This window comes from Streptosporangium vulgare, assembly GCF_042428775.1.
In the GTDB taxonomy this organism is placed as follows: Bacteria; Actinomycetota; Actinomycetes; order Streptosporangiales; family Streptosporangiaceae; genus Streptosporangium; species Streptosporangium vulgare.
The window spans coordinates 1-52,697 of sequence record NZ_JBHMBS010000041.1; the positions used below are offsets into that span (position 1 = coordinate 1).

Annotated in this window: 45 protein-coding genes and 2 pseudogenes; 23 read left to right on the forward strand and 24 right to left on the reverse strand. The window is 71.1% G+C overall.

The window, feature by feature from the left end:
• Positions 1 to 92: 92 nt before the first annotated feature.
• Complete coding sequence (locus ACFFRH_RS41015; RefSeq protein WP_386163284.1) at positions 93 to 3,542, reverse strand: ATP-binding protein; 3,450 nt, start codon at positions 3,540 to 3,542, stop codon at positions 93 to 95.
• Positions 3,543 to 3,661: 119 nt separating this feature from the next.
• On the opposite strand from ACFFRH_RS41015, the gene ACFFRH_RS41020 reads away from it, so the two are divergent.
• Both ACFFRH_RS41020 and ACFFRH_RS41025 read left to right on the forward strand, forming a co-directional pair.
• Complete coding sequence (locus ACFFRH_RS41020) at positions 3,662 to 4,318, forward strand: hemerythrin domain-containing protein (RefSeq protein ID WP_386163287.1); 657 nt, start codon at positions 3,662 to 3,664, stop codon at positions 4,316 to 4,318.
• Positions 4,319 to 4,423: 105 nt separating this feature from the next.
• Complete coding sequence (locus tag ACFFRH_RS41025; RefSeq protein WP_386163290.1) at positions 4,424 to 4,795, forward strand: DUF4267 domain-containing protein; 372 nt, start codon at positions 4,424 to 4,426, stop codon at positions 4,793 to 4,795.
• 206 nt (positions 4,796 to 5,001) lie between these two features.
• On the opposite strand, the gene ACFFRH_RS41030 is transcribed toward ACFFRH_RS41025, so the two are convergent.
• Both ACFFRH_RS41030 and ACFFRH_RS41035 read right to left on the reverse strand, forming a co-directional pair.
• Positions 5,002 to 5,763, reverse strand: coding sequence for an alpha/beta fold hydrolase (locus ACFFRH_RS41030; protein WP_386163293.1), 762 nt, complete (start codon positions 5,761 to 5,763; stop codon positions 5,002 to 5,004).
• A gap of 109 nt (positions 5,764 to 5,872) precedes the next feature.
• On the reverse strand, positions 5,873 to 7,057 hold the full coding sequence (locus ACFFRH_RS41035; protein WP_386163296.1) for a YbfB/YjiJ family MFS transporter: 1,185 nt from the start codon (positions 7,055 to 7,057) through the stop codon (positions 5,873 to 5,875).
• A gap of 172 nt (positions 7,058 to 7,229) precedes the next feature.
• Between ACFFRH_RS41035 and ACFFRH_RS41040 the strand changes: the two genes are divergently transcribed.
• Positions 7,230 to 7,838: a TetR/AcrR family transcriptional regulator gene (locus ACFFRH_RS41040; RefSeq protein ID WP_386163299.1), complete on the forward strand. Its 609-nt coding sequence runs from the start codon at positions 7,230 to 7,232 to the stop codon at positions 7,836 to 7,838.
• A 9-nt stretch (positions 7,839 to 7,847) separates the two neighbouring features.
• On the opposite strand, the gene ACFFRH_RS41045 is transcribed toward ACFFRH_RS41040, so the two are convergent.
• From ACFFRH_RS41045 to ACFFRH_RS41055, 3 genes are all read right to left on the reverse strand, one after another.
• Positions 7,848 to 8,162: a Tn3 family transposase gene (locus tag ACFFRH_RS41045; RefSeq protein ID WP_386163303.1), complete on the reverse strand. Its 315-nt coding sequence runs from the start codon at positions 8,160 to 8,162 to the stop codon at positions 7,848 to 7,850.
• Positions 8,163 to 8,186: 24 nt separating this feature from the next.
• The gene (locus ACFFRH_RS41050) at positions 8,187 to 9,479 is read right to left on the reverse strand and encodes a GAF domain-containing protein (protein ID WP_386163306.1); all 1,293 of its coding nucleotides are present in this window, start codon (positions 9,477 to 9,479) and stop codon (positions 8,187 to 8,189) included.
• 648 nt (positions 9,480 to 10,127) lie between these two features.
• Positions 10,128 to 11,096, reverse strand: coding sequence for an NmrA/HSCARG family protein (locus ACFFRH_RS41055; RefSeq protein ID WP_386163309.1), 969 nt, complete (start codon positions 11,094 to 11,096; stop codon positions 10,128 to 10,130).
• Positions 11,097 to 11,187: 91 nt separating this feature from the next.
• Between ACFFRH_RS41055 and ACFFRH_RS41060 the strand changes: the two genes are divergently transcribed.
• Positions 11,188 to 11,658, forward strand: coding sequence for a MarR family winged helix-turn-helix transcriptional regulator (locus tag ACFFRH_RS41060; protein WP_386163312.1), 471 nt, complete (start codon positions 11,188 to 11,190; stop codon positions 11,656 to 11,658).
• Between the two features lie 73 nt (positions 11,659 to 11,731).
• Here the strand turns inward: ACFFRH_RS41060 and ACFFRH_RS41065 are convergent, their stop codons facing one another.
• From ACFFRH_RS41065 to ACFFRH_RS41075, 3 genes are all read right to left on the reverse strand, one after another.
• On the reverse strand, positions 11,732 to 12,313 hold the full coding sequence (locus ACFFRH_RS41065) for a LysE family translocator (protein ID WP_386163315.1): 582 nt from the start codon (positions 12,311 to 12,313) through the stop codon (positions 11,732 to 11,734).
• A 118-nt stretch (positions 12,314 to 12,431) separates the two neighbouring features.
• Positions 12,432 to 12,749 (reverse strand): hypothetical protein, encoded by a 318-nt coding sequence (locus ACFFRH_RS41070; RefSeq protein WP_386163318.1) that lies wholly within the window; start codon positions 12,747 to 12,749, stop codon positions 12,432 to 12,434.
• Positions 12,750 to 12,793: 44 nt separating this feature from the next.
• Positions 12,794 to 13,021 (reverse strand): hypothetical protein, encoded by a 228-nt coding sequence (locus tag ACFFRH_RS41075; protein WP_386163321.1) that lies wholly within the window; start codon positions 13,019 to 13,021, stop codon positions 12,794 to 12,796.
• Positions 13,022 to 13,321: 300 nt separating this feature from the next.
• Here ACFFRH_RS41075 and ACFFRH_RS41080 point away from each other — a divergent pair, with 300 nt between their 5' ends.
• From ACFFRH_RS41080 to ACFFRH_RS41095, 4 genes are all read left to right on the forward strand, one after another.
• Positions 13,322 to 13,951, forward strand: a complete 630-nt coding sequence (locus ACFFRH_RS41080; protein ID WP_386163324.1) for a TetR/AcrR family transcriptional regulator — start codon at positions 13,322 to 13,324, stop codon at positions 13,949 to 13,951.
• 185 nt (positions 13,952 to 14,136) lie between these two features.
• A complete protein-coding gene (locus tag ACFFRH_RS41085; RefSeq protein WP_386163327.1) occupies positions 14,137 to 15,717 on the forward strand; it encodes an FAD-dependent monooxygenase in 1,581 nt (526 codons plus the stop codon).
• 282 nt (positions 15,718 to 15,999) lie between these two features.
• Positions 16,000 to 16,386: a YciI family protein gene (locus ACFFRH_RS41090; protein ID WP_386163330.1), complete on the forward strand. Its 387-nt coding sequence runs from the start codon at positions 16,000 to 16,002 to the stop codon at positions 16,384 to 16,386.
• Positions 16,386 to 17,612 (forward strand): RNA polymerase sigma factor, encoded by a 1,227-nt coding sequence (locus ACFFRH_RS41095; protein WP_386163333.1) that lies wholly within the window; start codon positions 16,386 to 16,388, stop codon positions 17,610 to 17,612. Before ACFFRH_RS41090 ends, ACFFRH_RS41095 begins: the two co-directional genes overlap by 1 nt.
• 256 nt (positions 17,613 to 17,868) lie before the next feature.
• Here ACFFRH_RS41095 and ACFFRH_RS41100 read toward each other — a convergent pair whose 3' ends face one another.
• A complete protein-coding gene (locus ACFFRH_RS41100; RefSeq protein WP_386163336.1) occupies positions 17,869 to 18,327 on the reverse strand; it encodes a MarR family winged helix-turn-helix transcriptional regulator in 459 nt (152 codons plus the stop codon).
• Between the two features lie 141 nt (positions 18,328 to 18,468).
• On the opposite strand from ACFFRH_RS41100, the gene gap reads away from it, so the two are divergent.
• The 4 genes from gap (at position 18,469) to ACFFRH_RS41120 (ending at position 23,044) form a co-directional block, all read left to right on the forward strand.
• The gene (gene gap, locus ACFFRH_RS41105) at positions 18,469 to 19,473 is read left to right on the forward strand and encodes a type I glyceraldehyde-3-phosphate dehydrogenase (protein ID WP_386163339.1); all 1,005 of its coding nucleotides are present in this window, start codon (positions 18,469 to 18,471) and stop codon (positions 19,471 to 19,473) included.
• A 475-nt stretch (positions 19,474 to 19,948) separates the two neighbouring features.
• Positions 19,949 to 20,599, forward strand: a complete 651-nt coding sequence (locus tag ACFFRH_RS41110) for an RNA polymerase sigma factor (protein ID WP_386163342.1) — start codon at positions 19,949 to 19,951, stop codon at positions 20,597 to 20,599.
• A complete protein-coding gene (locus ACFFRH_RS41115) occupies positions 20,596 to 22,065 on the forward strand; it encodes a tetratricopeptide repeat-containing protein (protein WP_386163345.1) in 1,470 nt (489 codons plus the stop codon). The genes ACFFRH_RS41110 and ACFFRH_RS41115 overlap by 4 nt, the downstream gene beginning before the upstream one ends.
• A 28-nt stretch (positions 22,066 to 22,093) precedes the next feature.
• A complete protein-coding gene (locus tag ACFFRH_RS41120; RefSeq protein WP_386163348.1) occupies positions 22,094 to 23,044 on the forward strand; it encodes a sugar phosphate isomerase/epimerase family protein in 951 nt (316 codons plus the stop codon).
• 336 nt (positions 23,045 to 23,380) lie between these two features.
• Here the strand turns inward: ACFFRH_RS41120 and ACFFRH_RS41125 are convergent, their stop codons facing one another.
• Positions 23,381 to 24,319 (reverse strand): GlxA family transcriptional regulator, encoded by a 939-nt coding sequence (locus tag ACFFRH_RS41125; RefSeq protein ID WP_386163351.1) that lies wholly within the window; start codon positions 24,317 to 24,319, stop codon positions 23,381 to 23,383.
• Between the two features lie 208 nt (positions 24,320 to 24,527).
• Between ACFFRH_RS41125 and ACFFRH_RS41130 the strand changes: the two genes are divergently transcribed.
• Both ACFFRH_RS41130 and ACFFRH_RS41135 read left to right on the forward strand, forming a co-directional pair.
• Positions 24,528 to 25,217 (forward strand): DJ-1/PfpI family protein, encoded by a 690-nt coding sequence (locus ACFFRH_RS41130; protein WP_386163354.1) that lies wholly within the window; start codon positions 24,528 to 24,530, stop codon positions 25,215 to 25,217.
• Positions 25,218 to 25,272: 55 nt separating this feature from the next.
• Positions 25,273 to 25,593, forward strand: a complete 321-nt coding sequence (locus ACFFRH_RS41135; protein WP_386163357.1) for a hypothetical protein — start codon at positions 25,273 to 25,275, stop codon at positions 25,591 to 25,593.
• A gap of 122 nt (positions 25,594 to 25,715) precedes the next feature.
• Here the strand turns inward: ACFFRH_RS41135 and ACFFRH_RS41140 are convergent.
• A pseudogene (locus ACFFRH_RS41140) lies at positions 25,716 to 26,111 on the reverse strand (NUDIX hydrolase); the annotation flags it as partial.
• 154 nt (positions 26,112 to 26,265) lie between these two features.
• On the opposite strand from ACFFRH_RS41140, the pseudogene tnpA reads away from it, so the two are divergent.
• The 3 genes and pseudogenes from tnpA to ACFFRH_RS41155 all read left to right on the forward strand — a co-directional run.
• A pseudogene (gene tnpA, locus ACFFRH_RS41145) lies at positions 26,266 to 26,652 on the forward strand (IS200/IS605 family transposase); the annotation flags it as partial.
• 31 nt (positions 26,653 to 26,683) lie between these two features.
• Positions 26,684 to 27,868: an RNA-guided endonuclease InsQ/TnpB family protein gene (locus ACFFRH_RS41150; protein ID WP_386163360.1), complete on the forward strand. Its 1,185-nt coding sequence runs from the start codon at positions 26,684 to 26,686 to the stop codon at positions 27,866 to 27,868.
• An 813-nt stretch (positions 27,869 to 28,681) separates the two neighbouring features.
• Positions 28,682 to 29,800: a right-handed parallel beta-helix repeat-containing protein gene (locus tag ACFFRH_RS41155; RefSeq protein WP_386163363.1), complete on the forward strand. Its 1,119-nt coding sequence runs from the start codon at positions 28,682 to 28,684 to the stop codon at positions 29,798 to 29,800.
• 185 nt (positions 29,801 to 29,985) lie between these two features.
• Here the strand turns inward: ACFFRH_RS41155 and ACFFRH_RS41160 are convergent, their stop codons facing one another.
• Positions 29,986 to 32,898, reverse strand: coding sequence for a DUF7824 domain-containing protein (locus ACFFRH_RS41160; protein ID WP_386163366.1), 2,913 nt, complete (start codon positions 32,896 to 32,898; stop codon positions 29,986 to 29,988).
• Positions 32,899 to 33,020: 122 nt separating this feature from the next.
• On the reverse strand, positions 33,021 to 34,094 hold the full coding sequence (locus tag ACFFRH_RS41165; RefSeq protein WP_386163369.1) for an alkene reductase: 1,074 nt from the start codon (positions 34,092 to 34,094) through the stop codon (positions 33,021 to 33,023).
• 110 nt (positions 34,095 to 34,204) lie between these two features.
• Here ACFFRH_RS41165 and ACFFRH_RS41170 point away from each other — a divergent pair, with 110 nt between their 5' ends.
• Entirely contained in the window at positions 34,205 to 34,582 is a 378-nt protein-coding gene (locus tag ACFFRH_RS41170; RefSeq protein ID WP_386163372.1) for a MerR family transcriptional regulator, read from the forward strand.
• Between the two features lie 385 nt (positions 34,583 to 34,967).
• Positions 34,968 to 35,585, forward strand: a complete 618-nt coding sequence (locus tag ACFFRH_RS41175; protein ID WP_386163375.1) for a hypothetical protein — start codon at positions 34,968 to 34,970, stop codon at positions 35,583 to 35,585.
• Positions 35,586 to 35,747: 162 nt separating this feature from the next.
• Here ACFFRH_RS41175 and ACFFRH_RS41180 read toward each other — a convergent pair whose 3' ends face one another.
• From ACFFRH_RS41180 to ACFFRH_RS41195, 4 genes are all read right to left on the reverse strand, one after another.
• Positions 35,748 to 36,608, reverse strand: a complete 861-nt coding sequence (locus ACFFRH_RS41180) for an alpha/beta fold hydrolase (protein ID WP_386163378.1) — start codon at positions 36,606 to 36,608, stop codon at positions 35,748 to 35,750.
• Positions 36,609 to 36,955: 347 nt separating this feature from the next.
• Positions 36,956 to 39,277, reverse strand: a complete 2,322-nt coding sequence (locus ACFFRH_RS41185) for a beta-L-arabinofuranosidase domain-containing protein (protein WP_386163381.1) — start codon at positions 39,275 to 39,277, stop codon at positions 36,956 to 36,958.
• Between the two features lie 415 nt (positions 39,278 to 39,692).
• Positions 39,693 to 41,159, reverse strand: a complete 1,467-nt coding sequence (locus tag ACFFRH_RS41190; protein WP_386163383.1) for an arabinofuranosidase catalytic domain-containing protein — start codon at positions 41,157 to 41,159, stop codon at positions 39,693 to 39,695.
• Positions 41,160 to 41,359: 200 nt separating this feature from the next.
• Positions 41,360 to 42,811, reverse strand: a complete 1,452-nt coding sequence (locus ACFFRH_RS41195) for an arabinofuranosidase catalytic domain-containing protein (protein WP_386163386.1) — start codon at positions 42,809 to 42,811, stop codon at positions 41,360 to 41,362.
• Positions 42,812 to 43,259: 448 nt separating this feature from the next.
• Here ACFFRH_RS41195 and ACFFRH_RS41200 point away from each other — a divergent pair, with 448 nt between their 5' ends.
• Positions 43,260 to 43,658 (forward strand): saccharopine dehydrogenase family protein, encoded by a 399-nt coding sequence (locus ACFFRH_RS41200; RefSeq protein WP_386163389.1) that lies wholly within the window; start codon positions 43,260 to 43,262, stop codon positions 43,656 to 43,658.
• 194 nt (positions 43,659 to 43,852) lie between these two features.
• On the opposite strand, the gene ACFFRH_RS41205 is transcribed toward ACFFRH_RS41200, so the two are convergent.
• Both ACFFRH_RS41205 and ACFFRH_RS41210 read right to left on the reverse strand, forming a co-directional pair.
• On the reverse strand, positions 43,853 to 44,890 hold the full coding sequence (locus ACFFRH_RS41205) for an aldo/keto reductase (RefSeq protein WP_386163391.1): 1,038 nt from the start codon (positions 44,888 to 44,890) through the stop codon (positions 43,853 to 43,855).
• Between the two features lie 91 nt (positions 44,891 to 44,981).
• A complete protein-coding gene (locus tag ACFFRH_RS41210) occupies positions 44,982 to 45,443 on the reverse strand; it encodes a VOC family protein (protein ID WP_386163393.1) in 462 nt (153 codons plus the stop codon).
• Positions 45,444 to 45,560: 117 nt separating this feature from the next.
• On the opposite strand from ACFFRH_RS41210, the gene ACFFRH_RS41215 reads away from it, so the two are divergent.
• Positions 45,561 to 46,553, forward strand: coding sequence for a helix-turn-helix transcriptional regulator (locus tag ACFFRH_RS41215; RefSeq protein ID WP_386163395.1), 993 nt, complete (start codon positions 45,561 to 45,563; stop codon positions 46,551 to 46,553).
• Positions 46,554 to 46,764: 211 nt separating this feature from the next.
• On the opposite strand, the gene ACFFRH_RS41220 is transcribed toward ACFFRH_RS41215, so the two are convergent.
• A complete protein-coding gene (locus ACFFRH_RS41220) occupies positions 46,765 to 47,739 on the reverse strand; it encodes a helix-turn-helix transcriptional regulator (RefSeq protein WP_386163397.1) in 975 nt (324 codons plus the stop codon).
• A gap of 136 nt (positions 47,740 to 47,875) precedes the next feature.
• Between ACFFRH_RS41220 and ACFFRH_RS41225 the strand changes: the two genes are divergently transcribed.
• Positions 47,876 to 48,271: a RidA family protein gene (locus tag ACFFRH_RS41225; RefSeq protein WP_386163407.1), complete on the forward strand. Its 396-nt coding sequence runs from the start codon at positions 47,876 to 47,878 to the stop codon at positions 48,269 to 48,271.
• Positions 48,272 to 48,482: 211 nt separating this feature from the next.
• On the opposite strand, the gene ACFFRH_RS41230 is transcribed toward ACFFRH_RS41225, so the two are convergent.
• The gene (locus tag ACFFRH_RS41230) at positions 48,483 to 49,523 is read right to left on the reverse strand and encodes an NAD(P)-dependent alcohol dehydrogenase (RefSeq protein ID WP_386163399.1); all 1,041 of its coding nucleotides are present in this window, start codon (positions 49,521 to 49,523) and stop codon (positions 48,483 to 48,485) included.
• A gap of 95 nt (positions 49,524 to 49,618) precedes the next feature.
• Here ACFFRH_RS41230 and ACFFRH_RS41235 point away from each other — a divergent pair, with 95 nt between their 5' ends.
• On the forward strand, positions 49,619 to 50,224 hold the full coding sequence (locus ACFFRH_RS41235; protein WP_386163401.1) for a TetR/AcrR family transcriptional regulator: 606 nt from the start codon (positions 49,619 to 49,621) through the stop codon (positions 50,222 to 50,224).
• A gap of 294 nt (positions 50,225 to 50,518) precedes the next feature.
• Here ACFFRH_RS41235 and ACFFRH_RS41240 read toward each other — a convergent pair whose 3' ends face one another.
• Both ACFFRH_RS41240 and ACFFRH_RS41245 read right to left on the reverse strand, forming a co-directional pair.
• Positions 50,519 to 51,385: a universal stress protein gene (locus tag ACFFRH_RS41240; protein WP_386163403.1), complete on the reverse strand. Its 867-nt coding sequence runs from the start codon at positions 51,383 to 51,385 to the stop codon at positions 50,519 to 50,521.
• Between the two features lie 204 nt (positions 51,386 to 51,589).
• Positions 51,590 to 52,126: a flavodoxin family protein gene (locus tag ACFFRH_RS41245; protein WP_386163405.1), complete on the reverse strand. Its 537-nt coding sequence runs from the start codon at positions 52,124 to 52,126 to the stop codon at positions 51,590 to 51,592.
• Positions 52,127 to 52,697: the final 571 nt, after the last annotated feature.

Here is a 52,697-nt window from a genome sequence, read left to right on the forward strand (position 1 = left end):
CCCGCTACGACAAACGCGCCTACATCTACCTCGGGACCATCACGGTCGCCACCCAGACGATCTGGCTCCGAACCTGATCCAAGAAACAGGACCTAGCGGCGAGACGGTCGCGCGGAGCGGCTCTCGATCGCCGCCAGGGCCTCGCGCGCCTCGGTGACCCAGTGCGCCGCCCCCCACAGCTCGGCGACGGCGACCGACCGGGTGAAGTGTCCGGCCGCCTCGTCGTCGCGGCCCAGCAGCAGGGCGAGCTCGCCGAGTGTGTGCGCGACCGGGCGCAGGGCCAGCGACAGGCTCGTGGCTCCGGCGGGCGGGTCATCTCGGTGGGGCAGCAGGGTCGCGTACAGCTCCGCCGCGGCGTCCCGTTCGCCGAGCGCCACCACGGCCATCGCCCGGAACGTCGCGAAGAGCGCGAAGAAGAAGTCGGGGCGGATCGCCACGGCCCGCCCGCGGACCCGCCGGGCCTCCTCGGTCCGGCCCGCGGCGGCCAGCGCCACGGCGAGCAGGTCGGCGGCGAACGGGCCGTACTCGTCGAGCAGCGCCCGGGCGGCGGGGGCGGACTCGGCGACACGTCCGCGCGACACCTGAACGGCGGCCAGCGCGAGCTGGAGATAGCCGGCGGCGTGCAGTGAGCCGTGCCGGGCCATCCGCTCGGCCGTCTCGGTGTAGAGCCGCTCCGCTTCGTCGAACCTGCCCTCGACGTGCGCGAACATCGCCAGCGCGCATTCGCAGACCCCGACCGCCTCGGCCATCCGGTAGGCGCGGGCCAGCTCCAGCGTCTCACCGACCAGCCGGCGCAGCTCCGGCACGTCGTTCGTCGCGGCCGCCGCGTTGGCCTGTACCAGGAGCCCGGCCACGCGGTACGCGGGCAGGTCGTGCTCGATGCCGATCTCGGTGAGCTCCCGGCACAGCTCGGCCCGCCCGGGCAGTTCGAGGCCGTTCTGGTCGCGGGCCAGGACCGCGATCGCGGACGCCCTCAGCCGGGGGTCGCCGAGGGTGGCGGAGAGGGCGAGGGCCTCCTCGGCGGCGGCCCGCGCCGTCGGATCGGCCTCGCCGATCAGCTCGTGGGCGTAGGCCTCCAGCAACCGGCACCGATCCACCGGATCGAGATCGGGCCGCGCGAGCAGGCGGCTCAACCTCGTCACGACGGGCCGGTCCACGACACCGTACGGGCGGGTCTGCCAGGGGGTCGGCTCGGTCCACGTCGTGAACGCGGCGATCATCAGGTCATCGCGGTGGACCGACTCGGCGAACTCCACGGCTCGCTGCCGGGTCTCCCGGGCCGCCGCGACCGCGCCGGCGCGCACCTGGGCCCGCAGCAGCCTGCCGAGCAGGCCGACGCGCTCGCCCGGATCCCGGTCCTCGCGCGGGATCCGGTCGAAGCTCGTCACCGCGTCGGTGAGCAGGGCGACGGCCACGTCGTGGGCGTACCGGGCCTCGGCCAGCTCGGCGGCCCGCACGCCGTACTCCACGGCCTTCGCCGCGGTCGCCGCCGACGCCGCCCGGCTGTAGTGGTGAGCCAGCGCCGCGAGCCCGGCCGGATCGTCGCCGAGGCCGGCGCGGTCCAGGGCGGCGGCGATCCGGCCGTGCATCCGGGTGGCCCGCAGCCGGCTCACATCGGCGACGAGCGTGTCCCGGACGAGCGCGTGAACGAACCGGACCCGGCCCGGACCGGGTTCGATCAGCAGCCCGGCGATGAGACCGGCTTCGAGCGCGTCCAGCACCCCGTCCTCGTCGGTGTCGGCGGCGCCCACGAGCACGTCCACCTCCGCCTCCCGCCCGGCGACCGCCGCCAGCCGCAGCACGGCGACCACCGGCTCGGGAAGCCGGGCGAGCCGGCGCCGCAGCACGTCCCGTACCCCCTCCGGCACGTCGGACAGCGCCACCAGGGCGCCCTCGCTGCTCAGCAGCCGGGCGCTCTCGCGCACGTAGAAGGGATTGCCGCCGGTCCGCTCGGCCAGCGCGGCCACGGTCGCGTCGTCGGTGGCGCACACCCCGCGGACGAGCTCCGCCACGGCCTGCCCGGACAACCCCGCCAGGGGAAGCCGCAGCGGCGCGGATCCGGCGAGGACGGCGAGGGCCTCGGTGAGCCGCCCGCCGGCCTCGTCGGGGCGGTAGGCGGCCACGAGGAGGATCGGAGCGCGTACCCCGGCGACACCGCTCAGCATCGCGAGGGTCTGGGCGTCGGCCCAGTGGAGGTCGTCGAGGACGACGGCCAGCGGACGCTCCCGGGCCACCGCCGCGAGCCAGGACCACACCGCCCGGTGGAGCCGGAACCGTCCTTCGGTGGCGTCGGCACCGCCTGGATTCACCGCATCGGTCAGCAGCGGCGCGAGGTCGGCGGCGAACTCCCCGGACGGGGGCACGCTTCGGGCCACCCCGCGCGACACCTCCGCCCAGGCCCACGCCGGTGGAGCGCTCTCGGCGTCGGGGCAGCGACCGGTGGCGACGAGCCAGCCGTCCCGCTCCAGGTGCTCGGCCAGCCGCCCGAGCAGTGCGGACTTCCCCAGCCCCGCCTCTCCCGTCACCAGCGCGACCCGAGGCCCCGCGGTGGTGGCCGCCGCGGTCGCGACCAACGCCGACAGCTCGGCGTCACGCCCGACGAACGGCTCCGCCGCGGGCGTGACCACGCCTGAGACCGCTGATGAGACCGCGCGCTCGGCGACCGCGCTCTCGGCCCTGTCGCGCGGCGGCACCGGAATCGCGGCCGGCGACGGCCGAACGGGCGCGGTCTCAGGCGGGAGAACCGATACCCGCTCCCCCGGGCCCGGCACCGAAGCGCGCAGCACCTCCACGCGCCGGGTGAGGATCGCCTCTTCGAGCGCGGCCAGCTCAGGGCCGGGGTCGAGGCCGAGGTCCGTCGCGAAGATCTCCCGCGCCCGGCGCAGCGCCGCCAGCGCGTCGGCCTGCCGTCCGCTGCCCCACAGGGCCAGGGCGTGCAGCCGCCAGCCCTCCTCCCGCAACGGCTCGTCACGGGTGAGCCGCCCTGCCTCGGGCACCACCGTGGCGACGTCTCCCGCGTACAGGCCGGCCGCCACGTGAAGTTCCCGTGCGGCCAGCCGCAGCTCGCCGAGGCGAGCCGTCTCGCCGGCGGCCCACGGCTCGTCGGCCACCTCGGCGAACGCCGGCCCCCGCCACAGCCCCAGCGCCTCGGCGAGCAGGGCCCTGGCAGCCACCGGGTCGTCGGCCGTGACCGCGCGGGCCTCGCCCAGCAGATCCTCGAAGCGCCAGGCGTCCACCGCTTCCGGCGGCAGGCGCAGCGCGTAACCGGGAGGCGCGCTGACCAGGAGCCGGGCGGGAGCGCGCGGCGGCCGTCCGGGCTCCAGCAGCCGCCGCAGGTTGGACACGTACGCCTGCAGGGAGGTCACGGCCCTGGCGGGCGGTTCGCCGCGCCACAGATCGTCGACCAGCCGGTCGATCGACACGACCTGCCCGCGCGCGGCCACCAGCAGGGCGAGGACCCCGCGCTGCCGAGGCCCTCCGAGGGGGACCGCGACGCCGTCGGCCTCCGCCGCGAAGGAGCCGAGCACTCTGATCAAGACCATGACGCCGCACATCGTAGCCGCCCGCCCGGGACGGCCCGGTTCCATGACGACTCCAAACGACCTCCAAGACCCCCGGCGGAGTCTGTTCACAGCGCCAGGAACCGACGAAAGGCAGACCCATGACCGCCAGCGCCCACGAGACCGTCAACACACACGAGATGGTGGTCGTCCACCGCGCCCTCCGCCGCGAGGCGCGGCTGCTCGCCGACCTCGTCGCGGCGGTCGCCCCGGGCGACACCACCCGCGCCCGGGTGCTCGCCGGCCATTTCCGCGACTACCGGCTCGGACTGCACAACCACCACAGCGGCGAGGACGAGCTTCTCTGGCCGCTCCTGCTCGCCCGGGTCGATCTGGACGCCGAGATCGTGCTCCGCATGGAGGCCCAGCACGAGCGGATCGCCGCCACCCTCGGCCGGCTCGACGCCGCCATGGCCGCCTGGGAGGAGAGCGCCGGAGCCGACGAACGCGACGTCCTCGTGGCCGCGCTCGTCGAGCACCGGACGGTGCTCGACGAGCACCTCGACGACGAGGAGGACAACCTCCTCCCGCTCGCGGCGCGGCACCTGTCGGCCCAGGAGTGGAAGGCCCTGGGCGAGCACCTGGTGGCCAACACCCCCAAGCTCACGCTGTTCACGCTCTTCGGCCTCGTGCTCGAGGACGCCGACGCCGGCGAACGGGCCATGATTCTCGCCGGTCTCCCCCGGCCGGTCCGGATGATCTGGCACGCCCTCGGCCGGCCCCGCCACGCCCGCCACATGCGGCGCGTCCGCGGCTGAACCGCCCCCCGGCGTCGCCCCCCTTCCCCTCAAGTCGCCCCCTTCCCCCCCGCGTCGCCCCCCTTTCCCCCGCCTCGAACCCACCTTTCACCCAGGGAGAAGACAATGCTCACCCCCATCGCGTACGGCCTGGCCGTCCTGCTCGACCTCCTCGTCGCCTTCGTCGGCGCGCGGTTCCTGCTGGTGCCGCGCGCCGCGGCCGCCGGTTACGGCGTTCCGGCCAAGCCGGACGGGGACGCCGCGTACCTGACCGTCAAGGGCCTGCGCGACCTCAGCTACGGCATCCTCGGCCTCGCGCTGCTCGCCTTCGCGGGCGCCCACGCCGCCGGATGGTTCATGCTGGTCGTCGCCCTCAACCCCCTCGGCGACACCTTCGTCGTCCTGCGTCACGGCGGCACCAGGGCGACGGCCTTCGGCGTCCACTTCGCCACCGCCGTGACCGTGCTCATCAGCGCCGCCCTGCTCTTCGCCATCTGAACCGGGGTCCCGGCGACCCTCCCCTGGTCCGGCCGCGGGCTACCGGCGGCTGGACACCGCACCAACTCCGGCACTCGGCGCTGACTCACGCGGCCGAGGACGGCGCGAACACCTCCACCCCGCCGGCCTACTCCGGGCATACCTCAGTCGTCTCACTGGCCCGGCTATGCCCAGGTCTCCGGCGAAGCACTCGCGCGCTGGCGGCGCTACGCCTGGCTGGCCCGGAGCGAAGATCTTGTGGTGGTGACTGCTCTGGTGGCAGCCCGCGCGGTGGAGCTGTCCCGATCCTCGCCATCAGCGGGGTCCACGACCTGGAACAGGATCTTCAACAGGTCCTGCGGCGCGTCCCGCATGAGGTTGTGCCCGCTGTCCAGCGCGTACGTCCGCCACGAGGGGTCTTCACGCAACCGCTGGTAGACGGGGGTGAATGGGGATTGGCCGTCCCAGCCCGCGGCGTACACGTAGTCCCTGCGGCGGATGTGCGCGAGGTCGCCGGTGAGCTGGAGTGGCTGGAGCAGCGAGGCCAATGGGTGGGGCGTGGCCCGTGGGTCGAAGAAGGGCAGCGGCCGTACCGCGTAGCCGGTCTCCACCACGTCCATGTACCATCGGCGCTCCTGGTCGGAGACGAGGGTCCAGGTGGAGTCGCCGGACTCCGGCACCATGGCGTCCAGGTACACCAGGGCATTCACCCGTTCGGGTGCGCGGTCGGCGGCACCGGTGATTACCATCCCCCCGTAGCTGTGGCCGACCAGCACCGCATCCTGAATGTTTTCAGCGGCTAGCACACTGGTCACGTCCTGGATGTGCGTGTCGAGGTTCACTCCGCCGTGCAGCAGATGGCTGCGCTCGCTGAGCCCGGTCAGCGTCAGCGGGTAGACGGCATGCCCCTGCGCGCGAAGCTCGCCGGTGAGCTCCTCGAAGCACCAGCCGCCGTGGCACATCCCTGGGATGAGCACGAATTTGCCCATGATCTTTCTCGCTTTCTCTTGTCGGATTTGGTGGCTCATGAGGCGCTGCCCGGGAGAACATCGACCGCATGCGCGGTGTGTGTCGGGTCGCCGGTGTCAGACGCACGTCTCAGTTGTGTGCCGCACCGGGCCGGGGTGCGCCGGGGCGTGTGCGGCCTCCGGCGATGGCGATCGCGGAGGCCGCGGCGCACAGGATCGCGGTCCACGCCAGGGTGGCCTCGGTCGAGGTGTGATCGGCGACCATGCCGGCGATCCACGGCCCGGCGGTCTGCCCGGCCGCGAACACCGTGGTGAAGGCCGCCAGCGTGGCGGTCCAGTCGGTGGGCGGGACGTTGCCCTTGATGAGGGCGGTGATGGCGGCGGGAACGCCCATGAATGTCGCCCCGTAGATGATTGCGGAGGCGAGGATGACCGGTGGCGTGGGTGCTGCCAGCGCCAGCGCCGCTCCGCCGGCCAGGATCGCGAGCAGGGTGGCCAATGCCCGGGTGGCGGCCCACTCGGCGGTGAGGCGGCTCCACAGCACGGGCGCCGCAACGACGGCCAGGCCCAGCGCCGTCCAGGTGAGCACCACCTGCCTGAGCGAGGCGTGTTGGTCGGCGAGGTAGGCGGACAGGAAAGTGATGTAGGTGATGTACCCGGCGGCGAACAGCAGGTAGGCCAGGGCGGCCCCCCACAGCGGACGCACGCGGACCCGGCCGGCCGCGGCGGCATGCGCGTCCTCGTCCGTGCTCGCCGCGCTCCAGCTCGCCACTGTCGCCAGTGCGGCAGCGACGGCCAGGCCGACCCAGGCGAGGCGCCAGTGCTCCCCCAACGCGGGAATGCTCACACCGCTGACAACGATGCCCAGCCCCGTGCCGGCGAAGTACACGGTGATGGGCGAGCTGGAGGCCGCGCGGGCGGCGACGCGCGAGGCGATCACGCCGCCGGCGACGAACACCACCGCCCCCGCCGCTCCGGCTGCGGTCCGCGCGGCCAGCAGCGCCGAGTAGGCGTCGCTCGCCGCGGTGGCAGCCAGCGACACGGCCGTGAGTGCCATCCCGATGCGGAAGGCGGCGGCGGTGCCCCAGCGGCGCACGACCGCGGCGGTCAGCAGCGCGCCGAGGAGGTAGCCGAGCCCGTTGGCGGTGCTCATCGCCCCCGCCTCAGCCAAGGTCCAGCGCAGGTCCTCGCGCATGGCCGGCAGGAGCAGGCCGTAGGCGAAGCGCGCGAGCCCGAGCGCTGAGGCGGTGCCGAGCGCCAGCCGGCCCGCCTGCCACACCGCCCAGGGCTCCGCCTTCAGCGCCGTCTGCGTCATCGGTCCCATCTCTCGGCGGCGCCATCGCCGCGAGGGGTCGCGTCCCGCACGTCCGAGACGTTCCGGATTCGCGGTGAGGCGAAAAGGTCTGGCATGACACTCCATAGATCGAACCGATCGGTACGAACCCGGATGCTAGCAGTAGAACGAACCGACCGGTACGATCTATGGCATGCCAGTTCCCAAAGGCTCGACGATCGACCCGGAGCGCACCCGAGCGGCCATCCTCGAGACGGCCACCCGAGAGCTGTACCAGCGCGGCCTCGACGGCATCGGCGTTGCCGAGCTGTGCACCCGCATCGGAGTGTCCAAGGAGACGCTCTACCGGTACTTCGGCACCAAGGACGGCCTCGTGGAGGCCATGCTGCAAGCGCGCAGCGAGCGGGTCACGAGCTGGCTGACCGAAGCCGCCACAGCCGCCGGGGACGCCCCCGGCGACCAACTCGCCGCAGTGTTCGACGCCCTCCAGCAGTGGTACGACGATCCGGTCTTCCGTGGCTGCGCGATACTGAACGCGGCCGCCCAGCACCACGTCGACGCCGTTCGCACTATCACCGCGCGCCACTTGGACCACTACCTCGAACTCCTGACCGGCATCGCCAGCCGTGCCGGAGCCGTCGATCCGCCCGTCCTGGGACGACAACTGCTCATGCTGGTCGAGGGGGCGACCGTCGTTGCCGCGCATCACGACGCAGCCGGCGCCGGCGAGGCCGCCCGCAAGGCCGCGCTCACCCTGCTGTCCGCCGCCGCTCGCCCCAGCCTCCAAGACCGGCCTTCCTAGCTTCCTGTCTCAGCCGCCGATGCCCCGGTCAGGGTGAATGTCCACGGACTCGCCCAAGGTTCGCAGACCTCCGGGTGGTTCGGGCAGGGCGAAGGAGTAGCGGCCCAGCATGTTCACGTGGGCGTGGATGAAGGGCGAAAGGCGGACGACGTCCTCATCGCGCACCACGAATCCCTGCGGGCGCAGCTTGGCCAGGGCGGCGTCCAGGTAGCGGGTATCGAACAGCACCACGGCGTTGAGGACCGGGCCCAGCGCGCCGAGCCTGCTCTGACCTGGGACGTCAGTGGCCCATCTTGAGCTCTGCCAGTACCTCGCCTCGATCAAAGCGCCGCTCTCCTCCGCCCCAGGTCAGCGGTTGAGGTAGGCGGCCAGTCCGCCGGACTCCTCGTTGGCGATGAACACATGCTTCACGTTGAAGAGGGCTTCATCGGCGTGGGCGACGCAGCCCCACGCCGAGTCGCCCCATGAGTCGGCGACCTTGATCTCAGCCGGTGCGGTGCATCCGGCGGCGCCGCCGAGCTGGCACTTCTCAGGGTGGGGGGCGGCGGCCTGGACAGCCGCGGCGGCACGGATGCGAGCGGCGAGTTCGGCGGCGGTGGTGGCGCGTTGTTCGGCTTCAGCGCGCAACCGCTGCTCGGCGCGGACCGCTTTGGCCAGTTCCTCCAGGGCTGAGCGGGCGCTCGCCTCGGCGGCGAGTTTGGCCTGTTCGATGTGGTGGCGCTCAATCGCCAGAGCGGCGGTGTCGGTGAACAGGCGGGCCAGGGCGAGGTCGGCGTCCTGGGGTGCGCGGGGGACGGGGTGGTACATGGCGAAGGTGCCCAGCAGGCTGCCGTCGCGGGCCAGGATCGGCGTGGACCAGCAGGCGGCCAGGCCCGCGGGCTCGGCCAGGTGACGGAAGTCGGCCCAGAAAGGGTCGGTGGCGATATCGGGGACGATGACCTGTTCGCGCCGGTAGGCGGCGGTGCCGCACGAGCCGACGCCCTCGCCGGTGGCGATGCCGTCGATAGCCTGGTTGTAGAAGTCGGGCAGGCTGGGGGCGGCGCCGTGGCGCAGGTGCCGGCCATCGGGATCGGCCAGCAGCACTGAGACCAGCACCCGGTGCGGCGCCAGGTCCTCGATGCAGCGGGCCATTCCCTCCAGGACCTCGGCCAAGGGCACCTGGCGGGCGATCTGTTCCACCAGGGCCCGATGTTCGGCCATCAGCCGCTGGGCGTGTTTCACCTGAGTGGTCTCCACACCGATCACCCGGACCCCGGTCACGGTCCCCTCGGCGTCGCGTCGCGGCTCGTACGTGAAGTCGAAGAACACCTCCCGCGCCTCCGGGCCGACGCCCAGCACGATCCTGACGTCCCGGCCGGTGCGCGACTCACCAGTGCGGTAGACCCGGTTCAGTGCCTCAAGGAAGCCCTGACCGGCAAGCTCGGGCACCACGTCGACCACCGAGACCCCGGTGCGCGCCCGTTCCTGACCAAAGGCGGCAAAGAACGCCGGGCTCGCCATCTCCACCACATGCGCCGGTCCCGCCAGCAAGGCGAACACCGCGATGGACTGCCCGAACAACGCCCGCAGATCCTCCTCGCCAACCTGACCGGTACCTGCCGGCCCCGCCGCATCCGGTCCCTGGTCCGATACCGACGTCATAATCTGGTTGGCCTTTCACGTTGGACAAAACCGGAAAACGACAGCACCGGCCAGTGCAGGCTACCGCCCTAACCCCGAGACATCCCCTCGAACGCGGCTCAGCGGCTCAGAGCTCGGCAAATATGAAGGAACACTTCCCTGAGCCGCAGAAACGTTGCGGTTGGCGGTTGGTAACACGTTCGTTAGTGCGCCCCCTGGCTGGCCGAGGAGGAATGGACGCGCACCCCCGGCAAGCACCGTCGCAACGTCGCGATCGTCGGCCAGGGCCGCCTCATCCTGGCCGGGGCACCCTCGCACGCGAATCGAGCCCGCTATCGGCGCGATCACCGCGGCCGCGCCGACCACCAGGCCGCCCGAGCTCACCTGCGGATGCAGCGCGACGCGGCCGCCACCCGAGCTGTGTCCCGTCCGGCGGCCGCTGCATGAGCGTGCGCGCCGACCGCGCCCTCGACTACTGCCAACCCAACAGTCAGCAGAGGCAGAGACCCCGGCGGCTGCGGGGAACACAAGGACTGGCAGCTCGACGTCAACACCGGGACGGGACCATCCCCGCGCGGGGATGCTCTCTGGGTGGTGCCGACGGCCGGGGGCACCTGAGCGTCGGCCCCGCGCTCGTGCGGCTCACACCCCCGTCCTGGCTGGAGGTGGTCAGTGCGGGATGGTGTTCCGGTGGGTGGCCAGCCACGTGTCGAAGGACTGCAACCGCGGGTTGAGCTCGCGCAGCAGCTCGCCGTCGATGAGGTCGACGATGTCCTGCTCGGCCGTGATCAGGTACTGGAGCATGTTGCCGACCTCCCCTGCGCCCGGGAAGCCCGCAGCCCGGATCTGGTCGGGACCGACCGGCTGATAAGTCACCGCCTCACCGAGCGCCTGGCCCAGCGCGGCGGCGTACTGGTCCCCGGTGAGCACGGAGCCGGCGACGCTCACCCTCCTGCCGGCCAGCACCTCACCGCGGCGGAAAACGCCGAACGCGGTCCTGCCGATGTCCTCCGCGGCCTGCGCGGGCACCCGCGCGTCGCCGAATCCGAGGTGCAGCACCAGCGCGCCCCGCTCGTCACGCTGGGGCGCGAACATGTCCTGGAACGCCTCGTAGTACACGTTCGCCTGCAGGAACGTGGTGGGCACCCCCGATTCCAGGAAGAGCCGGTCAGCCTCGGCCTTGCCGTCGGCATGCGGCACTTTGTACGTGCCGCCGAAGGTCGGCGTGCCGTCGCCCGGCCGGAAGTAGCCCCGGGTGTCGGGCAGCGTGGACCAGATGAAATGACGCACGCCGGCGTCCCGGCCGGCCCGCGCCGCATTACCGGCCTGCTCCAGCTCCCTGGTGGTCGCGGGACGCGCCTGCTCCTCCTCGTGCGTGCGCGGCTCCCAGAAGTTGGTCACCACGAACACGCCGTGCGCGCCCTTGAACGCCTCGCGCAGGCCGGCCGCGTCGTCGAGGTCGGCCTCGACGACCTCGGCCCCGAGCGCGGCCAGTTCCTCGGCCCGCGCCGAACCCGGGTCCCGGGTAAGGGCCCGCGCGGCAAACCGCCCGCTCTGATCGGCCAGGATCGCGCGGACCAGGCCTCCCCCCTGAGCGCCCGTCGCGCCTACCACCGCGATGATCTGCTGTTCGCTCACCGGAACAACCCCCTCGAATTAGGTTGATGCATCAACCTGTTCACCGTACCGCGTCAGGTTGATACGTCAACCAGCGGGTACCATGGCCGTCATGGGATGGGAGCAGGAACTCGGCCAGGCCGACCGGATGTGGCGCACCTACATCGAGATGTCCAAGCACCTCAGCTCACACCTGCAACAGCACGTGCAGCGCGACCACGAGCTGTCCGCGGCCGATTTCGAGGTCCTGGTCAGGCTCGCGGAATCGGCGGACCGGCGGATGCCCATCGCGCAACTGGCCGCCGCCACCCAGTGGGAGAAGAGCCGCCTGTCCCACCAGCTCACCCGAATGACGCAACGCGGACTGGTCGAGCGAGTCGATTCCGACCGCCGCTACCCCGATGTCCTGCTGACCGACAAGGGACACGCGGCCATCAACTCGGCCGTTCCCGCGCACACCGAAATGGTCCACGCCCTGTTCATCGACGTGCTCGGCCCCGAGCGGCTGGCCAGCTTCGCCGAAGCCTGCGCCGATGTGCTCCGCGCACTCGACGCCCACCGGGAGCAGGACTGCTCGTTGTGACGAGCGACCGGCCGAAGGGGCGGCACGGTACGGCTTCGTAGCCGAGGGCGCGGTTATCTGGTCTGCGCCCCTTCTACGAGCGACCGGCGACGGCCAGCTTGACGCCGAGGGCGATCAACGCCGTTCCGGTGAGCCCGTCCACGGTCTTGCGTACGGCCGGCTTGGCGAACAGTCGGCGCAGTGCCCCCACGATGTTGGCCACCAGGAGGAACCACAGTACGGTCCCCGCCACCGCGATCAGCGACAGCACCAGCGCGTCGCCCAGTCCGGCGTCGCCGGAGACGAACTGGGGCACCAGCGCGATGAGGAACAGCGCCACCTTGGGATTGAGCATGTTCGTCAGCAGCCCCTCGGTGAACGCCGCCAGCGGGCCGCGCCTTCCCGGGTCGGGTAGATCCAGCCGCAGGTCACCGCCCTTACGCAAAGCCGCACGCCAGGCCTTGACCCCGAGATACAGCAGGTAGCCGGCCCCGACGACCTTGACCACGGTGAACGCCACGGCTGAGGTCGCCAGCAGAGCCGCGATGCCGCTCGCCGTGGCCAGCACCCAGACGAATACGCCGACCGAGACCCCGGCCGCAGCGGCCATGCCGTACGCGCGGCCGGACACGGCGGAACGCCGGACGACCACAGCGAAGTCAGGCCCGGGAGACATCGCCCCGAGTGTCATCACACCAGCGAAAGCCACCATCTGCGCCAAATTCGTCACGGCGGCCACGGTATAACCTCGCAGAGCCCGCCCCACAGAAGTCCAGCTCACCGACCACCAACCCTTACCGAGTATCGAGGCGGGCCAGCAGCGCGGCCGTTTTACTGGCCCCACTCCCCTCACCACGCACCAGTGTGTTCGTGGCGAGCAGGCGGGTGGCGGCGGCCGCGGTGAAGGCCGGCGCATGCGAGGGGCCGGTCGATTCCACCGTCCAAGCGACCGCTTCGATGCGGCCCTGCCGGGTCAGCTCGTTCAACACGCCCACCGGATGACGCTCCCCCGCCCCCACCCCGGCCGACAACCCCGACGACCCTGACGAGCCCGCCGCCACCGGCACGGCCGGGCTGATCTGGATGCCCGCTTCCTCCAGCCACGCCTTCAAGGTGAAAGTCTCCACCTTCAAGCTCTCGGCGGCCTGGCGGATCGTCAGCCCGCCAGCAAGGTCTGGGCGACCTCGACGACGCGGGCGCGTTCGCGGCGCCGGTCTTCTTCGGTGGGCAGGTCCATCCGGGCGGCGTGCTCGGCCGCGCCGGCCTCCAGCATCTCCCCCGCGCGCACCAGACAGGCGACGCTGCAGTACAAGCCGAGGCGGATGTGGCGGCCCTTGCCGCCCGGCGCGCACTCCAGGAGATACCAGCCCGCCGGCCCCCACACCCCGCGCTCGGCGCGCTGGCAGATCCGGCAGAAGAACGACCGTTTCTGCGAAGCCCTGGACTCCGACTGATCCCCAACATCCGCTCCGGTGCCCCTCGCAGGTTCCGCTGGGGCCTACCGCTAATTTCTGCGCTCCTCCTCCCCAAAGGCCCGTCGTCCTGCTCACGGCGACCAAGGCCGCCCAGCGGCTCGGATCGGCCTTCGGGGAGAACGCGGGCGGCGTACCCCGCGACACCGCCCGGCCAAATTTTGCGGGATCGGAATTATTGCGTAACGCGCAAAACGCTGTAGTGTGGTGGCATGGACACCGACGACGGCGAGCGCATGGGACTGCGCGAGCGCAAGAAGCAGGAGACCCGCATCGCGCTGAGCTGGGCCGCCATCCGTCTCACCGTCGAGCGCGGGCTGGAGAACGTCCGCGTGGAGGACATCGCCGCCGAAGTCGGCGTCTCCCCCCGCACCTTCAACAACTACTTCTCCAGCAAAGGCGAGGCGATCGCCGTCCGGCACCTTGAGCGCACCCGGTCGATCGCAGCCGAGCTGCGCGCCCAGCCGGTGTCCAAACCCCTGTGGGAGGCCATCAACGACGCGGCGCTGGCCCGGTTCGCGCTCGGCCAGGAAGGCGACGCCCGGCACACGCGCGACCAGCAGTGGATCGCCGGCCTTCGCCTGATGATCGCCGAACCGGCGCTGCAGGGCGAGATGATCAAGGCCGGTGCGATCGCCGAAGCCGAGCTCGCCGCGGCGGTCGCCGAACGCACCGGCACCGACGTGACCCGCGACATGTATCCCAGGCTGGTGGCGGGCGCGGTGGGAGCGGCCTTCGCCGTGGTCGCGGAGCACTGGCTGCGCGCCGACCCTCCCGTCTCGATCATGACGCTCCTGGACGACGCCCTGCGCCGGCTCGCCGCCGGACTGCCCGCCCCCTGACCCCACCTCGTCACCGAAAATCCGGCACCGCCGGATCCTTCCGCGTCCCTCCACATCTCTGCACATCCCGAGTTCCGGCGCGCCCGGACCCATGTGCCATGCCCTTTCCGCGCCCTTTTCCGCGCCCTTTTCCGCGCCGGATCGATGCGCCATGCCGTAAAACCCCCGCCACAAGGAGGACCACCATGCCCGCCACCGCCCCCGAAGACGTCGTCATCGAAGACGTCGTCATCGCCGGAGCAGGCCCCAACGGTCTCATGCTCGCCTGCGAGCTCAGCCTGGCCGGAGTGCGGCCGCTGGTACTCGACCGCCTGCCCGGACGCACCGAAGAGAACCGGGCCAACGGCCTCGTCGGCCAGGTGGTACGCATGCTCGACCGCCGGGGCCTGTACCAACGCCTCAGCGGCAGCACCGAACCACCCCGTCCCGGGCCCTCGTTCGTGTTCGGCGCGATGTCCCTGGATCTCCGCACCCTGGACGACAACCCCCTGTACGGGCTGCCGGTGCCGCAGCGCCGCGTCGAGCAGGTCCTGGAGGAACGCGCCACCGAACTCGGCGTCCAGATCCGCCGAGGACACGAACTCACCGGGCTGTCACAGGACGACCAGGGGGTCACCGCCGAGGTCACCGGCCCCGACGGCCCCTACCGGCTGCGCACCCGCTACCTGGTCGGAGCCGACGGCGGGCGCAGCCTCACACGCAAGCTGTCGGGCATCGACTTCCCCGGCGTCACCACAGACGACACCATCTCCCGCACCGCGCACGTCACACTCCCGCCCGCGATGATCGACCCGGCCACCGGCGGCCTCGACGTACCCGGCTACGGGATCATCCCGCCGTTCATGCACCACCGCACCGAACGCGGGATGTTCGTGTTCGCCCCCTTCCCCTCCGGCCCGCCCCTGCTCAGCACCACCGAGTGGGACCCCGCCCACGACGGCGACCGGCCGCTGACCGTGGAGGAACTACGGGAAAGCGCCCGGCGCGTGCTCGGAGCCGACCTGCCGCTCAGCCCGCCCCAAGGCCAGGGCCCCCACCTGCTACGCCGGCTGACCGGCGGCAACACCCGGCTGGCCGACCGGTTCCGCGACCGCCGGGTACTGCTGGTCGGCGACGCCGCCCACGTCCACTTCGCGATCGGCGGTCCCGGCCTCAACCTCGGCCTGCAGGACACGGTCAACCTCGGCTGGAAGCTCGCCGCCGAGATCCACGGCTGGGCCCCGCCCGGCCTGCTGGACAGCTACGAGACCGAACGGCGCCCCGCCGCCCAGCGCGTGGTCATGCACACCCAGGCACAGGCCGCGCTCATCAAGCCCGGCGGCGAGATCACCGCGCTACGCGAACTGTTCACAGAGCTGCTCGCCGACCGGCACAACGTCCAGCGCATCGCCGACATGATGGCCGGCGCCGACATCCGCTACGACATGGGAACCGACGACCCGCACCCGCTGGTCGGCCGATGGGCCCCCGACCTGCTGCTGGACACCCCGACCGGCCCCGTCCGGCTCGCCCGCCTCACCGCGGCCGCCCGGCCGCTGCTGCTGGACCTGACCGAAGACGCCTCACCGGCCAAGGAAGCGGCACCCTGGCACGACCGCGTCGACACCCTCACCACGCACTGCCCGGACCCCAACCCCCCGGCCACCGCCCTGCTGCTCCGCCCGGACGGCTACATCGCCTGGGCGTCGGCCGCCCCGCGCCCCACCTCCCACGAGCGCGACACCCTCCGCGCGGCCCTGACCCGATGGTTCGGCACGACCGGCTGACAAAGACGCCACGTCCAGCGGCGGCGACACCGTTGCGCGAGCACGACGACCGCCCGCGATTCCTCGCGAGGACGTCCTGGTCAACGGCGCACTAGGCTGATCAGCGTCATCATCGGCAGGGCGTCCGCGTCAGCCGTCGCTCAGGGGCCGGTCTGACGGGATCGGCCGCGTCGCGGCGAGGTCGCGGCGAGATTTCTCCGGGACCGTGTCGATCGGCGGGCCGCTCGTTCGACGTGTGGGAGCGAGGGCCGAGAGGCGGCCCCGCGGGACGAGGAGAACGCGATGCCGAAATACCTGCTGATCATGCGGGGCACCGACGAGACGAACGCGGCCATGATGGCCGACCTCGACGAGATGATGGCCTCGACCCGCCTGTTCATCGAGGACATGATGAAGGCCGAGGTCCTCGTCGCGGCCGAAGGGCTCGACGATCCGCGCCAGGGCGTCGTGGTCGACTTCGGCGGCGAGGCGCCGGTGGTCACGGACGGGCCGTACGGCGAGACCAGGGAACTGTTCGGCGGCTACTTCATGCTCGACGTCACCACGAAACAGGAGGCGGTCGAGTGGGCCAAGCGGGTCCCGGCGGTCCGCGGGTCCAAGATCGAGGTCCGGCGGGTGGCCGAGGCCGACGAGGTCCCGCAGGGCAGCGAGAGCAACGGCCGGATCTGATGGGTACGGCCGACGTCGAGGCCGTCTGGCGGATCGAGTCGGCCCGGATCGTCGCCGCGCTGACCCGGTTCACCGGCGATTTCGGGCTGGCCGAGGACGCGGCCCAGGAGGCGGTGGCCGAGGCGCTGGTGTCGTGGCCGCGCGCCTGTCCGGCCAATCCGGCCGGCTGGCTGATGGCCACGGCCCGGCGGCGGGCGATCGACGCGATCCCCCGCCGGGCCGCCCTCCAGGACCGATACGCCCTGCTGGCGGCCGACCACGCGGCCGACCCGGCGGCCGGCCCCGACATCGACCCCGACAGGATCGACGACGACGTCCTGGCGCTGATGTTCGTCAGCTGCCACCCGGTGCTCTCCCGCGAGGCCCGGGTGGCACTGACCCTGCGCGTGGTCGGCGGCCTGTCCAGCGAGGAGATCGCCCGCGCGTTCCTGGTACCCGTACCGACCGTGCAGGCCCGCATCACCCGGGGCAAGAAGACGATCGCGGCGGCCGGGGTGCCGTTCGAGCTGCCACCGGCCGGTGAGCGCCGGGAACGGCTGGGCGGCGTGCTCAGCGTCCTCTACGTGATCTTCACCGAGGGGTCGACGGCCACGTCGGGCGACCGGCTGCTGCGCCCCGACGTCGCCCACGAGGCGATCCGGCTGGTCCGCACGCTGGCCGCGCTGCAGCCCGGCGAGCCGGAGGTGCACGGCCTGCTCGCGTTGTGCGAGCTGACGGCCGCGCGCTTCCCGGCCCGGACCGGCCCGGACGGCACGCCGGTCCTGCTCGGGGACCAGGACCGGCGGCTGTGGGACTTCCCGGCGATCCGCCGGGGGCTGGCCGCGCTGGCCAGGGCGTCGGCCCGCGGCCTCGGCCCCTACGGCCTGCAGGCCGCGATCGCCGCCGTCCACGCGTCGGCGCCCTCGGCCGAGGCGACCGACTGGGACCGGATCGTGCTGCTCTACGAGGCGCTCGGCCGGGTCGCGCCCTCGCCGGTGGTCGAGCTCAACCGGGCCGTCGCCGTGGCCATGGCCTCGGGTCCGGAGCGGGCCCTGGCCATCGTGGACGCGCTGATCGCCTCGGACCGGCTCTCCGGCTCGCACCTGGTCCCGACCGTACGCGGGGAGCTGCTGGCCCGCCTCGGCCGGCGACCGGAGGCGCGCGCCGAGCTGGAGCTGGCCGCCCGGCTGTGCGCCAACCAGCGCGAACGCTCGGTGCTGCTGCGCAAGGCGGCCGCTCTGGACTGACTTCCCCGGCGCGACCGGCCCGGATTCGAACGCGGCCCGGATACGAGCATGCCTGACAACCCCGGATGCCTTGCCGGGCATGCTCGTCGGGACCGCGCCCGGCCTCTTCCCCGCACCCCGGACGAACAGCTCGGAAGGCGTTGGCGGACGGCACCGCGGGCGGGCGCGCCGACGCGTCCGGGCCGCCGCGTCCGGGCCGGTGGCGACGAACGCCGAAGTAGGGATGCGATCCGGAGCGACGGCCGGCCCGCGAGTCCTACGGCAGGCCCCGCCCGAGTTCCGCGAGCCGGGTCAGCGCGGGCAGCGCGTCCGCGATCGCCCGCCGCTGTTCGGCGGTGAGCCGGGCGATGAGCGGCACCAGGTGGCGGGTGCGGTCGTCGTGCCGGGACCGGCCGATCCGCCGGCCGGCCTCGGTGATGTGGACGAGCACGGCGCGCCCGTCGCTCGGGTCGGGCCGGCGCTCCACCAGGCCGTCACGCTCCAGGCGGGTGACCAGCTGGGTGATGCCGGGCTGGCTGAGCTGCTCGGTCCTGGCCAGCTCGGTCAGCCGCACCGGCCCGCCGCCGGACGCGAGGGTGTCCAGCACCGACAGCGTCGTGAACGGCAGCTTCTCCAGCACCGGGAGCCGGATGTAGAAGCGGTTGAAGTTCTCGACCGCGGCGGTGAAGGCGTCCGCGTCCAGCTCGGCGGGGCGGTCGTTCGGGGTGTGGTCCACGGCGAAAAATATATCGCACACTTATTTAATTTGCTTATGCTGTTGGCGTGGGCGCACCGCGAACCAGAGACCTCGCGGTTCGCGCGCCGCGGCGTGCGCTCACGCGCCCACACCCCATCGGCGCAAGGAGAGGAACCACCCATGACTGTTCGTGTCGGTATCAACGGATTCGGCCGGATCGGCCGCAACGTCTTCCGCGCGGCAGCCACCCGGGACGCCGACCTGGAGATCGTCGCCGTCAACGACCTCGGCGACGTGCCGACGATGGCCCACCTGCTGGCGTACGACTCGATCCTCGGCCGCTTCCCCGGCGAGGTCACCGCGGAGCCCGGCGCGATCCGCGCCGGCGACACCACCGTCACCGTCCTGGCCGAACGCGACCCCGCCGACCTGCCCTGGGGCGACCTGGGCGTGGACGTCGTCATCGAGTCCACCGGCATCTTCACCCAGGCCGCCAAGGCCCGCGCGCACGTCGACGGCGGCGCCAAGAAGGTCATCATCGCCGCCCCCGCGAGCGGCGAGGACGTCACCATCGTGCTCGGCGTCAACCAGGACGCCTACGACCCCGACCTGCACACGATCATCTCCAACGCCTCGTGCACCACCAACTGCCTCGGCGTACTCGCCAAGGTCCTGCACGACGCCGTCGGCATCGACTCCGGCATGATGACCACCGTCCACGCCTACACCCAGGACCAGAACCTCCAGGACTCCCCGCACCCGGACCTGCGCCGAGCCCGCGCCGCGGCCCTCAACATCGCGCCCACCTCCAGCGGAGCGGCCAAGGCCATCGGCCTGGTCCTGCCCGAGCTGCGGGGCCGCCTCGACGCGTTCGCCCTGCGCGTGCCCGTCCCCACCGGCTCGGTCACCGACCTGACCGTCACCACCAGCCGCCGCACCACCGTGGAGGAGGTCAAGGAGGCGTACGCGCAAGCCGCCGCCGGCGCGTACCGGGGCCTGCTGTCCTACACCGAGGCGCCGATCGTCAGCACCGACATCGTCAACGACCCGGCCTCCTGCGTCTTCGACGCCGAACTCACCCGCGTGCTCGGCCCCCAGGTCAAAGTAGTCGGCTGGTACGACAACGAGTGGGGCTACTCCAACCGCCTCATCGACCTGGCCCTCCTCGTCGGCGGCCCCCTCTAGGACGGCCACCCAGCCCCGCGGCCGCCCCCGCCGGCCGAGCCGCGCCGCGCGGTGACGGATGTCCGCGCCCTGCCGGCTGGTGCCGAGGCGGTACCGCCGCCGGACACGTCCGTCGATGACGCGGGTTCCGGCCCGGCGAGCATCACCCGCGTTGACCTGGAAGATGTCACATTCACGGGGAGCGGCCGCACTCCCTGACAACGGCACAGGGCCGACGACTCCAGGAGACGCGATCAGGGAGGTGGAGCCGTGGAGGTGGGTCTCGGGAGCGTGGTCGTGCTCGGGCTCTTGTACGCCAGCCACTGCCTCAGGGTATGGCTACGCGGGCGAGCCACGCCGAGCACGGCCGGCGCGCGGGGCGCGAGTACGACCCCGGCCATGATCAGGATGCTGCCCCCGGGCAGCCGGCTGACGGTCCGGGCGGCGGACGGGTCGATGGTCAAGGTCGACCTGGCCCGGGCAGCGGAGCCGCCCCATGGCCTATGACGACGCGGCCGTCGAGCCGCTCTTCCTGACGGGATGCCACGAGGGCTGGCCAGGACCGGCCGGGACCACCGGGCCGGTCGAGGTGAAGGCCCTGCCGGACGGTGGCGAGGTCTCCGTCGTGTCGCCGAGGCAAGCGGCGGTCGCCGACTTCTACGCGCGGGAGGCCAAGAAGCTGCTCGGGTTCGTGATGCGGCTCGGCACCGGCGACCCGGACCTCGCCGCCGACATCGCGCAGGCCACCTTCCTGGAAGCGTGGAAGAACTGGGACACGATTCGCGAGCACCGCGCCTGGATACGGCGCGTCGCCGAGCGCAAGCTGCTGCAGGCCAAGGACTTCGCACGGCTGAGAGAGACCCCGGTCGCCGAACTGCCCGACGTCGAACGGACGATGGCTCCCGGCCACCGCTCCGAGCTGCTGCGTCCCGACGCCGCGCTCGAACTGAGCGAGCAGACGCGGCAAGTGATCCGCATGATCGCCGAGCTGCCCAACCTGCAGCGCACGGTACTGGCCTGGCACCTGGACCACTACAGCAACCAGGAGATCGCCAGGCACCTGCGAATGACACCGGCCGCTGTCCGGCAGAACCTCAAACGCGCCAAATCCACCCTGAAGATCGCATATTACGGAGGTGAAGCATGACGCCGCGCGAGCAGTCCGATACCGAGCTCGACGCGATTCTCGCAGCATTCAACCAGGCGGTGGACGACCTGGTGGATGAGGCGGTCGACATCGGCTCCGGCTGGGAGGCGATCGTGAACGCAAGCCCGGCTTCCGGTGACACCGCCGCCCTGCGGGCGATGCGCGACCGGACGCACCCCGCCCCCGCCCTCACACCCAAGGCACTCCCCGTGGGAGACGGCCGACCCCGGCTGCTCCGGTGCGACGACATCCCGGTCCTCGCCGAGCCCAACGCCGGCGAGGTGGCACACCACATCGGCGACGCTGGCATCGGCGGCAGGACCAGCCACGCGACCCGCCTCACCCGGTGCCGTAAGGCCGCTCGTGCCGCGGACGACGTCGTGGAGGGTCCGGGATCACCGGTGATTCCCGGCGGCGATCCGCGGACGATGTCCAATGCCGACCGCGAGGAGACCCGGGCCGCGATCGCGCACTGGCGGGAGCTGTTGAGCAGGTGCCCGGCAGGGGCTCTCGGGATGGAGGGCTCGGTGAGGGTCGCGGAAAGGGTGGCCGCACTGGCGGAGAACTCGATCACGGACCGGGACGAGCGCACCGCCTTCAACCTGATCCAGGCCGCTCTCCCCCATCTGGCGTCTCTGGACCGCTGCCATCCGGCCGTGCTGGAGGTGCGGCGCGTCTGGGCAGAGTCCCTGTCCGGGCTCGGCGAGCACCGGCGGGCCGAGTCGGGGCTGCGTCGACTGAGCGAGGACGAACAGCGGGTGTTCGGCCTTCCCGACCCGCGCACCACACTGCTGCTGCTGTGGTCGCTGGTGGGCCAAGGCCGTCTGCGGGAGGCCGAGGACGGCTTCGGCTCGTTGCGGGGCCGCCTGCTGTCACAGGGCTCCGAGAGCCCGATGCTGTGGCATCTGCAGTGCCGGCGCGCCTGGATGCTGGGGCGGCGGGGACGGGTGGAGGAGTCGGTGAGCGACTACGACGCCGTCATCATCAACCGGATCCACGAGCTGGACGAAGACCATGCCGACACCCTGGACGCGCGGCACTCCAAGGGAAAGATCCTCGTTGTCTCCGGGCGAGGCGAACAGGCGCTGACCCTGCTGCGCGGCCTGGGGGAAGACCGCGCGCGCGTCCAGGGGGACCGGCACCCCGACACGCTGGAGACCCGCAAGTACCTTGGCCTGGCCCAGGCGCTGGCCGATCCGCGCGACGACCGCGTCATCGGCCGGGTCGTCCATGACCTCGAAGAGTTCCTGCGCCTTCAGGACAGGCGGAACGGCCCAGGCCATCCCATGAGCCGTGACACGGCGGCCTGGCTCGGCCGGCTCCTCCGCCTCCAGGAGGCGAACCGTTTCCGGGAACCGCTCCCCGTTCTGCGTCGGATCCTGGCCGTCGACGCCACGGACACGGACGGGAGCGTACGCGCCGATGTGCGGGAGCGGTCGCCGCACGCTCGACCGGTTCCCCGATGAGACAGCACAGAGAGCGAGGGAGACGGAATTGAAGCTCGGACTGCTCACGGCCGCGCTCGGCCGGATGTCCCTGGAACAGGTCGCCGCCTGGGCGCCGCGGGCCGGATACCAGGCGCTGGAGGTGGCGGCCTGGCCGGTCGGCAGCGAACACATCCACCAGGCCGCCCACCTCGATGCGGCCGGTTTCACCGCCGATGACGCCGCCCGCGTGCGCGGGCTGCTGGACGGTCACGGCCTGACCATCTCCGCGGTGACCTACTGCGGCAACAACCTGCACGGCGATCCCGCGGAACGCGACCGCGTCCACCGTCACCTGCGGGCCTGCGTCGACGCGGCAGCGCTCCTGGGCGTCCGGTACGTCACCACCTTCGTCGGCCGTGACGTCACCTTGCCGGTGGCCGGCAACCTCAAGCAGGCCGAACGGCACCTGCCCCCGCTGACCGGCTACGCGGCGGACCGCGGCGTGAAGCTGCTCGCCGAGAACTGCCCGATGGAAGGTTGGCATCCCGACGGGTACCCCGCCAATCTCGCCTACTCCCCCGAGCTGTGGGACTGGATGGCCGGCCTCGGCTTCGGCCTCGCCTACGACCCCTCCCACCTGCCCTGGCTCGGCATCGACCCTCTCGACGCGCTGGAACACGCTCTGCGATCCGGCATCGTCGGCCACGTCCAGGCCAAAGACATCCAAATCGACGAGCGGGCCCGCACTCGCTACGGGGTGTTCGGCAAGACAGCCGGACGCGCTTCCTCCACCGACGTCGGCTGGTGGCGCTACCGCGTTCCCGGCCGCGGGCAACTCGACTGGAACCAGATCATCGACGCGCTCCATGCCGCTGGATACGACGGCGACGTCGCCGTCGAGCACGAGGACCCGGTGTGGGGCGGCACACTCGAGCGGACCCTGCAAGGCATGCGGATCGCCGCGCACACCCTGCGACCGCTCATCCTCACCACGACGAGCGCTGAGGAGCCGGCCTGAAGTCACCCCCTGAGACCGGTGGAAGCCGACGGTCGCGCATCGGGCCCACCTCGCAGTCGCGCGCACCGGGCCGGTCCACGAACCCCACCACGTCATCGGCAGCGGGAAAGACCCCGCGAGCGACCTCCTCCAACAGCCGTCTCAGCTCGTACACGCCTCACTCCCCTTCGCCATGACCCGCACGTACACCCACGACCTCGCAGATCCCATCCCATCCTGGAGCCCAGCTCGCTGACCGCCACCCCTTATGGAGTACCGAAGGCGGGTCGGCGGCTTCTCGCCGTCGACGCTTGTCTGGCCCGTCCCCCGAGGAGCGCTCGCCGCTGCCTTCGGACATCAGCCGAAGGCCCGGCGGTAGCTGTGCGGGCTGACGCCGGTCGTTTTCTTGAAGCGGTCGCGGAAGGCGGTGGCCGAGCCGAAACCGACCTGGGCGCCGATGCGTTCGACGGTGTGGTGGGTGGACTCCAGGAGGTGCTGGGCTTGACGGACGCGGGCGCGGTGGAGCCATTGGAGAGGGGTGGTGCCGGTCTGCTCGCGGAAGCGGCGGATCAGCGTCCGGGTGCTGGTTCCGGCGTGGGCCGCGATGTCGGCGAGGGTGAGATCGGTGGCGAGGTTGTCCTGGAGCCAGGCGAGGAGGGGTTCGAGACTGCCGCCCCGAGGGGTGGGCGGGTAGTCGTGGACGATGAACTGCGCTTGTCCGCCTTCGCGTTCCAGGGGCATGACGGACAGCCGTGCGGCGTCGGCGGCGACGGCCGAACCATAGTCGGTGCGGATCATGTGCAGGCACAGATCCAGGCCGGCGGCGGCGCCGGCCGAGGTGAGGATCTGGCCGTTGTCGACGTACAGGACATCCGGGTCGACCTGAACGTGCGGGTAAGCGGTGGCCAGGAGGCCGGCGGCGGCCCAGTGGGTAGTGGCTCGCAGGCCGTCCAGGAGTCCGGTGGCGGCCAGGGGGAAGGTGCCCGAGCAGATGGAGGCGATGCGCGTGCCGTCCTGGGCGGCGGCCCGGAGCGCGTCGCCGACGGCGGACGGGAGCGGGACGGCGGGGTTGGCCGTACCGGGCACGATGATCGTGTCGGCGCCCTTGAGCCCTTCCAGCCCCCAGGGCACACGCAGGGAGAAGGCTCCCGCGTCGATCTCCGGCCGCTCGGCGCACACACGGATCTGATAGCCGGGGCGTCCGTCCGGGAGGCGGGTGCGGGTGAAGACCTCGATCGGGGTGGAGAGGTCGAAGGGGATCACCTGGTCCAGCGCGAGGATGGCGATGGTGTGCATGACGAGAAAGTACCTTCCCACCAGATGACGATTCCGGCGTTCCGCTCCGGATGAGCGGCTGTTTCTCCAGTTCAGGTGACTGATACCGGTCATGGCATTTTCCCGTTGGAAGGTGTCACCAACGCCTCTGGGAAGCAAGACGGCATCCGGTTAGCGTCACGACCGAAGCCGGCTCGGACCGGGCCGGCCAGACCTCAAGGATCCCTCCATGCATGCCCAGATCGTCTTGTTCGACGGATTCGATCCCCTCGACGTCATCGCGCCCTACGAGGTGCTCTACGCCGGCGGCACCGCCTCCGGCGGCCTGGTGAGCGTGGAGCTCGTGTCCGCCGAAGGGCCACGCGAGGTGATCAGCGGCACTGGGGCCCTGGCGCTGCGGGCCACGGCCGCCCTCGACCCCGCGCGAGCGGGCCTGATCCTGGTTCCCGGCGCCTCGGGCCGCGTCGGCGAACCCGGTGAGGTACCCGACCACGACGCGGGCCCCGGGCAGTGGCGGCAGGACGAGTTCATCCCGGTACTGCTGGGCCGCACATTGACCACCGAGCTGCCCGTCATGCTGAAGGCGGCGATGGACAACCCCGAGGTGACCGTGAGCGCGGTGTGCGGTGGCTCCCTCGTCCTGGCCATGGCCGGCCTCCTGGAAGGTCGCCACGCCACCACCCACCACATGGGCCTGGACATGCTCGACGCCACCGGCGTCCACGCCGTGAGGGCGCGCGTCGTCGACGACGGTGACCTCGTCACCGGTGCCGGCGTCACCTCCGGGCTCGACCTGGCCCTCTACCTCCTGGAGCGGGAGGTGGGCCCGCAGATCGCCCACGCCGTCGAGGAACTGTTCGCCCACGAGCGCCGCGGCACCGTCTGGCACGACCGGGGACCGGTCCCCGCCGCCCTGTGAGCGACGCCGCCACCTCTCCGCCCCCTCGACCCACACCACCGAAGGAACACCGCGAATGCCCGTCGAAGGCACCTGGGACCTGTCCGTCTCCACACCCATCGGCAAGATCAAAGCCGTCGTCGAACTCCGGCGCGAGGAAGGTGTCCTGTCAGGAGTCGTCCACGGGGCGGGAGAGGAAGTCCCGCTCGGCGACGTCACACTCAACGGTGACCGGCTCACCTGGAAGCAGGCCGTCACCAAGCCCATGCGCCTGAACCTGGCCTTCGCCGTGACGGTCACCGGCGACGTCTTGTCCGGCACCTCCAGGGCGGGACGCCTGCCCGCCTCCGAGGTCACCGGCCGTCGCCGCGCCATCCCCGCGGCCGCGGAACCCTGACCGTGACGAATCGCGTCTTGTCGCGGGGAGTCAGTCGTGTGAGTGCCGTTGGGGACGGGTGTGTCGTGCCAGGGTGACGTCGATGATCTGGGTGCCGCCGGGCGGGGCGCCGGCGGCACCCACCAGCAGATGGCGCCGATCTCCTGGTTGGGGGTGAAGGTGTGGTGGAGGGCGGGGACGTGAGCGGTGTAGATCGCGGCGTATTCCTCGCGTGGTGGTCCGGCGAGCCGGAAACGCGCGTATCCGGCCAGGGTGAGGGTGGGCAGGAGCAGACCGCTCTCCTCGTGGAGTTCCCGTACGGCGGCTTGGAGAGGTGTCTCGCCGGGGTCGATCCCGCCGCCGGGTGGCTCCCACTCCCCACGGAAGCGGTCGAAGACCAGCAGCAGGTACCGGCCGCACCGGACCGCGGCCAAAGCCGCGGGCATCGGCGCGTCGTCCGGCACGTCGGCGACGCGCGTGGTCGGCAGGAACGCCGTCAGCGCGTTCCCCTTCGCATCTTGGGCCAAGGCTCGCTCCATCAGATCCTTTCGAGGGGACCGTCGCCTTTAGGCGACGGGGGAATCGGGAGCGGGAGGGCCGTCAAGGCCCGAGCGTGCCCTGGCCGGTCAGGTCTGCGCATGGGGGATCTCCGATCGTCGCGCGTTAGATAAACGGTGCTGTTATAACAATCGTGTGACTCGTCAAGTGCGCACCTCTCCCGGCGCGGCGTACGACCTCGGATACCACGTGGTGTGGTGCCCGAAGTACCGCCGCCCGGTTCTTGGCGGGCGGGTCAAGGACCGCCTTGAGGAGTTGATCCACGCCAAGGCCGACGAGCACGGCTGGGAGATCGTGACGCTTGAGGTGATGCCCGACCACGTGCACCTGTTCGTCAAGCCGCACCCGAAGAACTCTCCGTCGTACGTGGCCAACCAGTTCAAGGGCTTCACCTCCCACCACCTGCGTGCCGAGTTTCCGCACCTGCGCTCCCAACTGCCGACGCTGTGGTCACGGTCGTACTTCGTGGCCACGACCGGCGCGGTGTCCGCCGATACCGTGCAGCGCTACATCGAGACCCAATACGAGCGCGTCCCCAAGGGCGGGGGTACTCGTGCGCAGGTCGTTCAAGTTCCCGCTGCGTCCGACCGTCCACCAGCAGGTCGCGCTCACCGCGTGCCTGGATGACCACCGCGCCCTGTACAACGCCGCGCTTGAGCACCGCCGCACCGCGTACCGCATGGCGGGCGTGAGCATCACGTACGGCGTCCAGTCGGCCGACCTGAAGCACATCCGCGCCGACGACGCCGACGGTCAGGGCCGTTGGTCGTTCTCCTGCCGGCAGGCCACCCTGCGCCGCCTGGACAAGGCGTTCGCCGCGTTCTTCGCCCGCGTCAAAGCAGGCCGCACGCCGGGCTTTCCCCGCTTCAAGGGCAAAGGATGGTTCGACACGGTGACCTGGCCCAAGGACGGCGACGGCTGCCGGTGGGACTCCCAGCCCGAACACCCGTCGGCGACGTTCGTCCGCCTCCAGGGCATCGGCCACGTTCGTGTCCACCGGCACCGCCCCGTGCGCGGCACGGTGAAAACGGTCAGCGTCAAGCGGGAAGGCCACCGCTGGTACGTGATCTTGTCGTGCGACGACGTACCCGCCGAACCGCTTCCCTCGACCGGCGCGGTCGTCGGCATCGACCTGGGGGTGGCGTCGTTGGTCACCACCTCCGACGGCGACCACCTCGACAACCCGCGCCACCTGTCCGCGTCCGCCGATCGGCTCGCCGCCGCTCAGCGGGACCTGGCGCGTAAGAAGCGGGGCTCTGCGCGGCGCCGTAAAGCCGTGGCGCGGGTCGCGGCCCTGCACGGCAAGGTGCGCCGTCAACGTCTCGACGGCGCGCACAAGGCGGCCCTGCAGCTGGTTGGTGACTACGACGTCATCGCCCACGAGGACCTGCGGATCGCCAACATGACCCGCTCGGCGTCCGGCACGGTGGAGACACCCGGCACGAACGTGGCTCAGAAGTCCGGCCTGAACCGCAGCATCCTGGACGCGGGTTGGGGGGTGTTCCTGACGATCCTCGCGGACAAGGCTGAAAGCGCCGGTCGAGAGCTGATCGCAGTGAACCCCCGAAACACCTCCCGCACGTGCGCCGCCTGCGGCCACGTCGCGAAGGAGAACCGCCTCACCCAAGCCGAGTTCCACTGTCAGCGGTGCGCTCATACAGCGCACGCCGACGTGAATGCGGCGATCAACATCATGAGGGCAGGGCTTGCCCTTCGCGACGTCACGCAAGCGGCCTAGCGAGAAGCCGCTCCCTCCAGGGAGCGGAGGAGTCACTCAGTCCTTCGATTCGGTGATCCCGGCCCCCGTCGGGCCGATGACCCCAGGAAAGCGCCTCGCACCCCCTCCGGTCTGTGGAGAAATGCGTGTCCGGTACCTGCCCAAACACCTACAGGACGAAGGCGGCACAATGCCGGTATGACGAGAGAACCGCCGATCATCGACCTGTCGCGTCCGGTTTGCGATGCTTGCGATGAGTGGAGCGGGATGCGCGGGCATGAGTGAGCCGGTTCAGGGTGCGGAGATCCCGTTCCACCGGGCGGGGCATCCCGCATCGTGAGTGCTGGTTGGGGGGTAAGGCAAACCGAAAGGCCCGCTCACACGCGGTCGTGAGTGGGCCCCCGCGTGCGCTGGCCGCTCCCGGGTTGTCCGCAACCGGCCACCGACGGCCTCACCTGCGCCTACGCCGTCAGTGCGGCAGGGAACGTGTCGGTCGCCTGCGAGGATCGCAGGGCGGTGACCGAGGATTTTCTCGATCTCGCAGCGGCCACCGGTGGGGAGCATCCATGATTGCAGCGTTGATCATCCTGGTGTGACCGGCAGGCGGTGTTCGTGGTGGAGCGGGTGGGTTCGGGACGGTGATTGCCGTTCGTACCGGAGCGGTGCGGTGCGGTGGCGAGCGTTCTCGTCGCGGGCGGGCCGGATCGCTGAGGAGTGCCCCCGTTCCCGGCAGCACCGACCATTGATCGTCACTTCAGGATTTTTCGTAATAAAGCAGGTCTTGTGCTCCTGGTGGAGTGATCGTCTGTCGACCCCCGGAAAGGGAGACGAGTTATGAATATCGATGTCAGGTTGGCCGTCGGGCTGGTGGGCCCGCTGGTCATGGCCACGGGGCTCTGGCTGGTGGCCGGTGGCAACGAGGGCACGGGCCCTGGGAACGGCGTCGATTCCGGTGGTTACGGAAACAGCGGCGAGGACAGCGAGGCGAGCGACCTCAGGGGCCTGAGGATGGTGTCCGTGTCCGATCCCGCACCGGTCATGACCGTGCCGACCGGCCCCGGCGCGGTGCGCTGTCCGCGGCCGACCAGGACCGTCGGCAGCGCCGACGAGCTCCAGCAGGCGGTCAGGACGGCCCGGGCCGGCGACGTCATCCGGCTGCGCCCGGGCACCTACAGGGGCAGGTTCGTCGCCCAGAGGTCGGGAACGCGGGGTAAGCCGATCTTTCTGTGCGGCGACGCCCGGTCGGTTCTGGACGGCGGCGGCGTCCAGAAGGGCTACGCCTTCCATCTCGACAGGGCGAGTTTCTGGCGGCTGGTGGGCTTCACCGTGCAGAACGCCCAGAAGGGCGTGATGGCCGACAGGACCAACGGCTCGATCATCCAGGGCCTCACCGTGCACGACATCGGCGACGAGGCCGTCCATCTGCGCAACTTCAGCACCGGCAACACGGTGCAGTACAACAAGATCTACAACACCGGCCTGCGCCGCGCGAAGTTCGGCGAGGGCGTCTATCTCGGATCGGCGGAGTCGAACTGGAAGCGATACTCCGGCGGGCAGATGGACAGGAGCGACAACAACCTGGTGCGCGGAAACGCGATCCGGGCCACGGCCGAGGCCGTGGACATCAAGGAGGGCACCAGCGGGGGCCGCGTCGTCGGCAACCTCTTCGACGGGTCGGCACTCGGCGGGGACAAGCTCAACGACTCCTGGGTCGACGTCAAGGGCAACAACTACGTGATCGAGGGCAACACCGGCAAGAAGACGCCGCAGGACGGTTTCCAAACCCATGAGATCGTCGAGGGCTGGGGCACCGGCAACGTCTTCCGCAAGAACACCATCGATCTCGCCGGCGGCAGCGGCGTCGGCATCAACGACACCGCGGGCGGCAACACGATCGCCTGCGACAACAAGGTCATCGGCGGCCGGCTCACCAAGAAGGGCGGCTGTTCCTGACGCTCCGGCGGCGGCATCGGGCCGAGGTGGCGCACCGTTCCGCGCACCTCGCCCGCCCGCGCGGACCTGGCCGGCATCCGAAAGGACGTCCATCAGCGGTCAGGTCCCCCGTGGTCGCACCCGGGTCGGGCCACGCCATGGGGAGCGAGGGAGAAGGAACACCCGGCCGGGAAAGTTCCGCTTGTTTAGCTGTGCGCCTGCGTCGCGGACTTCCCCTGTCGGCTGAGTAGTTGTCCGTGCAGGTCGCGGGCGGTGCGTACGAAATTACTCGTCCCTTTGCGGGCCGCCGCCTCGGTGACCGCGGGGACGGGGCCGCGCGCTGCGGCCCAGCGGGCGGCGTCGATCGCGAAGGAGAGCGCCTGGGTGTGCCCGGAATGCGGCCGCTCGTCTGGTCCTGGCAGGTAGACGGGCAGCAACCCGGTCATGACCTCCCATACCTGCCGGTGCGCACCCTGTTTCGCGCATTCCTTCAGCGCCGAGCGTACGGGGCCCATCTTGGTCACGTCCCTGCGCAGGGACAGTCCGAGCTGACGCCCGCACTCCGCGGTGGGCAGGCAGCCGGCGGCGGCCGCGCTCAGCAGCAACCGCCGGCCGCGCTCAGGCCAGCCGAACGTGCCCTGCTCGGCCAGCTGGACGGCGATCAGCAGCGCCGTCGCCTCGCCCACCGGCCCGTCCTGGGAGAACAGCGCGGCCACGTACTCGTGGAAGTAGCCGGGCCGCTCCCAGGTGTTGAGCAGGTGCGGCAGCAGGTGCATGGCCACCGCCTCCCGGTCCGAGGGCAGCGTCAGCCGCCAGGACTCCATGTACATGCCGTCGCCTTCGCCCGTCCAGGGAGATGGATCGGACAGCAGCGTGTCGATCAGCGCCAGCCCCGTCGGTTCGATCCGGATGCGGGGGTGCAGCCGAGGGCTGTGCTCGCCTTTCTGCCGGTCGTGCGTGTAGGCGCCGCCGGCGTGTGACCAGTCCACGCGCAACTGCGGCTGTGGCCGGTCGGCCAGCCAGCGCGCCAGCGTGGCGCCCGCCCGCGAGGTCAGCTTCCCGGCACGGTCGATCACCTCCGGGTCCGCCTCGCGCGGCAGCCGCAGCAGCGCCTGCCCCAGGTCGGCCGGGAGGGCCTGGACACCGGCCCGCTCGTAGCCTTCCAGGCGGGCCACCAACTCGGCGGGGTCGAGATGGCCGGAGGTCAGGGTCGGGGTCGCCAGCAGGTACGGAGGCAGCGTCCCGGCCTTCAGCGCGGCGTGGACCTCCGCGCAGCGCACCAGCATGGCGTAGTGCGGCGGCGACAGGTGACGCGGGTCCGGCAGGCGGTCGCGCGGCGGCTCCTGCCGCTCCTCGCGGCCTCTCAAGTTGCCCGACGACATGATCCACACGTCCAGGATCTCCGCTTCGAGCGGCGGGCCCGGCGTGAAGTGCTCCAGGTTGCCCAGCGGAATGCCGTTCTCCGTGAGGCCCGCGGTGATGCTTGCTCGCAGCTCTGCGGGCAACCGGCCGAAGTCCACCTCGATGCCGCGCTCGTCGCCGCCTTCGGCGACGCGCACGCCGATGACGTGCCTGGCGTACTCGGGAGCTCGTTCGGGCTCGGGGATGGGCGGCTCCTGCCCGGGGTCGGCGGCCTCGCGCAGCAACGCCTCCGTCCACTCCTCAAGACGGCACCATTGGCGCCGCCCGTAGATGCGGGCCCGGCCCGGGCGCGGCCGCTTGGACGGGTCGCGCACGAAGCCGTCGAGCCACCGTTCGAAGGTGACGATGCCGCGGCCGACCTGGTCGTAGGTGGCGGTCAGGTCCTCGATCGCCGGTGGGAACGGCTCGCGGGCGAGCGGCTGGAACGGCGGCAGCACCCCGGGCTCGAAGTCGCCGTCCGCCTCCGGCGCGGCCGCCACCACCCCGTAGGCCTGCGACAGCCGCGCCGCCAGCTCGGCGGGCAGGACGCTCGCCGCCTCGCGGACGGCCTCGGCTCCGGCGGGGGTGAAGCGCCGGGCATGCTTGACGGCCAGGCGCACCGTGCGCTCGCGCACCTCGTAGGTCTCGCACAGCAATGCCGAGGCGAGCGCCGCGGCCAGGTCGTCGAGGTCGCCGTCCGCGTCGCGGACGGCCTGGTCGAGCAGGGTCAGCCCGGCCCGCACGAGCTTGCCCTCTGGGCGAAACAACAGCGCCGACACCGCCTCGTTGATCTCTTCGCCGCTCAGCCCGCCCGCGCCGCTCAGCCCGCCCGCGCCGCTCAGCTGCCGCAGCGCCAGCTCGGCCACCGGCCCCGGCGCGGCGGGCAGCAACCGCAGGTAGTCACGGGTGCGCTCGGTGCTCGGCGCCGGGGCGAGCATCTCGTGCAGGCGGGCGAAGAAACGCAGGTCGGTGGCGCTGCCACCGCGCAGGAACCGGCGCAGGCAGCTGTCGACCAGCGGCTCGGGGGCCAACCGGCCGGCCGCGACCGCGGCGCGCAGCGCCCCCAGCCAGGTGCGGCGGCCGGGATCCCACGAGGGCGGGTCGACGTTGTCCTCGCGCAGCGCCCGGCCCACGCCCTCGGCCTCGAACAACCGGGGCACCAGGTGCTCGGCCAGCGGGTCGTGCTCCAGGTCCGGCGGCCGGGACACCCAGGCGGTCGTGAGCGGGTCGTGCTCGGGCGGGACGGCACCGCTACGGCGCAGCAGCTCCAAGGCCAGCGGCACGCTGTCGTCCCTGGCCTGGGCCCGGCTGCCACGCAGCCGCAGAGCCAGCCGCACGGCGAGGTCGCCCTGCCACTGCGGCGGCCGCGCGGCGATCACACGCAGCAGCGGCCCGGAGTCCAGCGGTGGCCGCCAGCGGGTGAAGTCGCGCCGGTACAGCCAGGTCGCGACGGCCGCCGCCCCTCCGAGCACGCCCGCGCCGGCGACCCGCACGGGCTCGATCCATTCCTCACCGTCGGTCCACACACCCCGGCGCCGATCGCGTTCGGCGCTCGCGTTCCTGGCGACGCCGATGTGACCGGGCAGCTCACGAGCCACCTCCCGGCGCCCGGCCTCATCCAGGGCCAGCACGGTGTCCGCGACCAGGGCCGGGTCACCGGCGGTGATGGCCGCGCGCACGCCCGGCCAGGCCCCGCTCACGGGGGAATGTGTCGTCATGCCGCACACCGTAGAGATCGACTCCGACAGAAAGCGTGGCGTGTGGGTGACCTGTGCGGGGGGCCAGGCCGGGTGATTCGGTTCGCGGTGAGGTTCGCGGTGAGGTTGGCGGCAGAGTGGCATCAGGCGGTGTACTGGTACGTCGAGTAGGTCAGGTAGCCCGCGTCACCGCCTTGGTAGTACGTCGTCTCCTCGACGGGAGCGACGGGGAGGCCGTTACGCAGCCGCTCGACCAGGTCGGGGTTGGCGAGGAATCCGCGGCCGAAGCTGATGAGGTCGGCGCCCAGCCCGAGCCAGTGGTCGGCCTCGGCCCGTCCGGTCTGCTTCGGGCCCATCGGCAGCACCGGGTTCAGGATGAGGGTGCCCGGCCAGGCGCGGCGCAGCCCGATCAGCACCTCTTCCTCGGCGGTGGCCTCGAGATGGACGTAGGCCAGGTCGAGGTGGGCCAGCTCGGCCAGCAGCGCGGTGTACAGCTTCGGGACATCGCTCTCCCGCACCCCCCAGAACGTCCCGCCCGGGGAGAGGCGGATCCCGGTCCTGGCCGCGCCGACGGCTTCGACGGTCGCGGACACCGCCTCGACGGCGAACCGGATCCGGTTGGTCACCGAGCCTCCGTAGCGGTCCGTGCGCAGGTTGGCGTTCGACGAGAGGAACTGCGAGATCAGGTAGCCGTTCGCGCCGTGCAACTCCACACCGTCGAAGCCGGCCTCGGCCGCACGGCGGGCGGCCTGGCCGTAGGACTCGGCGTGCTCGGGCACCTCGGCGGTGTCCAGGGCGCGCGGCGTCGGCGCGGGCCGGGGCCCGGATGGGGTGAACACGTCGCCGACGGCCGGGACCGCCGAGGGACCGACCGGCCGCATCCCGGTGGTGGCGGGATGGGAGACCCGTCCGCCGTGCATGAGCTGGGCGAAGACCCGCCCGCCGTTGGAGTGCACGGCGGCGGTCACCGGGCGCCACGCGGAGACCTGCTCATCGGTGTGCAGTCCCGGTGTGCCCGGGTTGGACTGCCCGATCAGGCTCGGCTGCACACCCTCGGAGATGATCAGCCCGGCCGTCGCGCGCTGAGCGTAGTACGTCGCCATCGACGGCGTCGCCAGCCCGCCGGCGGCGGCCCGGACCCGTGTCATCGGGGCCATCACCATCCGGTTGGGGAGCGTCAGGTCGCCGAGCCGATAGCTGTCGAAAAGGGTCGTCACGTCGTCCTCCGTGGTCGTCGATCCCGGATCCCGGGTACGGCGAGTACGCTAGAAGCTCACATCCATGTCAGAGGCAAGCTTTGTGCCGCAGATCACACCGGGAGGACGATGTGCGCATCGGCGAGCTCGCGTCACGGACCGGAGTCAGCGTCCGGTCACTGCGCTACTACGAGGAGCAGGGGCTGCTCACCAGCACCCGCAGCTCCAGTGGACAGCGGCACTACACGGACGACGAGGTCGAGCGGGTCGCGTTCATCCAGCGGCTGTACGCCGCGGGTCTGTCCAGCCGCACCATCGCCGAACTGCTCCCGTGCACCGAATCGCCCAGCCCGGAGAACTCCGACGCCGCCCTGGAACGGATGGCACAGGAGCGCGACCGCCTCTCCGCGCACATCGGCGACCTCATCCGCACCCGCGACGCACTCGACGGGCTGATGGCCATAAACCGAGCGCACCGCGAGAAGCTGCGGGTACCGCTGGCCGGCTGACCACCGCGGCAGCCCGGCGGGGGGCCGGAGGTGTCAGGGACGGGCCGCGCCCGGGTTCGTCGACACGGTGGCCGGCGGTGACTCCGCCCGCGCCGGCTCGCCAACGTCAGCGACCGTCTGCCACCGCGAGCGGCGGCGGGAAAGATGCTCACCCGTGGGTGGCGGTGGCCGGCCACGGTGTCACCGAGGCCGGGGCTCCTGTCATGGTGACGGCGCCGCCGTCAGGGCGCTGACCGCTGTCACAGCCCGTCTTCGCCCTCGATCCTGGCCGTCACCTTGAGATTCCCTGATGGTCCGGGACAGGAAGGGGAAATCCTTCCCAACCTTGATCACGGATGTGCCTCACCCTCCTCGGGCGGCCACATCCAAGCAGAAAGGACACCACGTGGCGCCTTCCCGTAACCGGGTCACCCCGATGGGGGACATCGTGGCGATCTCGCTGCGCGGTGCCTGGACGGGTAATCGCGGCATCATCCATTCGGGTGAGCGCATCGTCCGCTTCCACGCGGGTGACCTGTGGATCACCTGTGCGGTCAGCTTCAGGGGGCGGCGGCAGGAGCAGTGGCGACCCGATCACTACACCTTCCTGTACTTCCACGACGAGGCCGTCTCGTTGGCGGCCGGGCATCGCCCGTGCGCGGAATGCCGCAGGGACAGCTACAACGCCTACCGCTCCGCCTGGGCCGAGGGCCTGCGGGTCGACGCGCCGTCCGCCCGGGCGATGAACCGGCAGCTGCACGGCGAGCGGCTCGTCCGGGGCACGCACCGAAGGCGTATGCACGAGGCGCCCTGGGCCGGCCTGCCCGACGGCACCTTCGTCCGGCTCGGCACCTCCCCCGCCGTCGTCATCGGCCCTCGACTGGTCACATGGACGTCCGAGGGATACCGGACCCGCCACCCACGACCCGCGCGGGGACTGGCGGACGTCATCACCCCGCCCTCGACCGTCGCCGCGTTGAACGCCGGATACCCGGTGCAGATCGACGACTCCGCGTATGACTGACGTCGTCCCCGCCTCACCGCTTCAAGATGTTCGGCTCTCCGTCGCCGGGACCGAGGTGAAGGCGGCCGGGGACGGAGCCCGTCCACGACGACGGCCAGGGCACGGCCACGGGAGGCCGGTGCCGCCAGGCGTTGCTCCATCGCCGGACGGCCCCGTCTTGGATCAGCTGCCGAAGAAGTCACCCAGGGCCGCGGCGAGCGCGTCCGGGGCCTGTTCTGCCACATGGTGGCCGGAGTCGATTCCATGGCCGCGCAGGTCACCGGCCCAGTGCTCCCAGATCTTCAGCGGGTCGCCGTACAGGTCTTCGAGGTCGTCGCGCAGCGACCACAGGACCAGAGCGGGACATCGCAGCCGTACGCCGGCGGCCCGGTCGGCCTCCTCGTGGCGCAGGTCGACGGTGAGACCGGCCCGGTAGTCCTCCAGCATGGCCCGTACCACGTCGGGGTTCCTGGTGGCCTCACGAAACTCGTCGTGGTTCTCCTGGCCCATGCTCCGCGGGTCACCGTGGTACCAGCTGTCGGGGTCGGCGTTGATGACGCGTTCGGGGATGTCCGCCTGAGCGAAGAAGAACCAGTGCCACCACCGCGTCGCGAACGTCGCGGTGATGCGCGACAGGTGCTCGCTTATGGGCAGACAGTCGAGCAGCGCGACGTGGGACAACGCGTCGGGGTGATCCAGAGCGAGACGGAACGCCACAGCGCCTCCCCGATCGTGTCCGGCCAGAGCGAACCGGGCGTGTCCCAAGGAACGCATCACCGCCACCATGTCGTTCGCGACGGCGCGCTTGGAGTGCGCGGAGTGGTCGGCGGCGGGTGCCGGGCCGCGTGAGCGACCGTATCCTCGCAGGTCGGGGCAGACGACCGTGAAGCCGCGCGCGACCAGTTGAGGTGCGACGCGATGCCAGGTCGCGGAGGTGCGGGGATGGCCGTGCAGCAACAACGCCGGCGGCCCCTCCCCGCCGTAGCGGACGAAGATGGACGCTTCCCCGACCTGAACCAGCTTTTCCTCGAAGTCTTCGAACATTGTCCCCCTGTCCCCCAGGGACGGTTCGACAATCATCGACCCGCGGCGTGCACCGCAGCATGATCTTGCCGAGCCCTGCCGGATGCCGCACGCCCGGACACCCGGGAACCTCTCGGCAAGCGCGCGGGGATGCGGGGATGTCGTGTTGGAGCGCGGGCAAGGAACAGACCGACCGCGCACGAGGGGGGCGCGGCAGGCCGCCGCCAGTACGGCGCCCGGCCGGCCGCCTCCTCGAACCCGGCTTCGCAGGCCGATCACGGCCGCCGGCCGCCCGGCCGGTCGTGGGTCCACGACCGTCAGTGGATGGGGACCTTCGTCGGGGAGGGGCAGGCCACCCGGTACGCCGGTCAGACCACGCCGAGCGTGTACTGGTTGTTGGTATTGGCGTTCGGTGTCCACAGGATCGTGGCCGAGCCGGCGGTGGTGTTGCCGCCGCCGTCCAGTGCCGTGCCGGTGCCACGGTTGACGATCTGGTAGCGGCCGTTGCCGAGGCTGTTCAGCCTCCACTGCTGGTTGTCGCCACCGTTCCACGGCCCCTGCAGACAGGAGGCACCGTTGGCGGTGTTGCCCCAGCTGTCGGCGACCATGCCGCTGGTCCGGTTGACGATCCGGTGATACCCGTTGCCGAGGTCGACCAACTGCCACTGCAGGTTGGTGCTGCCGTCCCAGTTCCACTGCTTGAGCGCCGAACCGGCGGCGACGTTCCCGCCGCTGTCGAGCGCCAGGCCGGTGGTGACGTTGGAGATCCGCACCCACCCGGCCGGGACGCCGCCGCCGCCGGTGTTCCAGTAGACGTTGTAGTTGACGCCGTGGGCGTCGTAGAAGGGGATGAGGTTGACCGTGGACCCGCCGGCGGTCGCCGTGAAGGTCAGTGCGCCGCCGGTACGCGTGACCGAACCGTTGCTCAGGGCCGGCGGCGCGCTCAGCGCGGTGTTGCCGTAGTTCCCGGCCAGCACCACCGGGCCGTAGGTGATCGCCGCGATGTCGGGGTTGTCGTTGGCGGCCTTCATGACGACCCGCATGGGCAGGCGGACCGTCACGGTGTCGCCGGAGGTCCACGAGCGGGTGAGGGTGGCGTACGCGCCGGGGGTGGTGTCCACGCTCTGCTGGGCGCCGTTGACGCTGACGGTGGCGCCGCCGGTCCAGCTCGGGATGCGGATCCGCATCGACCAGGACCCGCCGACGCTGCCGGTGACCCGCAGGGTGGCGGTGTCGCCCACGGGAAACGACGTCACCTGGGTGACCGTGATGCCGCGCTGGCTCCAGGTCAGCACCGACGGCGCGAACAGGTTCACGGTCAGCGTGGTGCCGTTGTGGAAGTACACCGAGTCCATCAGCTTCGTCTGCGTTTCCAGGCCCGTGCCCTGACAGCACCAGAACGAGTTGTAGTCGGTGCTGTAACCGCCGTTGTTGGACGAGACCCCGCGACGGGCACCCGGGTTCAGCGGAGTGAAGTAGGTGACGTGGCCATGCGCGTCGGACGGGTTCTGCTGGCCGATCATCTGGTTGAGCAGCGCCCGCTCGTAGTAGTCGAACAGGTCGGCCCGGTCCGGGTAGAGGGTGAACAGCTCCCGGGTGAGCTTGAGCATGTTGTAGGTGTTGCAGTTCTCGCAGGTGTCGTTGGTCAGGTAGGCCGCGATCGCGCCGGGCGCCCGGAAATGCTCGGCCTGGCTGTCGCCGCCGATGACGTAGGTGTGCGCGCCGATCGTGAGATTCCAGGCGTTGGTCGCGATGTCGCGGTAACGGGTGGTGCCGGTCGCCTTGAACTCTCGCGCCGCGCCGATCCACTTGGGGATCTGGGTGTTGGCGTGCAGGCCGTTGAGTCGGTCCTGGTTGGCCGCGAGCGGGTCGAAGACCACGGCGTGGTCGAAACGTTGCGCCGCCACCAGCCACCGCGCGTCGCCGGTCTGCTGGTACAGGTCGGCCATCGTGGCGTTCATGCCGCCGAACTCCGTGTTCAGCACCGCCTGCATCTGCGCGTAGCTCAGCCGGCCGGTACGCCAGTCCACCCAGTCGGCCATGTTCGTGACCACTGTGAGGGCCTCGGCGTTGCCGGCGAGCCGGTACTGGTCGAGCAGACCCGCCAGGATCTTGTGAAGGGTGTACCAGGGCGCCCAGACCTGCTGGCCGCTCTCCACGCGGTCGAGGAAGCTCTCCGGGAACGCCGACAGGTAGCCGGCGCGGTAACCGCGGTTCGGCGCGGCCCTTTGGCAGGCCGCCAGCACGCCCACCAGGTAGTCGCCCTTGGTCTTGAACGCGGAGTCACCGGTCGCCGCGTACGCCTGCGCCAGCGCCGACAGCAGATGGCCCATCGAGTGCCCGCGCAGCTCCACGCCCGGCCCCTCCCAGCCCCCGACGGGCTGGGCCGTGCTGGAAAGACCGGCGTTGATCCGGAAGGTGTGCAGCATCCGGTCGGCGTCGATGAAACGCAGGTACGTCAGGGTCCGGTTCTGGTTTTCCAGCCATCGGCCACTGGTCAGCCGTACCTGACCGAGGTCGAACGGGTACGCCGACACGCCGATGTCGGCTCTGACCGGGGCCACCGCGGCCGCGGCGGCCGTGGCCGCGGTGGCCCCGGTGACGTCGAGCACCTGGCTCACGGTGGACGCGACTCCGACGGCGCCGACGGCTTGGAGCAGCTGTCGGCGACTGAGGGACGAGGACGACACGGGACCTCCGAATTGATGTCGACGTTGATATATCCATGGCGCGTCGTGGAGAGGCCGCTCGGCCCGACGGCGTTTCCGCGCCTGCCGCGCCGGCCGAACCTCGGAGCGCCCATACCGAGAAGGTCGCCCTGGAGTGATCTTGGAACGCCCATACCGGAAAGGGCGCCTTGGCGTGACGCGGGCGCCGATCGCTCTTGAAAAGCCGGAGTTCGTCAAGATCTGACATTCCAGAGGCACCGCATCGGGTTTGGCGCGTTGCGCGGCTTCCCCTCTCCGGCATCGATGCCGCACATGCCTGTTCCGCGTCCTGGGGGCGGAGGCCCGTTCCGGGGAGCCGTGGCTCCCCTGGGTGTCGGGACCTCCGCCCAGGGTGTTTCACCTGATCGCCCTCACAGGCCGGACCGGCTGGTCGGGGTCAGCTGCGCAGGGTCCAGCGCTGGTTGGCCTGGCCGTTGCAGGACCAGAGGATGAGCTTGGTGCCGTTGGCGGTGCCGGCGGCGTTGGCGTCGAGGCATTTGCCGGACTGCACGCCGGTGATGGTGCCGTCGCCGTTGACGTTCCACTGCTGGTTGGTGCCGCCGTTGCAGTCCCAGATGATCACCTGGGTGCCGTTCGCGGTGCCCTGCCCGTAGGCGTCCAGGCACTTGTTGCCGTACACCTGCAACTGCTTACCGGAGGTGTGGGTCCAGCGCTGGTTGGTGCCGCTGCCGCAGTCCCACAGCTGGAGCTGGGTGCCGTTGGTGGTACTGGAGTTCGGCACGTCCACGCACCGGCCGGACTGGCCGCCCACGATCTGGCTGCCTTGCGTCGGGTTGCCGGTCGCCGGCGCGTAGGCGGCGGCGGCGATGTTGGCCTGGACCGCGTTCTCGGTGTCGGCCGTCGGGTAGCCGGAGGTCAGCACGCCCTCGTAGAAGGTGCCGCGGGCGCCGTTGCTGTTGTCGCCGCCGATGCCGAGCAGGATGGCGCCCTCCTTCTTCATCGGGTGGTAGCCGTTGGGGCGCCGCCCGTCGAAGTAGGTCGTCAGACCACCGGACTGGGCGTTGCCGCCCCGGATCGCCCAGTGGTTCGGCTCACCCTTGACGATGGCGGTGACGAAGCGGTGGTTGATGGGCGCCATGGGGTTGTACCGCGCGTTCACCCCGGAGAACAGTCCCCACTCCATGTCGGCCATGATCCAGGGGCCGGCTCCGTCCCCGTAGCCCCACCAGTTGTTGTTGCCGAAGTAGATGGCCTCCATGATGCCGATGTCGTCGGCCTGGCCGTTGGTCTGCGCGTTGCCGTAGTCGAAGCAGCAGCCCCCGTTGTAGTGCGTGCCGTCGAGGACGGCGTACATTCCCTCGGGCTGGTCGCCGGTCGCCACCCCGTTGGTGTTGTTGTTGCGGTAGCCGGTGCCCGGAGCGATGTAGACGCCGTAGGCCTTCTGGCCGCCGACGGTGATCGGGGCCGCCTTCGCGTCGGCGAGGTTGTCCGATCCACCGGGGCCGGGGCCGGGCACGGCGCCGCCGGGCCCCTGGGTGAGGCGGTTGTTGCGCCCGGACTGGTCATAGATGACGGTGATGACGCAGTTGGTGCCGGAGCAGAACGAGTCCTGGGCGGCGGCGTTGGCCACTCCGCCCGCGCTCAGCACGCCGATGTCGCGGGTGGTGTTGTCGGAGGTGCGTCTGACCTGGTAGAGCGGGCCGTTGTAGGTGCCGTACAGCGCCCGGGTGGTGCTGTGGGCCGCCACACACGGCGTGCCGCCCGTGGCGTAGATGTCACACGGGCCGGTGGTGGCGGCCTGGGCCGCCGTCGCGTCCGAGATCACGTAGCCGCCGGTGGTGGCGAGGAGCAACGAGATCCCTGCGGCGGCCATGAGGCGGCTCAGCCTTTTCTTCACGTTCATCGAAGCCTTCCGGATGGGGAGTGTGGTGCGCGGCGGATCGGACGTGCCGCGCAGAGCCCGTTCGAAGTGGCCGAACAGGCCGTTGACGGTGTTTCCGATACCGGTTCGGGACCGTTTTCCGAAACTGAACGAGATCGCCGGAGGTGCCGCTCCCGCGTGCCTCACGAGGACGGCACGACCGGCCGGTTGTCGCCGGGTGATCAGCTGCGCAGGGTCCAGCGCTGGTTGGCCTGGCCGTTGCAGGACCAGAGGATGAGCTTGGTGCCGTTGGCGGTCCCGGCGGCGTTGGCGTCGAGGCATTTGCCGGACTGCACGCCGGTGACGGTGCCGTCGGCGTTGACGTTCCACTGCTGGTTGGTGCCGCCGTTGCAGTCCCAGATGATCACCTGGGTGCCGTTCGCGGTGCCCTGACCGTTGGCGTCCAGGCACTTGTTGCCGTACACCTGCAACTGCTTGCCGGAGGTGTGGGTCCAGCGCTGGTTGGTGCCGCTGCCGCAGTCCCACAGCTGGAGCTGGGTGCCGTTGGTGGTGGTCGAGTTCGGCACGTCCACGCACCGGCCGGACTGGCCGCCCACGATCTGGCTGCCTTGCGTCGGGTTGCCGGTCGCCGGCGCGTAGGCCGCGGCGGCGATGTTGGCCTGGACGGCGTTCTCGGTGTCGGCCGTCGGGTAGCCGGAGGTCAGCACGCCCTCGAAGAAGGTGCCGCGGCCGGAGACACTGTTGTCGCCGCCGATGCCGAGCAGGATGGCGCCCTCCTTCTTCATCGGGTGGTAGCCGTTGGGGCGCCGCCCGTCGAAGTAGGTCGTCAGACCACCGGACTGGGCGTTGCCGCCCCGGATCGCCCAGTGGTTCGGCTCACCCTTGACCATGGCGGTCACGAAACGGTGGTTGATGGGCGCGATGTTGTTGTAGCCGGCGTTGACACCGGAGAACAGCCCCCACTCCAGGTCGGCCATGATCCACGGACCGGCCCCGGCGCCGTAGCCCCACTGCTTGTTGGCGCCGAAGTAGACGGTCTCCATGATGGCCGGGGCGTCGGCCTGGCCGTCGGTCTGGGCGTTGCCGTAGTCGAAGCAGCACCACTGGTTGTAGTGCGTGCCGTCGACGACGGCGTAGATGCCCTCGGGCTGGTCGCCGGTCGCCACCCCGTTGGTGTTGTTGTTGCGGTAGCCGGTGCCGGGCTCGATACGGACCCCGTAGGCCTTCTGCCCGCCGACGGTGATCGGGGCCGCCTTCGCGTCGGCGAGGTTGTCCCACCCGCCGGGACCGGGACCGGGCCAGTAGCCGGGCGGCGCCTGGGTGAGCCGGTTGTTGCGTCCGGACTGGTCGTACAGGATGGTGATGACGCAGCTGGTGTTGGCGCAGAAGGAGTCCTGGGTGGCGGCGTTGACGACTCCGCCCGCGCTCAGCACGCCGACGTCGCGGGTGGTGTTGTCGGAGGCGCGTCTGACCTGGTAAAGCGGGCCGTTGTAGGCGCCGTACAGCGCCCGGGTGGTGCTGTGGGCCGCCACACACGGCGTGCCGCCCGCGGCGTAGATGTCACACGGCTGTGACGCCGCGGCCTGGGCCGTGCCACCGCCGACCAGGCAGGCGGCGGCGATCAACGTGCTCGCCCCGGCCGCGAGCGCCCTTCTCAGGCTCCCGAAAAGCATCATGGCTTCTTCTCTCGATCAGGAAATCACGACGGACGGCGCCTACACGGCAGGCCTGGCCAGGTCGAATGTTAGCGCTAACATCAATTCCCGTCCGACACCGATTTGCGGCTGACAGTTTTGTTGGAGTCAATTAAATGGAGATCCCGCCGTCAATAGCGCGAATCCGGCCCCTCGGACGTCCGGGGGCCGTCGGCGCACCATCTGGGCTTTCGCGGTGACACGTTCGCACCGTCGCGATGAGATGCCGTGAAACTTTCATCCCCGGCGCCCGCCGGACGGTGAGCCGTCGCCCGCCCCCTACGCCGGAGCCCGCGAGCAGGAGTGCGCCCCGCCGGAGGTCGAGGACGTCACCGCCCCGGACCGGCGGCCTCCGCCCGCCCGGCGGCGACGAGCTCCGCGACGTGCCGCTCGCGCGGACCCGCCCGCCGGCCCGGAGCCGGTCCCGATGAGCGGCTTTCCCCTGCCGGAGGTCGTGACCGTTCCGCGTCACGTGAAGGTCAGGCGTGTCCGGGGGCTGACCGAGGCCACGCTGGGCGCCCGGCTGAGCACGCCCCTCGACCCGGCGGTCATCGACGGCCTGCCCGAGGGACCCACCGAGCAGGCGCGCCGCACCCAGCTGTTCACGTACGTGACCGACGCCCTCGCCACCGACGGCCGCCGGGGCCGCGGGGTGGTGGAGGGCCGCGACACCTACGGAACCACCGCGGTGATCGCCGTCGAGAGCGCCCGCCGTCTCGCCGCCGGGTACGCCAGGCCCGGAGTGCTCGCCCTCGCCCAGGCCTACGACGCCTCCGGCTTCCTCGACTTCCTCGCCCCGCACGGAATCCGCTGGACGATCGGATGAGGGGCGCCGGGAAGCGGCCACCGTTCACCGGGGAACGCCCCGGCGGCCCGGGAGCCGCCCGCGAGGACGTCGGAGCCGCGACGCCTCCGTGGCTCCCGCGCGGACGTCGGGACCGCTACGCCTCCGGGCCTCCCTCGGTGACCGGAGCACCCGAGCGGACGTCGCGCTCCCGCCGGCGGTCGTGGACGGGCCCGTCAGGCGGCGGCGCGGTCGCCGACGCCGCGGCGGCGCAGGTCGGCTCGCTGGAGTGCGGGCGGCACGTAGGCGATGTCGAGCGTGCCCGGGTTCACCCCGGGCGGGACCACCTTGTCGATCTGGTCGAGGGTGTCGTCGTCGAGGACGGTGCCGGCTCCGGCGAGCAGGTCGTCGAGCTGCGCCATGGTACGAGGGCCGATGATCGCCGAGGTGACCGCGGGATGGCTGACGACGAAGGCCATGGCCAGATGGGTGAGCGACAGACCTGCCCGCTCGGCGATCGGGACGAGTTCCTCGACGGCGTCGTGGTTGCGCTTGTCGGTCATGTGCTTGGGCACCCAGTGCATGCGGGCGCTGGAGACCTGTTCGTCGCCGCCCTCGCGGTAGCGGCCGGTGAGCAGCCCCGAGGCCAGCGGGCTCCAGACCAGCGTGCCCAGCCCGTAACGCTCACAGACCGGCAGGACGTCGCGCTCGATGCCGCGGTTCAGGATCGAGTACGGCGGCTGCTCGGTGCGGAAGCGGGCCAGCCCACGCCGTTCGCACACCCACTGGGCCTCGACGATCTCCGCGGCCGGCAGGCTGGAATGGCCGATCGCGCGCACCTTGCCCGCCCGCATCAGGTCGGTGAGGGCGGCGAGGGTTTCCTCGACGTCGGTGCCGGGCTCGGGGTGGTGGACCTGGTAGAGGTCGATGTGGTCGACGCCGAGACGCCGCAGCGAGTCCTCGACCGCGGTGACGATCCAGCGGCGGGAGCCGCCGCGCCGGTTGGGACCGGCACCCATGGGGCCGTTGAACTTGGTGGCGAGCACCACGTCGTCACGCCGGCCGCGCAGCGCCTTGCCCACGATCCGTTCGGTTTCGCCGTCACCGCCGTAGACGTCGGCGGTGTCGATGAAGTTGATCCCGGCGTCGAGGGCCCGGTGGACGATGGCGACGCAGTCGTCGGGGTCGGGGTTGCCGAACGGGCCGAACATCATGGTGCCCAGGCAGTAGGGACTGACCTCGATGCCGGTACGGCCGAGGGGGCGAGTACGCATGATCTGTTCCTTCGGAAGGCGGAAAGCGGAGGGCCGGGTGCCCCGAGGCGGCCGGGGAAGGCCGCCTCGGACCGGATGAGCGCGTCGGCGGTCAGCCGGCGTACGGGGCGGCGACGTCGAGGATCCAGGTGACACCGAAGCGGTCGGTCAGCATCCCGAAACCCGGGGCCCACTGCGACGGGCCGTACTTCTCGACGATGTCGGCGCCGTCGGCGAGCCTGTCCCACAGCGCGCCGACCTCCTCGACGGTCTCACCGCGGACGGACACGAAGAACCGTTCGCCGGTCAGCGTCATGCCGTGCTCGCGGGTGGTGACGGCGGGCGCGGCGGCGGCCGGCGCCTGGCCGGGCACGTCGTAGGCCATGACGCTGAAGCCGTTGCCGGCCGTGACCTGGCCAAAGACGATCTTGTCGGCGTCGGGCAGTTCCCTCGGCATGCCGAAGTCGCCGTACGCGATGGCGGTGAGGTGGCCGCCGAACACGCTCTGGTAGAACTCCAGCGCCGCACGGGCCTCGCCGCGGAAGTTCAGGTGGGTGGTGGTCGAGAGGGCCATGCTGGTGACTCCTTGTCGAAGGGGACCGGCCGGGTCGCGGTGACCGACCGGCTCAAGACGAAGATTCACAGAGGTAGGTGACAGGATGTGGCACCTACCTGAGGCAGAATCAGGTTCATGCCGAAAACCTCCGCCCGACTGCTGGCCCTGCTGTCGCTGCTGCAGACCCGCCGGGACTGGTCCGGAACGGTGCTGGCCGATCGCCTGGACGTCAGCCTGCGCACCGTGCGCCGCGACGTCGACCGGCTCCGCGAGCTCGGCTACCCCATCGCCGCCGTCAAGGGCCCCGACGGCGGCTACCGGCTCGGCGCCGGCACCGAACTGCCCCCGCTGCTGTTCGACGACGAACAGGCCGTCGCCCTCACCATCGCCCTGCAGATCGCCGCCACCACCCCCGGCAACGGCCTCGCCGAACCCTCCGAACGGGCGCTCAACACCATCCGGCAGGTCATGCCCACCCGGCTCCGGCAGCGCGTCGACGCGCTGGGCGTCACCGCCGTCGAACGACCCGTCACCCGGCCGGCCACCCCGGTCGGCGGCGACGTCCTCCTGACGATCAGCGCCGCCGTCCACGCCCGCGAGACCCTGCGCTTCGACTACGGCGCCCAGGACAGCGGCCGCCCCCCGCGCCGCGCCGAACCCCACCACCTCATCACCTGGGACGGACGCTGGTACCTCATCGCCTGGGACCTCGACCGCGACGGCTGGCGCACCTTCCGCGCCGACCGGATCACCCCGCGCACCCCCAACGGGCCCCGGTTCACCCCGCGCGTACTGCCCGGAGGAGACGCCGCCACCTTCGTCACCAGCACCTTCCGCGGCTCCGGCGACGCCTCGGGCAGCTGGCCCTGCCAAGGCACGGTGATCCTCGACCTGCCCGCCGCCACCGTGGCCCTCTACACCCGCGAAGGACTCGTCGAGGAGATCGGCCCCCACCGCTGCCGGCTCACCCTCGGATCCTGGTCCTGGCCCGGCCTCGCCGCCGCCATCGCCCGCTACGACGCCGACATCGAGGTCATCGGCCCCGGCGAACTCACCGACGCCTTCGAACACCTCGCCCGCCGATTCACCAGAACCACGGCCCGCCGCGGCATCACCCCACCGGAATAACCGGCCTCCCCCACCGGCCCGTGGGCCAGGTCGTGGTGAATCGGGCACCGCACACCCGCGTCGAGACACTTACCGCCGATCCGCCGGACGAGGCCGCGACACTCACCACCGACCCGCCGGCCCGCCGGACCAGCTCGAATCACGCCACCCCGGAGAGGACCGGTCCGATCGGCCTCGGCGGGAACGCGCCCCGCCCCCCGGGCGGCACCTGTCAGGATGACACCCCGTAGCGGGCGACGATCGCGGCGGCGCGGTCGCGCAGGGAGTCGCGCAACCACTGCGGGTCCAGGGCTTCCGCGCTCGTGGTGAGCTGCCACAGCGCCCATTCGGCGTGTCTGGGATCCTGGAAGGTCACCTCCAGCCGCAGCCAGCCGTCCGGGTCGGCCTCCTCGGTACGGACGGCCAGCGCGGTGCCCACCAACTCCTCCCGCCGCGCCGGGTCCACCCGTACCAGCACGGCGACCTGGTCACCGCCGGTCCGAAACCGCGTGCCACGTTCCTGCCAGGCCCGGTCCAGATCGACCCGCTCCGGACGCTGCGCGGGTTCGGCGAGTTCCTCGGCGGCCAGCACCCGAGACAGCCGGTAGGTACGGTCCGCGCCGGACCTCGTGGCCAGCAGGTAGCTCCGGTCGCGTACGGTGACCAGGCCGACCGGGTCCACCGTGCGCCACTTCGGGCTCTGGCCCACGGCCGCGTAGTGGATACGCAGCCTGTGTCCGGCGAGCACCGCGCGCAAGACCTCGGCCACCACGGTGTCGGGCGCCTCCTCGGCGACCAGCCGCCGTGAGAGAAGGTCGGTCTTCGGATCGACGAGCAACCGCTCGGCCGCACCGGCCGCGGTGTCCCGATAGCTTTCGGGCAGCGCGTCGACCACCTTGAGCATCGCCGAGGCGAGCGCCGAACCCAGGCCGAACGCCTGCGCGCCACGCCGCGACCCGGCGACCAGCAGGGCGAGGGCCTCGTCGTGGTTCAGTCCGGTGAGCTCGGTCCGGAAACCGGGCAGCAACGCGAAACCACCGTGCCGGCCGCGTTCGGCGTAGACCGGGACACCGGCCGCCGACAGCGCCTCGATGTCGCGCAGCACGGTGCGGGTGGACACCTCCAGCTCGCGGGCCAGCACCGCCGCCGACAGCCGGCCGTGCCGGCGCAGCAGCAGCACCAGCGAGACCAGCCGGTCGGCACGCATACGAAAACCCTAAAGGCATACACGACACAAGATGTCGTGATTTGCCGGAAAGCTGATCAACATCACCGAGAAGACGACGGCCACCGCGCCGATCGACGGACGCGATGCCGACGAACCGAATGGAGCCGATGTGACAATGGAACGAACGGCGGTCAACCCGTGGGCCTGGTCAGTGCAGATGGGCTACAACCAGGGTGAGATCGTCTCCGGGCACACCCGGACCCTGTACTGCGCCGGGCAGACCGCGATGAGCGGCGACGGCAAGCCCGAACACGCCGGCGACATGGCGGCGCAACTGGCACTGAGCCTCGACAACCTGGAGGCCGTGCTCGGCGAGGCCGGCATGTCCCTCGCGAACCTCGTCCGGCTCAACGTCTACACCACCGACACCGACCGGCTCTTCGAGCACTACGGCGTGCTGGCCGCACGGCTGGGCGCCGCCGGGGCCGCGCCGCCCACCACGATGCTCGGGGTGACACGACTGGCGATCCCCGACCTGATGGTCGAACTCGAAGGGACCGCCGTCGCCTGACGGGGACACCGGCGACAACGCACTCGCCCGAGAACTTGAGCGAGAACGGCCGCGAGGGAGATCCCGGCACCCGGGCCGCCCCCTGAGGCGTGCTTCCCCCTGGGGATCGCTCGCCCAAGGCCCGGGAGAGGGCAGGGTCCGCAAGAGGGCAGGGCGCCGCGAACGGCACACGACCGGCCGGGCCCGTACCGTGGCCCGGCCGGTCGCGCCCTCAGCCCAGATCCGACATGTCGAGCACGAAGCGGTGGCGGACGTCGTTGCGCCGGAGACGGTCGAGTGCCGTGTGCACCTGAGAGGAGGGGAGCACCTCGACATCGGCGACGATGCCGTTGTCGGCGCAGAACCGGAGCATCTCGGCCGTCGCGGGACGACCTCCGCTGCCCGCGGAACCGAGCCTCTTGCGGCCCACGAGCAGGTCCATCACCTCGACCGTGACCGGACCCAGATATCCCAGGAGGCTGAGGGTGCCGTCCATCGCCACCGACCTCAGGTACGGGGCGAGGTCGTGGGGCGCGGAGATGGTGTCGATGACGACGTCGAAGCTGTCACGCGCCGCGGCCATCCGCTGGGGGTCGGCGGAGGCGATGAGGTCGTCAGCACCGAGCCGGCGGGCGTCCTCATCCTTGTCCCGCGTACGGCTGATGACGGTCGTGGCGGCGCCGAGCGCCACGGCCATCTTGACCGCCAGATGACCCAGGCCGCCGAGCCCTGCCACGGCGACCCGGCTGCCGGGCCCCACACCGAGGGAGCGCAGGGGCTCCCAGACGGTGACGCCGGCGCACAGCAACGGGGCGGCCGCGGCCGGGTCGAGGCCGGAGGGGAGCGGGTAGGCGAACGCGTCGCGCACGACGTACTCGCGGGAGTAACCGCCCAGGGTGGTCGAGCCGTCCTTCCGGTCGACGCCGCCGTAGGTCAGGGCCGGGAAGGAGTGGCAGAAATTCTCCTGTCCGGCCTCGCACATCGCGCACACGCCGCAGGAGTCGACGATGTTGCCCACCCCGACGCGGTCGCCGACCGACAAGGCGGTCACCTCGGGGCCGGTCTCGGTCACCACGCCGGTGAATTCGTGACCGGGCACCAGGGGCGCCTTCGCGTGCTGGTCGTAGTCGCGCACGGCATGCAGATCGGTGTGGCACACGCCGCAGTAGTCGACCCGCACCGCCACGTCGTCCGGGCGCAGGTCACGACGCTCCAGCGACACGCGCCGCAGTGCCATCGGGCCGGTCGCCCGCCATCCGGTGGTCGTTCGCACAGCTGAACTCCCTAAACAGACTGTTCGGTCTATTGGAGCCTAGGCACAGCCGCCCGGCAAAGCAAACCAACTGTTCTGTTTGATAGGCTGAACCCATGCCGGAACAGCCCCAGACCTCACGAGGCGCCGCGACCTACCAGCGCATCCTGGACGCCGCCACCGAGGAGTTCGCCAAGCACGGCATCGCCGGGGCCCGCATCGAACGCATCGTGACGACGGCACGCACCAACAAGGCACAGCTCTACGCCTACTTCGGCGACAAGGAACGACTCTTCGACGCGATCTTCCTCAGCTCACTGGAGCGCATCACCAACGTCGTCCCCATCGACGCCGACGACCTCGCCGACTGGGCCGTACGCCTCTACGACGAATACCTGCGCAACCCCGACCTCATCCGGCTGGCGACCTGGACGCGCCTGGAACGCCGACCCGCCGGACACCTCGTCGAGACCCACCAGCACTACGACGACCACAAGCTCACGGCCATCGCCAAGGCCCAGGCCACCGGACGGATCCGCGCCGGCGACCCGTTCGACATCATGGCCATGGTCATCGCCATGTCCATGGCCTGGTCACCGGTGAGCAACGTGTACGCGGCCAGCGACCAGGAACCCGAGGACGTCCACGACCGGCGCCGCGCCCTGCTTCGCGACTGCGTCCGAAGGGCCATCGCGACCGACGGCGACACATCCCCCTCATGACCGAACGCTCCCGGCAACCGGCTCCGGCCCGGCCATCACGAGCACAACCCGCTCGACAACCTTCACCCGCGGACACGCCGGCCGCCACGAGACGGGCTTGTCCACCGCGACCTGATACCGAGCCCGGCGAATCTCGTCCATGTCGTAGACGGCCTCCGGAGCACAAACAAGCCCTGCTTGTGTTTTATAGCCGCCTTTAGTCCTATTTATGCTTTTTGTCGGTTTTAAACAACCAGGCGCCTTTACATTGTAGATTAATAATATTTATCCGGATATATTGCGCCCCCTTGGTGTTCATCGTTCATCCGGGCGGGGCCGGACGACGGCGACCGGGCAGTGTGCCCGGTGCAGTACGCCGTGACCGACCGAGCCCAGCACCGCCGAGCCGAACCCACCCAGCCCTCGCGAGCCGACCACGATCAGGTCCGCCTGGCGCGAGGCATCGGACAGCACGCGGACCGGATGATCACAGACGATCGACTCCTCCACCGCGACGTCCGGATACTTCTCCCGATAGGGCGCCAGCAGCCGCCGGGCGGTCTCGGTCTCCTCCGCGAAAACGCTTCTCAGCAGCGGGCTGTAGCCCAGGGCGTACGGCGAGAGCATCGGCATCTGCCAGGCGTAGACCGCCCGTAGCCGTGATCCGCGCTGCTGTGCCCGGGCGAAGGCGTACTCCAGCGCGACCTGCGAATGCTCAGACCCGTCGAACCCCGCGACGATCACGCCGTGCGCGGTCCGCGCCGGCGCGCGGACGACGACGACGGGACCGGCCGCGTGGCCTGCCAGACCGAGCCCTACCGATCCGAGCGCCAGCCCGGCGAACCCGCCGACGCCCCTGCTGCCGATCACGAGCGCGTCAGCCCGCTCGGACTCACTCTTCAGCCGTTCGACCACCGCTCCGGTCGCCAGAGCAGTGGTGATCTTGATGTCGGGCGCGTGGTCCCGGGCCCGCTGTGCGGCCGCGGCCAGCACGCGGTGACCGTACTCGGTCGAGCCGTTCTCCTCCCCGGTCCCGGAGAGGAGAACGAGACTGTTCCACGGCTCGTGCACATACACGATCTTCAGGGCCGCACCGCTGTGCGCGGCGTCCTCCGCCGCCCATTCGACCGCCGCCGTCGCGGGCGCGGAGCCGTCGGTACCGACGACGATCTGTCCGGTCATGGCCGCCTCCTCTCGGAGAGCCTCCGTTCCTCTGGGAGAGTCTCCGTACCTTCACCTCCATCGCACACCCGCGGGAGAGGTTCGGCACCGGCCGAACGTCACCGGTCGCGAGGACCAACGTCTCCTCCGGAAACCACGTGGGCCCGGCGGGGATGGACAGCCACGTCGTCGCACGCCTCTCGCGGGCGTGACCCGGGCCGACCGCTACGTGATCCTGTGAGCGCCGGCCTGTCGTGCCGAGGCCAGCTCCATCCCCCACTCGCGGGCTCGCCCGGTCTCCCCCTCCAGGAGCGGGCCTGGGGTGCCGGAGACGTAGAAGCTCCGTGAGCCGGTCATGATCGCGAAGCCGTGCCCGCGCAGGTTCTTCTCGACACCGCGCCGGGCCGATCCCGGAATCCAGGGGTTCTTGACCCGCGTGTCGAACGCCACGGCCGCCGGGGCGCGGGAGTGGTCACCGAGAGTGGCGAGCCATTCGCGCACCCCTCGCCCCTTGGACACCAGCTCGGTGGCGGCCTGCTCAGCCTGCTCGGCGGCCGACTGCCTGGTACTGGGCCGGCTCATGCCGAGGGTGTGGGTGGGCCCGCCGACGACGAGGAGGTCCACGTCGTCGGGAACGGACACCGGGGCGTCGCCGACCTCGACCAGGTCCACCTCCATCCGGGTGGCCAGGCCGTCGGCGACAGCCTCGGCGATCGCCCGGGTGTTGCCGAACATCGATTCGAAGACCACAAGCGCACGCATCGGGATCGTCCCCTTCTCCATTGACGTTCCGTGGAAGGTGGGATCGGAGGTCGATCTCCACCTCCCGCCGGTCACCCTCAGGATTTCGCCCATCGGTTCGCGAGCGAAGAGGCGGACGGCTTCCGCGGCGAGGACGAAAGACTCGGCGTGGGGCCTGCGGCGAGAACCTCGACGCGCCGTAGGGCCCGGACCCGATGGCCTCCCGCATGGCCGTGACCGGCGACCGTATCGTCCAAGGCCGCCGCGATCGTCGCGGCGGCCCACCCGCTGTTGCCGCACAGGTCGTACCTGACCTGGGGAACCGTCCGCGAAGAGGCGGAGGACGCGCTGCCCGGACGCCTGGCCCACGCTGGATGACGTCTTCTTCGCGAAGGCCGAACGCACACTCTTCGTGAAGGCCGAACGCACACCTCCACCCCGGTGGGGACAGGGGATGGAGGTGTGACCGGCCATGGGGGCCTCGGTCTCCCTACCAGGGCCAGGTCCAGTCGCGGATCTCGGCGGGGTCCTCACCGTACTCGCGGGTATGAGCGCGAGCGTGCAGACGGGCATCGACCATACGCTGACGCAG

Excerpts from the sequence above, each read along its gene's own strand:
- ACFFRH_RS41015 (WP_386163284.1), bottom strand. The coding sequence starts at position 3,542 with ATGGTCTTGATCAGAGTGCTCGGCTCCTTCGCGGCGGAGGCCGACGGC.
- ACFFRH_RS41020 (WP_386163287.1), top strand. The coding sequence starts at position 3,662 with ATGACCGCCAGCGCCCACGAGACCGTCAACACACACGAGATGGTGGTC.
- ACFFRH_RS41025 (WP_386163290.1), top strand. The coding sequence starts at position 4,424 with ATGCTCACCCCCATCGCGTACGGCCTGGCCGTCCTGCTCGACCTCCTC.
- ACFFRH_RS41030 (WP_386163293.1), bottom strand. The coding sequence starts at position 5,763 with ATGGGCAAATTCGTGCTCATCCCAGGGATGTGCCACGGCGGCTGGTGC.
- ACFFRH_RS41035 (WP_386163296.1), bottom strand. The coding sequence starts at position 7,057 with ATGACGCAGACGGCGCTGAAGGCGGAGCCCTGGGCGGTGTGGCAGGCG.
- ACFFRH_RS41040 (WP_386163299.1), top strand. The coding sequence starts at position 7,230 with ATGCCAGTTCCCAAAGGCTCGACGATCGACCCGGAGCGCACCCGAGCG.
- ACFFRH_RS41050 (WP_386163306.1), bottom strand. The coding sequence starts at position 9,479 with ATGACGTCGGTATCGGACCAGGGACCGGATGCGGCGGGGCCGGCAGGT.
- ACFFRH_RS41060 (WP_386163312.1), top strand. The coding sequence starts at position 11,188 with ATGGGATGGGAGCAGGAACTCGGCCAGGCCGACCGGATGTGGCGCACC.
- ACFFRH_RS41065 (WP_386163315.1), bottom strand. The coding sequence starts at position 12,313 with ATGTCTCCCGGGCCTGACTTCGCTGTGGTCGTCCGGCGTTCCGCCGTG.
- ACFFRH_RS41080 (WP_386163324.1), top strand. The coding sequence starts at position 13,322 with ATGGACACCGACGACGGCGAGCGCATGGGACTGCGCGAGCGCAAGAAG.
- ACFFRH_RS41085 (WP_386163327.1), top strand. The coding sequence starts at position 14,137 with ATGCCCGCCACCGCCCCCGAAGACGTCGTCATCGAAGACGTCGTCATC.
- ACFFRH_RS41090 (WP_386163330.1), top strand. The coding sequence starts at position 16,000 with ATGCCGAAATACCTGCTGATCATGCGGGGCACCGACGAGACGAACGCG.
- ACFFRH_RS41095 (WP_386163333.1), top strand. The coding sequence starts at position 16,386 with ATGGGTACGGCCGACGTCGAGGCCGTCTGGCGGATCGAGTCGGCCCGG.
- gap (WP_386163339.1), top strand. The coding sequence starts at position 18,469 with ATGACTGTTCGTGTCGGTATCAACGGATTCGGCCGGATCGGCCGCAAC.
- ACFFRH_RS41110 (WP_386163342.1), top strand. The coding sequence starts at position 19,949 with ATGGCCTATGACGACGCGGCCGTCGAGCCGCTCTTCCTGACGGGATGC.
- ACFFRH_RS41115 (WP_386163345.1), top strand. The coding sequence starts at position 20,596 with ATGACGCCGCGCGAGCAGTCCGATACCGAGCTCGACGCGATTCTCGCA.
- ACFFRH_RS41125 (WP_386163351.1), bottom strand. The coding sequence starts at position 24,319 with ATGCACACCATCGCCATCCTCGCGCTGGACCAGGTGATCCCCTTCGAC.
- ACFFRH_RS41130 (WP_386163354.1), top strand. The coding sequence starts at position 24,528 with ATGCATGCCCAGATCGTCTTGTTCGACGGATTCGATCCCCTCGACGTC.
- ACFFRH_RS41135 (WP_386163357.1), top strand. The coding sequence starts at position 25,273 with ATGCCCGTCGAAGGCACCTGGGACCTGTCCGTCTCCACACCCATCGGC.
- ACFFRH_RS41155 (WP_386163363.1), top strand. The coding sequence starts at position 28,682 with ATGAATATCGATGTCAGGTTGGCCGTCGGGCTGGTGGGCCCGCTGGTC.
- ACFFRH_RS41160 (WP_386163366.1), bottom strand. The coding sequence starts at position 32,898 with ATGACGACACATTCCCCCGTGAGCGGGGCCTGGCCGGGCGTGCGCGCG.
- ACFFRH_RS41180 (WP_386163378.1), bottom strand. The coding sequence starts at position 36,608 with ATGTTCGAAGACTTCGAGGAAAAGCTGGTTCAGGTCGGGGAAGCGTCC.
- ACFFRH_RS41190 (WP_386163383.1), bottom strand. The coding sequence starts at position 41,159 with ATGAACGTGAAGAAAAGGCTGAGCCGCCTCATGGCCGCCGCAGGGATC.
- ACFFRH_RS41195 (WP_386163386.1), bottom strand. The coding sequence starts at position 42,811 with ATGCTTTTCGGGAGCCTGAGAAGGGCGCTCGCGGCCGGGGCGAGCACG.
- ACFFRH_RS41200 (WP_386163389.1), top strand. The coding sequence starts at position 43,260 with ATGAGCGGCTTTCCCCTGCCGGAGGTCGTGACCGTTCCGCGTCACGTG.
- ACFFRH_RS41205 (WP_386163391.1), bottom strand. The coding sequence starts at position 44,890 with ATGCGTACTCGCCCCCTCGGCCGTACCGGCATCGAGGTCAGTCCCTAC.
- ACFFRH_RS41210 (WP_386163393.1), bottom strand. The coding sequence starts at position 45,443 with ATGGCCCTCTCGACCACCACCCACCTGAACTTCCGCGGCGAGGCCCGT.
- ACFFRH_RS41215 (WP_386163395.1), top strand. The coding sequence starts at position 45,561 with ATGCCGAAAACCTCCGCCCGACTGCTGGCCCTGCTGTCGCTGCTGCAG.
- ACFFRH_RS41220 (WP_386163397.1), bottom strand. The coding sequence starts at position 47,739 with ATGCGTGCCGACCGGCTGGTCTCGCTGGTGCTGCTGCTGCGCCGGCAC.
- ACFFRH_RS41225 (WP_386163407.1), top strand. The coding sequence starts at position 47,876 with ATGGAACGAACGGCGGTCAACCCGTGGGCCTGGTCAGTGCAGATGGGC.
- ACFFRH_RS41235 (WP_386163401.1), top strand. The coding sequence starts at position 49,619 with ATGCCGGAACAGCCCCAGACCTCACGAGGCGCCGCGACCTACCAGCGC.
- ACFFRH_RS41240 (WP_386163403.1), bottom strand. The coding sequence starts at position 51,385 with ATGACCGGACAGATCGTCGTCGGTACCGACGGCTCCGCGCCCGCGACG.
- ACFFRH_RS41245 (WP_386163405.1), bottom strand. The coding sequence starts at position 52,126 with ATGCGTGCGCTTGTGGTCTTCGAATCGATGTTCGGCAACACCCGGGCG.